At 70.9% G+C, this 56,688-nt stretch carries 51 protein-coding genes (1 of these 51 only partly in view); 24 read left to right on the forward strand and 27 right to left on the reverse strand.

From position 1 onward, the window contains the following. The 4 genes from LWF15_RS25685 to LWF15_RS25695 form a co-directional block, all read right to left on the reverse strand. On the reverse strand, positions 1 to 267 hold a 267-nt coding region (locus LWF15_RS25685), incomplete at its 3' end, for a translation initiation factor IF-2 N-terminal domain-containing protein (protein WP_232813499.1). Positions 268 to 355: 88 nt separating this feature from the next. After that, complete coding sequence (locus LWF15_RS38240; RefSeq protein WP_408624005.1) at positions 356 to 745, reverse strand: YlxR family protein; 390 nt, start codon at positions 743 to 745, stop codon at positions 356 to 358. A gap of 54 nt (positions 746 to 799) precedes the next feature. Further along, the gene (gene nusA, locus LWF15_RS25690; protein WP_232813500.1) at positions 800 to 1,804 is read right to left on the reverse strand and encodes a transcription termination factor NusA; all 1,005 of its coding nucleotides are present in this window, start codon (positions 1,802 to 1,804) and stop codon (positions 800 to 802) included. 11 nt (positions 1,805 to 1,815) lie between these two features. Continuing rightward, a complete protein-coding gene (locus LWF15_RS25695) occupies positions 1,816 to 2,352 on the reverse strand; it encodes a ribosome maturation factor RimP (RefSeq protein WP_232813501.1) in 537 nt (178 codons plus the stop codon). A gap of 163 nt (positions 2,353 to 2,515) precedes the next feature. Between LWF15_RS25695 and LWF15_RS25700 the strand changes: the two genes are divergently transcribed. Continuing rightward, positions 2,516 to 3,556: a DUF4439 domain-containing protein gene (locus LWF15_RS25700; RefSeq protein ID WP_232813502.1), complete on the forward strand. Its 1,041-nt coding sequence runs from the start codon at positions 2,516 to 2,518 to the stop codon at positions 3,554 to 3,556. A gap of 6 nt (positions 3,557 to 3,562) precedes the next feature. Here the strand turns inward: LWF15_RS25700 and LWF15_RS25705 are convergent, their stop codons facing one another. From LWF15_RS25705 to LWF15_RS25720, 4 genes are all read right to left on the reverse strand, one after another. Continuing rightward, complete coding sequence (locus LWF15_RS25705; protein WP_232813503.1) at positions 3,563 to 4,291, reverse strand: HAD family hydrolase; 729 nt, start codon at positions 4,289 to 4,291, stop codon at positions 3,563 to 3,565. A 1-nt stretch (position 4,292) separates the two neighbouring features. After that, on the reverse strand, positions 4,293 to 4,709 hold the full coding sequence (locus LWF15_RS25710; RefSeq protein WP_232813504.1) for a pilus assembly protein CpaE: 417 nt from the start codon (positions 4,707 to 4,709) through the stop codon (positions 4,293 to 4,295). 19 nt (positions 4,710 to 4,728) lie between these two features. Then, a complete protein-coding gene (locus LWF15_RS25715) occupies positions 4,729 to 6,510 on the reverse strand; it encodes a proline--tRNA ligase (protein ID WP_232813505.1) in 1,782 nt (593 codons plus the stop codon). A 132-nt stretch (positions 6,511 to 6,642) separates the two neighbouring features. Then, positions 6,643 to 7,908: a M50 family metallopeptidase gene (locus LWF15_RS25720; protein ID WP_232813506.1), complete on the reverse strand. Its 1,266-nt coding sequence runs from the start codon at positions 7,906 to 7,908 to the stop codon at positions 6,643 to 6,645. 311 nt (positions 7,909 to 8,219) lie between these two features. Here LWF15_RS25720 and ispG point away from each other — a divergent pair, with 311 nt between their 5' ends. Together ispG and LWF15_RS25730 are read left to right on the forward strand one after the other, a co-directional pair. Beyond that, positions 8,220 to 9,371 carry a flavodoxin-dependent (E)-4-hydroxy-3-methylbut-2-enyl-diphosphate synthase gene (ispG, locus tag LWF15_RS25725; RefSeq protein WP_232813507.1) on the forward strand — a complete coding sequence of 384 codons (1,152 nt, stop codon included), beginning with the start codon at positions 8,220 to 8,222 and terminating at the stop codon, positions 9,369 to 9,371. Between the two features lie 35 nt (positions 9,372 to 9,406). Beyond that, on the forward strand, positions 9,407 to 10,258 hold the full coding sequence (locus tag LWF15_RS25730; protein WP_232813508.1) for a GNAT family N-acetyltransferase: 852 nt from the start codon (positions 9,407 to 9,409) through the stop codon (positions 10,256 to 10,258). Positions 10,259 to 10,328: 70 nt separating this feature from the next. Here the strand turns inward: LWF15_RS25730 and dxr are convergent, their stop codons facing one another. Together dxr and LWF15_RS25740 are read right to left on the reverse strand one after the other, a co-directional pair. Beyond that, positions 10,329 to 11,501 (reverse strand): 1-deoxy-D-xylulose-5-phosphate reductoisomerase, encoded by a 1,173-nt coding sequence (gene dxr / locus LWF15_RS25735; RefSeq protein WP_232813509.1) that lies wholly within the window; start codon positions 11,499 to 11,501, stop codon positions 10,329 to 10,331. A 23-nt stretch (positions 11,502 to 11,524) separates the two neighbouring features. Further along, positions 11,525 to 13,003: an NAD-dependent succinate-semialdehyde dehydrogenase gene (locus LWF15_RS25740; protein WP_232813510.1), complete on the reverse strand. Its 1,479-nt coding sequence runs from the start codon at positions 13,001 to 13,003 to the stop codon at positions 11,525 to 11,527. Positions 13,004 to 13,066: 63 nt separating this feature from the next. Here LWF15_RS25740 and gabT point away from each other — a divergent pair, with 63 nt between their 5' ends. The 3 genes from gabT to LWF15_RS25755 all read left to right on the forward strand — a co-directional run bounded on the left by gabT (position 13,067) and on the right by LWF15_RS25755 (position 17,631). After that, positions 13,067 to 14,428, forward strand: coding sequence for a 4-aminobutyrate--2-oxoglutarate transaminase (gene gabT / locus LWF15_RS25745; RefSeq protein WP_232813511.1), 1,362 nt, complete (start codon positions 13,067 to 13,069; stop codon positions 14,426 to 14,428). Then, positions 14,425 to 15,777, forward strand: a complete 1,353-nt coding sequence (locus LWF15_RS25750; RefSeq protein ID WP_232813512.1) for a transaminase — start codon at positions 14,425 to 14,427, stop codon at positions 15,775 to 15,777. The genes gabT and LWF15_RS25750 overlap by 4 nt, the downstream gene beginning before the upstream one ends. Positions 15,778 to 15,981: 204 nt before the next feature. Beyond that, positions 15,982 to 17,631, forward strand: a complete 1,650-nt coding sequence (locus tag LWF15_RS25755; protein ID WP_232813513.1) for an EAL domain-containing protein — start codon at positions 15,982 to 15,984, stop codon at positions 17,629 to 17,631. A gap of 10 nt (positions 17,632 to 17,641) precedes the next feature. Here the strand turns inward: LWF15_RS25755 and LWF15_RS25760 are convergent, their stop codons facing one another. From LWF15_RS25760 to LWF15_RS25775, 4 genes are read right to left on the reverse strand one after another with little or no spacing between them, the layout of a single operon-like run. Beyond that, positions 17,642 to 19,045 (reverse strand): NAD(P)/FAD-dependent oxidoreductase, encoded by a 1,404-nt coding sequence (locus tag LWF15_RS25760; protein ID WP_232813514.1) that lies wholly within the window; start codon positions 19,043 to 19,045, stop codon positions 17,642 to 17,644. Beyond that, positions 19,042 to 19,689 (reverse strand): pyridoxamine 5'-phosphate oxidase family protein, encoded by a 648-nt coding sequence (locus tag LWF15_RS25765; RefSeq protein ID WP_232813515.1) that lies wholly within the window; start codon positions 19,687 to 19,689, stop codon positions 19,042 to 19,044. Before LWF15_RS25765 ends, LWF15_RS25760 begins: the two co-directional genes overlap by 4 nt. Next, positions 19,686 to 21,104 (reverse strand): aspartate aminotransferase family protein, encoded by a 1,419-nt coding sequence (locus tag LWF15_RS25770; protein ID WP_232813516.1) that lies wholly within the window; start codon positions 21,102 to 21,104, stop codon positions 19,686 to 19,688. Before LWF15_RS25770 ends, LWF15_RS25765 begins: the two co-directional genes overlap by 4 nt. After that, the gene (locus tag LWF15_RS25775) at positions 21,101 to 21,592 is read right to left on the reverse strand and encodes an Lrp/AsnC family transcriptional regulator (protein WP_232813517.1); all 492 of its coding nucleotides are present in this window, start codon (positions 21,590 to 21,592) and stop codon (positions 21,101 to 21,103) included. The genes LWF15_RS25770 and LWF15_RS25775 overlap by 4 nt, the downstream gene beginning before the upstream one ends. Before the next feature lie 498 nt (positions 21,593 to 22,090). Between LWF15_RS25775 and LWF15_RS25780 the strand changes: the two genes are divergently transcribed. Genes LWF15_RS25780 through LWF15_RS25795 form a run of 4 tightly spaced genes read left to right on the forward strand, consistent with a single transcriptional unit; the run spans position 22,091 to position 26,203 of the window. Further along, entirely contained in the window at positions 22,091 to 23,344 is a 1,254-nt protein-coding gene (locus LWF15_RS25780) for an ABC transporter substrate-binding protein (protein WP_232813518.1), read from the forward strand. 16 nt (positions 23,345 to 23,360) lie between these two features. Beyond that, positions 23,361 to 24,506, forward strand: coding sequence for an ABC transporter ATP-binding protein (locus tag LWF15_RS25785; protein WP_232813519.1), 1,146 nt, complete (start codon positions 23,361 to 23,363; stop codon positions 24,504 to 24,506). Positions 24,507 to 24,509: 3 nt separating this feature from the next. Continuing rightward, on the forward strand, positions 24,510 to 25,412 hold the full coding sequence (locus LWF15_RS25790) for an ABC transporter permease (RefSeq protein WP_232813520.1): 903 nt from the start codon (positions 24,510 to 24,512) through the stop codon (positions 25,410 to 25,412). Further along, positions 25,409 to 26,203, forward strand: coding sequence for an ABC transporter permease (locus LWF15_RS25795; protein ID WP_232813521.1), 795 nt, complete (start codon positions 25,409 to 25,411; stop codon positions 26,201 to 26,203). Before LWF15_RS25790 ends, LWF15_RS25795 begins: the two co-directional genes overlap by 4 nt. Here the strand turns inward: LWF15_RS25795 and LWF15_RS25800 are convergent. Further along, a complete protein-coding gene (locus tag LWF15_RS25800; protein WP_232813522.1) occupies positions 26,200 to 26,826 on the reverse strand; it encodes a PadR family transcriptional regulator in 627 nt (208 codons plus the stop codon). The genes LWF15_RS25795 and LWF15_RS25800 overlap by 4 nt on opposite strands. Before the next feature lie 150 nt (positions 26,827 to 26,976). Between LWF15_RS25800 and LWF15_RS25805 the strand changes: the two genes are divergently transcribed. The 5 genes from LWF15_RS25805 (at position 26,977) to LWF15_RS38245 (ending at position 33,186) form a co-directional block, all read left to right on the forward strand. After that, positions 26,977 to 28,143 carry a DegT/DnrJ/EryC1/StrS family aminotransferase gene (locus tag LWF15_RS25805; RefSeq protein ID WP_232813523.1) on the forward strand — a complete coding sequence of 389 codons (1,167 nt, stop codon included), beginning with the start codon at positions 26,977 to 26,979 and terminating at the stop codon, positions 28,141 to 28,143. Further along, on the forward strand, positions 28,140 to 29,012 hold the full coding sequence (locus LWF15_RS25810) for a glycosyltransferase (protein ID WP_232813524.1): 873 nt from the start codon (positions 28,140 to 28,142) through the stop codon (positions 29,010 to 29,012). The genes LWF15_RS25805 and LWF15_RS25810 overlap by 4 nt, the downstream gene beginning before the upstream one ends. A gap of 185 nt (positions 29,013 to 29,197) precedes the next feature. After that, entirely contained in the window at positions 29,198 to 30,157 is a 960-nt protein-coding gene (locus tag LWF15_RS25815) for an ATP-binding cassette domain-containing protein (RefSeq protein WP_232813525.1), read from the forward strand. 110 nt (positions 30,158 to 30,267) lie between these two features. After that, the gene (locus tag LWF15_RS25820) at positions 30,268 to 31,035 is read left to right on the forward strand and encodes an ABC transporter permease (RefSeq protein ID WP_232813526.1); all 768 of its coding nucleotides are present in this window, start codon (positions 30,268 to 30,270) and stop codon (positions 31,033 to 31,035) included. 1,782 nt (positions 31,036 to 32,817) lie between these two features. Beyond that, positions 32,818 to 33,186 (forward strand): hypothetical protein, encoded by a 369-nt coding sequence (locus LWF15_RS38245; protein WP_352396566.1) that lies wholly within the window; start codon positions 32,818 to 32,820, stop codon positions 33,184 to 33,186. Between the two features lie 135 nt (positions 33,187 to 33,321). On the opposite strand, the gene LWF15_RS25830 is transcribed toward LWF15_RS38245, so the two are convergent. After that, on the reverse strand, positions 33,322 to 35,214 hold the full coding sequence (locus tag LWF15_RS25830) for a propionyl-CoA synthetase (RefSeq protein WP_232813528.1): 1,893 nt from the start codon (positions 35,212 to 35,214) through the stop codon (positions 33,322 to 33,324). Positions 35,215 to 35,282: 68 nt separating this feature from the next. Here LWF15_RS25830 and LWF15_RS25835 point away from each other — a divergent pair, with 68 nt between their 5' ends. After that, complete coding sequence (locus tag LWF15_RS25835) at positions 35,283 to 35,684, forward strand: PPOX class F420-dependent oxidoreductase (RefSeq protein WP_232813529.1); 402 nt, start codon at positions 35,283 to 35,285, stop codon at positions 35,682 to 35,684. A gap of 44 nt (positions 35,685 to 35,728) precedes the next feature. Here LWF15_RS25835 and LWF15_RS25840 read toward each other — a convergent pair whose 3' ends face one another. Both LWF15_RS25840 and LWF15_RS25845 read right to left on the reverse strand, forming a co-directional pair. After that, positions 35,729 to 37,948: an RCC1 domain-containing protein gene (locus LWF15_RS25840; RefSeq protein ID WP_232813530.1), complete on the reverse strand. Its 2,220-nt coding sequence runs from the start codon at positions 37,946 to 37,948 to the stop codon at positions 35,729 to 35,731. Positions 37,949 to 37,992: 44 nt separating this feature from the next. Beyond that, positions 37,993 to 39,219, reverse strand: coding sequence for an ROK family transcriptional regulator (locus LWF15_RS25845; RefSeq protein ID WP_232813531.1), 1,227 nt, complete (start codon positions 39,217 to 39,219; stop codon positions 37,993 to 37,995). A 199-nt stretch (positions 39,220 to 39,418) separates the two neighbouring features. Here LWF15_RS25845 and LWF15_RS25850 point away from each other — a divergent pair, with 199 nt between their 5' ends. From LWF15_RS25850 to LWF15_RS25870, 5 genes are all read left to right on the forward strand, one after another. After that, positions 39,419 to 40,465: a substrate-binding domain-containing protein gene (locus LWF15_RS25850; RefSeq protein WP_232813532.1), complete on the forward strand. Its 1,047-nt coding sequence runs from the start codon at positions 39,419 to 39,421 to the stop codon at positions 40,463 to 40,465. A gap of 157 nt (positions 40,466 to 40,622) precedes the next feature. Further along, positions 40,623 to 41,606 carry an ABC transporter permease gene (locus tag LWF15_RS25855; RefSeq protein WP_232813533.1) on the forward strand — a complete coding sequence of 328 codons (984 nt, stop codon included), beginning with the start codon at positions 40,623 to 40,625 and terminating at the stop codon, positions 41,604 to 41,606. Then, entirely contained in the window at positions 41,603 to 42,352 is a 750-nt protein-coding gene (locus tag LWF15_RS25860; protein WP_232813534.1) for an ATP-binding cassette domain-containing protein, read from the forward strand. The genes LWF15_RS25855 and LWF15_RS25860 overlap by 4 nt, the downstream gene beginning before the upstream one ends. 26 nt (positions 42,353 to 42,378) lie before the next feature. Beyond that, complete coding sequence (locus LWF15_RS25865) at positions 42,379 to 43,242, forward strand: sugar phosphate isomerase/epimerase family protein (protein ID WP_232813535.1); 864 nt, start codon at positions 42,379 to 42,381, stop codon at positions 43,240 to 43,242. Positions 43,243 to 43,292: 50 nt separating this feature from the next. Beyond that, the gene (locus LWF15_RS25870; RefSeq protein WP_232813536.1) at positions 43,293 to 43,928 is read left to right on the forward strand and encodes a nucleoside/nucleotide kinase family protein; all 636 of its coding nucleotides are present in this window, start codon (positions 43,293 to 43,295) and stop codon (positions 43,926 to 43,928) included. A gap of 59 nt (positions 43,929 to 43,987) precedes the next feature. Here LWF15_RS25870 and LWF15_RS25875 read toward each other — a convergent pair whose 3' ends face one another. The 8 genes from LWF15_RS25875 to LWF15_RS25910 all read right to left on the reverse strand — a co-directional run bounded on the left by LWF15_RS25875 (position 43,988) and on the right by LWF15_RS25910 (position 52,294). Further along, positions 43,988 to 44,545: a DivIVA domain-containing protein gene (locus LWF15_RS25875; RefSeq protein WP_232813537.1), complete on the reverse strand. Its 558-nt coding sequence runs from the start codon at positions 44,543 to 44,545 to the stop codon at positions 43,988 to 43,990. Between the two features lie 144 nt (positions 44,546 to 44,689). Then, entirely contained in the window at positions 44,690 to 45,883 is a 1,194-nt protein-coding gene (gene rlmN / locus LWF15_RS25880) for a 23S rRNA (adenine(2503)-C(2))-methyltransferase RlmN (RefSeq protein WP_232813538.1), read from the reverse strand. Between the two features lie 16 nt (positions 45,884 to 45,899). Then, positions 45,900 to 46,856, reverse strand: a complete 957-nt coding sequence (locus tag LWF15_RS25885) for a phosphatidate cytidylyltransferase (protein ID WP_232813539.1) — start codon at positions 46,854 to 46,856, stop codon at positions 45,900 to 45,902. Between the two features lie 1,259 nt (positions 46,857 to 48,115). Continuing rightward, a complete protein-coding gene (gene frr / locus LWF15_RS25890) occupies positions 48,116 to 48,673 on the reverse strand; it encodes a ribosome recycling factor (protein WP_232813540.1) in 558 nt (185 codons plus the stop codon). 103 nt (positions 48,674 to 48,776) lie between these two features. Further along, positions 48,777 to 49,508: a UMP kinase gene (gene pyrH / locus LWF15_RS25895; RefSeq protein WP_232813541.1), complete on the reverse strand. Its 732-nt coding sequence runs from the start codon at positions 49,506 to 49,508 to the stop codon at positions 48,777 to 48,779. Between the two features lie 179 nt (positions 49,509 to 49,687). Further along, positions 49,688 to 50,515: a translation elongation factor Ts gene (gene tsf / locus LWF15_RS25900; protein ID WP_232813542.1), complete on the reverse strand. Its 828-nt coding sequence runs from the start codon at positions 50,513 to 50,515 to the stop codon at positions 49,688 to 49,690. 92 nt (positions 50,516 to 50,607) lie between these two features. Next, complete coding sequence (rpsB, locus tag LWF15_RS25905) at positions 50,608 to 51,564, reverse strand: 30S ribosomal protein S2 (protein ID WP_232813543.1); 957 nt, start codon at positions 51,562 to 51,564, stop codon at positions 50,608 to 50,610. A gap of 301 nt (positions 51,565 to 51,865) precedes the next feature. Further along, the gene (locus LWF15_RS25910) at positions 51,866 to 52,294 is read right to left on the reverse strand and encodes a DUF6314 family protein (RefSeq protein WP_232813544.1); all 429 of its coding nucleotides are present in this window, start codon (positions 52,292 to 52,294) and stop codon (positions 51,866 to 51,868) included. A gap of 41 nt (positions 52,295 to 52,335) precedes the next feature. On the opposite strand from LWF15_RS25910, the gene LWF15_RS25915 reads away from it, so the two are divergent. Further along, complete coding sequence (locus LWF15_RS25915) at positions 52,336 to 53,526, forward strand: pyridoxal phosphate-dependent aminotransferase (RefSeq protein WP_232813545.1); 1,191 nt, start codon at positions 52,336 to 52,338, stop codon at positions 53,524 to 53,526. Positions 53,527 to 53,540: 14 nt separating this feature from the next. Here LWF15_RS25915 and LWF15_RS25920 read toward each other — a convergent pair whose 3' ends face one another. Next, entirely contained in the window at positions 53,541 to 54,590 is a 1,050-nt protein-coding gene (locus LWF15_RS25920; RefSeq protein WP_232813546.1) for a zinc-binding alcohol dehydrogenase family protein, read from the reverse strand. A gap of 59 nt (positions 54,591 to 54,649) precedes the next feature. Here LWF15_RS25920 and LWF15_RS25925 point away from each other — a divergent pair, with 59 nt between their 5' ends. Both LWF15_RS25925 and LWF15_RS25930 read left to right on the forward strand, forming a co-directional pair. Then, positions 54,650 to 55,249 (forward strand): TetR/AcrR family transcriptional regulator, encoded by a 600-nt coding sequence (locus tag LWF15_RS25925; RefSeq protein ID WP_232813547.1) that lies wholly within the window; start codon positions 54,650 to 54,652, stop codon positions 55,247 to 55,249. Positions 55,250 to 55,456: 207 nt separating this feature from the next. Continuing rightward, positions 55,457 to 56,688 carry the 5' portion of an acyltransferase family protein gene (locus LWF15_RS25930; RefSeq protein WP_232813548.1) on the forward strand. It continues 187 nt past the right edge of the window, so only the first 1,232 of its 1,419 coding nucleotides appear in the window; its start codon is at positions 55,457 to 55,459; its stop codon lies off the right edge, out of view.

The raw sequence follows: 56,688 nt of genomic DNA on the forward strand, positions 1-56,688 counted from the left end.
CGGCGCCGGGGCGGGCCGGGCCGGGGCGGCCGGTGCGGATGCAGCGGCGGCCGGCGACGGCGTGGGCCGGGGCGCGGGTTTGGCGGACTTACGACCACCGGCACCCTCGGCGGCGGGCATCTGCTCACGCAGACGGCGCACCACGGGGGGCTCGACGGTGGACGAGGCGGAACGGACGAACTCGCCCATGTCTTGCAGCTTGCTCAGTACGGTCTTGCTGTCGACTCCAAGCTCTTTCGCGAGCTCGTAGACCCGGACCTTTGCCACATCTCTCCTGTCTCGGCCCGAGCCAGGAGGAGGCTACGGACCGTCGTTACGTTAAAGGGGTGCTCATCGGAGCGCGCTCATCGGGTGCTCACAGCGCCGAACCCGCCTTGCAGATGCTGCTCATAGCGTTGGACCCGCTTCCAGTGGAGGACACTTCTGACACCTGTGCTGTGAGGAACTCACGGACCTGAGCCACGTCGAGCGGCCCCCCGCGGCGTAGTGCCCGGGGAAACGCCCTGCGGCGCTCGGCGAGTTCAAGACAGCTCAGCCCGGGGTGCAGCGAGGCACCCCTGCCGGACAGCTTATGGCCCGGATCGGGGACGGCGCACCACTTGCCGCCGACTTCCACCGCGACCACTCGCAACAGGTCGGACCGGTGGCCACGTTCACGACACCCGATGCAGGTCCGGATCGGGCCCTGACGGGCCGATGCCGAAGCCTCGGGATTCGTGGCCGCGTGACCGGCCACCGAAATCATAGCCCCGGATGCGGCGACTTTGTTCCCAGGGTCAGCCTCGAGGTCAGCCAAGAGCTACTCGGAGCCCCCCGGGCCGGCCGTTCCGGCACCGGCCGGATCGGTGTCCGGGCGGATGTCGATCCGCCACCCGGTGAGCTTGGCCGCCAGCCGCGCGTTCTGCCCTTCCTTGCCGATCGCCAGCGAGAGCTGGTAGTCCGGCACGATCACCCGGGCCGAGCGGGCGTCCAGGTCCAGGACCTGCACCGACGACACCCGGGCGGGTGAGAGCGCGCTGGCCACGAAGGCCTGCGGGTCGTCGTCGAAGTCGACGATGTCGATCTTCTCGCCGCGCAGCTCGGTCATCACCGCACGCACCCGCGCGCCCATCGGGCCGATGCAGGCGCCCTTGGCGTTGACCCCGGCCACGGTGGCCCGTACGGCCACCTTGGAACGGTGACCGGCCTCACGGGCCAGGGCGGCGATCTCGACCGTGCCGTCGGCCACCTCGGGCACCTCGAGCGCGAACAGCTTGCGCACCAGGTTGGGGTGGGTCCGGGACAGGGTGATCGAGGGGCCCTTCATGCCCTTGCGCACCCCGACCACGTAGCAGCGCAACCGGGTCCCGTGCGGGTAGCTCTCGCCCGGAACCTGCTCGGCCGGCGGCAGGACCGCCTCGACCGTGCCCAGGTCGACGTGCACCATCCGCGGGTCGGAGCTCTGCTGCACGATGCCGGAGATGATGTCGCCCTCGCGGCCCCGGAACTCGCCCAGGACCTGCTCGTCCTCGGCGTCGCGCAGGCGCTGCAGGATGGTCTGCCGGGCGGTGGTCGCCGCGATCCGGCCGAACCCCACGGGCGTGTCGTCCCACTCGCGCCGGATCGCGCCGGTCTCGTCCAGCTCGCGGGCCCAGACCACCACGTGGCCGTTCTTGCGGTCGAGCTCCACCCGGGCGTGCGGCTGCGCGCCCTCGGTGCGGTTGTAGGCCTGCAGCAGAGCCGTCTCGATGGTCTGCACCAGGGTGTTGAGGGGGATCTCCTTCTCGCGCTCGATCGCGCGCAGGGCCGCCAGGTCGATGTCCATACCGTCAGCCCCTAGTTCTCTTCTTCGTCTTCGTCTTCGTCGTCTTCGTCCGCCTCGAGGTCGGCGAAGTCGTCCGGGTGCCCGAACTCCAGCTCGATCCGGCCCCCGGTGATCTCGGCCCAGGGAACCTCGTGCTCCTCGTCCAGCACGATGCCGGCCTCGGTGACCTCGGTCAGCCGGCCGGTGCGGGGCGTGGCGCCGGGCGCAGCGATCGTGCGCACCAGGCGCCGGCGGGCCCGCAGCCAGTGCCGGCGCTCGGTCAGGGGCCGGTCGGCACCGGGCGAGCTGACTTCAAGCACGTAGGGCGTGCCGCCCATCACGTTGCTGCTGTCGAGTTCCTGCGAGATCGCCTGCGAGACCTGGGCCACCGACTCCATCGGCACTCCGCCCAGCTCGGTCTCGGGCAGATCCACGGTGATCCGCAGCACTCGGCGCTTGCCGGCCGGGGTCACGGTGACGTTCTCGACCACCAGGCCGGCCTCGGCGGCCAGCGGTTCGGCCAGGGACCGCACACCGTCGGCCGCCGGGTGTCCGGAGGACGCGCTCATGCCGACCTCCTCGATATTGGGTTGGGACAATGCACACGACTGGAAGGCGCACCCCCGTGGGAGCGCGCCGCCGGACAACCATACCCGCTACGGAGAGCACCGCCGGACTTGTCAAGAGTTAGGGCGACAGCCCCGGAGGGTGTCTCGTGAAATGATTCTCCCCGTGCTGAGCCGCGTCACCGCAACCTCTCCCGCCCCTGTGAGCCGGCGGGTCCTCCTCGCACTCGGCACCGTCACCACCGCGGGCGGGGTGGCCGCCCTGAGCGGGTGCAGCACCGCCGGTGGGACCGCCCAGGCCGCGAGCACCACTCCCCCCGCCAGCACCTCCACCGAGGCCGAGGAACAGGCCGTGGCGGCCGTCGTGGCGCAGGTGCAGGCGCTGCACACCGGAGCGTCGAACCTGGCCGCGGGCACCCTGCCGAACGGCGCCACGCTGCGCGTCCCGGGTGCCACGGCGAGGCTGCTGACCCGGATCACGGCGGTGCACGAGGCCCAGCTCACGGCGCTCGGCTCCTCCGCCCCGACGAGCACCCCCACCCCCACCCCCACCGTCACCGCAGAGGCCGAAGCGGGCATCAACTCCCCCGGCGCCCAGGCCACGGCCGAGTGGAAGACCGCCCGGCTGGCCCTGACCAGCGCGGCCGGTCTGAGCACGGCCTTCGCCCTGCTCCTGTACAAGATCGCCGCCTCCTGCGCGGCCAACGCCGACCTGCTGCGCTCGGCGACCAAGGGCCGCGCGTTCAGCACCCTCACCGTGCTCGAGGAGGCCGGCCCGCAGGAGGAGGAGCCCGGGCTCACCGACGCCGAGGGCGAGGCGCTCAACCGTCTGCTGGCCGGTGAGCACGCCGCCTTCTACGCCTATCCCCTGGTGATCGCCCACATCGACAAGGCCCGCCAGAAGGTGGCCGGCTCGGTCTGGGCGGCCCACCGGCAGCAGCGCGACGAACTGGAGCGCCTGCTCATGACCGCGGGGCAGGATCCGGTCGAGTCGGGTGCGGCCTACGAGGTGGCCGCGCCGGCCGGTGCGGCGAAGGCGGCCGCCCTGGCGGCCACGATCGAACGCCGCCTGGCCGGCCTGGCCACCGACGTGATCGCGGCGGCCGAGACCCCGCAGACCGGCGCCACCGCGGCCGGGTTCCTGGTGGTCAGCACCCGGCGACAGGCCGCCTGGAGCAACCGGCCCGTGGCCGCGCCCGGAGCCTGAGAACCGTCAGAGCCACTCGTCCACGATCTTCAGCACGTCCAGCAGCCGCTGGGCGGTGCCGTCCGGCCTGACCTCCACCGGGACCTGCTGGTCGAGCGGGATGTCGCTGTGCGGCACGTGGATCGCCCGCAGCCCGGCCCGCTGGGCGCCGTGCACGTCCTCGTAGATCCGGTCGCCCACGTACACGCAGTTCGTCGCGGACGACCCGCCGACCGCCGCCACGGCGGCCGCGAACGCCTCCGGATGCGGCTTCACGTAAGGGATCTCGGAGGAGTAGACGTCCCCGTCGATCAGGTCGAGGATGCCGTCACGCCCGAACAGGCCGCGGTGGTAGTCGCGGGTCCAGATCGTGTTGGACAGCACCCCCACCCGCAGACCACGCTCGCGCAGGCCGGCGAACAGCTCCGGCACGTCCGGGTCGAGATAGGTGTGCGGCTCCCAGAACTCCTCGTAGGCCACCCGGGCGGCGTCGTGCCCCGGGTGGTCGGAGCGCACGCCGACCGCCTCGAACACGTCGGCCAGCCGGGCGCTCGCCCCGGACTCGCGCAGCCGGCCCCAGGCCTCGCGCTCGGCCGCCAGCATCCGGTCGGCCAGCTGGGCCCCGCCGTCGGGGTAGCCACCGATGTCCTCGGTGGCGTAGACCCGGGCGAAGACCCGCCACTGCTCGGCCAGGTCGATGGTGTGCCAGGGCGTGAGCGTGCCGCCCCAGTCGAAGATCACCGCTTCCAGGGACATCTCACTCCTGCCCGGGCGACAGCGAGGCCAGCACCCTCAACACGGCCCGGCCGTAGGCCGACTCCGCGTCCGGGTCGACCTCGCGGACCTCCTCGTCGCCCGTCCGGACGGTCACCGCCCAGCCACCGGTCACGCTCTCCAGCCCGACGAACCGCTCGCCCAGCAGCTCCCGCAGCTGTGTCTCGCGCGGCATCCAGACCACCTGACGCTGCTCCAGCGAGTCCAGCGCCCACTCGGTGGTGCCGTTGAAGCCGATCACCTGGCCGCCGGGCGTGTCGTGGATCTCCACCACCATGTGGCTGACCACGAAGACCTCGTCGTCCATGTTCCGGTCGGGCAGGACGAACCGGTCTCCGGGCAGGGGGTTCCAGGCCAGTCCGGCCTTGCGCAACTGCTGTGCCAGATCCAGGTCAAGCATGGAACCCCACCTACCCGCCTCAGCTACGAACTTCCGCCACCACGTGCTTCACCGCGTCACCGACCGGGACGTCGACGCTGTCGCCGGTCTTCCGGTCGCGGAACTCCACCACACCCTGGGCCAGGTTCTTGCCCACCACCAGGATCGAGGGCACCCCGATCAGGTCGGCGTCCTTGAACTTGATCCCGGGCGAGACCTTGCCCCGGTCGTCGTACAGCACCCGGACCCCGGCGGCCTCGAGCTCCAGCGACAGCTTCTCGGCCGCCTCGAAGACCGCGTCGTCCTTGCCCTGCTTGCCCTGGGCGAGAACGTGCACGTCGGCCGGGGCCACCTCACGGGGCCAGCACAGCCCCTTCTCGTCCCACGACGCCTCGGCGATCGCGGCCAGGGCCCGGCTGACGCCGATCCCGTACGAGCCCATCGTCACGGTGACCAGCTTGCCGTTCTGGTCCAGCACCTGCAGCCCGAGAGCCTCCGCGTACTTGCGGCCGAGCTGGAAGATGTGGCCGATCTCCAGGCCCCGGGCCAGCGTCAGGCTGCCGTCGGTGCCCTCGGTGGCGCAGACCGGGCAGGGGTCGCCCTCGCGCACGTTGGCGGCCTCGATCGTGCCGTCGGCGGTGAAGTCGCGACCGGCGACCAGGTCGAACACGTGCTTACCGGGCTGGTTGGCACCGGTGATCCAGGCGGTGCCCTCGACCACGCGGGGGTCGAGCAGATAGCGGATGCCGGTCTCCGACTCCGCCCCCAGCGCCTGCGGGCCGATGTAGCCCTTGACCAGGCCGGGGTGCTTGGCGAAGTCGGCCGCCTCGAAGGGCTCGACCTCGGCCGGGGCCAGCGCCGCCTCGAGCCGCTTGACGTCCACGTCGCGGTCACCGGGCACGCCGACGATCAGCGGTTCCCGCTCGCCGGTGGGGTGCACCAGCATGACCACGACGTTCTTCAGCGTGTCGGCGGCGGTGAAGTCGCGGCCGGGGAACATCTCGTTGGCCGCGGCGACCAGCGTCTCGATGGTGGGGGTGTCGGGGGTGTCCTCGACGTGCGCGGCGGGCAGGCCCTCGAGCGCGACGGCGGCCGGCGCGGGGGTGGTCACCGCCTCGGCGTTGGCCGAGTAGTGGCCCAGGGTGCAGCGCACGAACGTGTCCTCACCGATCTCGGTGGGGTGCAGGAACTCCTCGCTGCGGCTGCCGCCCATCGCCCCGGAGGTGGCGGTGACGATCTCGAAGGGCAGGCCCAGGCGGCCGAACGTCTTGATGTAGGCGTTGCGGTGGCGCAGGTAGGAGGCGTCCAGGCCGGCGTCGTCGACGTCGAACGAGTAGCTGTCCTTCATCACGAACTCGCGCCCGCGCAGCAGGCCGGCCCGGGGACGGGCCTCGTCGCGGTACTTGGTCTGGATCTGGTAGAGCGCGACCGGCAGGTCCTTGTACGAGGAGTACAGGTCCTTCACCAGGAGGGTGAACATCTCCTCGTGGGTGGGGCCGAGCAGGAAGTCGTTGCCCCGCCGGTCCTTCAGGCGGAACAGGTTCTCGCCGTACTCGGTCCAGCGGTTGGTCGCCTCGTAGGGCTCCCGGGGCAGCAGCGCCGGGAAGTGCACCTCCTGGAAGCCGGCGGCGTCCATCTCCTCCCGGACGATCCGCTCGACGTTCTGGTACACGCGGTACCCCAGGGGCAGCCAGGAGTAGATACCGGGGGCGGCGCGGCGCACGTACCCGGCGCGCACCAGCAACCGGTGACCCGGCACCTCGGCGTCCGCCGGGTCCTCGCGAAGTGTTCGCAGGAACAGCGACGACATCCGAAGCAGCACGTTGACTCATCCTCCTGATTGATTTCCGGCCAGAGCCGGGAGCCTAGTCCTTCAGGAGGGAGGATCCCGCCACGGTCACCGGGGCGACCAGTGGTTTTCGAGCTTGAGGACGCTGGTGGGCACCGATGCGGGTCAGTTCAGCCGGATCGGGTTCACCACGTCGACCGAGACGGTCAGCAGCGTGAAGGCCCCGAAGATGGCGATGATCACCAACGTCACCGGGATCAGCTTCTCCCGGTCGACCGGGCCCGGGTCGGGCCGCTGCCGGCGCAGGGCCAGCTTGCGGCGGGCCGCCTCGTACCAGCCCACGGCGATGTGCCCACCGTCGAGCGGGGGCAGCGGCAGCAGGTTGAACAGGCCCAGGAACACGTTCAGCCCGGCCAGGATCGACAGGAACGTGGCCGCCCCGTCGATGCCGCTGGTCTCGACGATCTCGCCGCCCAGCCGGCTGGCCCCGACCACGCTGATCGGGTCGTCCTGCGAGCGCTCGGCGCCGAGCAGGGCGTTCCACAGCGAACTGATCTTGCCGGGCAGCTTGGCGATCGCCTCGTAGCCGCGCACGATCGTCTCGCCGGTGGTGGTGAACGCCTGGCCGACGCTGTCGAAGAAGCCCGAGCGCACGTTGTACGTCTCGGTCAGGTTGGTGATGCCGATCGTCGGCGTGGCCACCAGGGTGCTCGCGTCCGCGGCGCCCAGCGGCGGGCGCTGGGTGCTGACCAGGCTGATCTCGGTGGTCTTCTCGGCCCCGTCGCGCAGGTAGGTCAGCGGCACCGCCTCGCCCACCGGCTGCTCGCGCACGGCCTTCTGGAAGGCCGCGTACGAGGTGATCGCGGTTCCGCCGATGCTGGTGATCTCGTCGCCGCGCTGCAGGCCGGCCTGGGCGGCGGGCGAGCGCGGATCGGCGTCGGTGCAGGCCCGCAGGGCGCCCTGCTCGGTGACGTCGTAGGTCGGGATCACGCAGTCGGAGACCCGGCCGACCACGGCGGGGGTCTGGTCGAGCTCCTTCAGGGTCGGGACGCCGAACAGCCAGAACGCCGGGACCAGCAGGAGGATCGCGATCAGCAGGTGCACGATCGAGCCGGCCGCGAGCACCAGGGTGCGCTGCCACAGCGGCTTCTGCCAGAACGCCCGGCCCTGCTGCTCGGTCTCCTCGCTCTCCGGCTCCTCCACCCCCGGCGCCATGCCGATGATGTTGACGAAACCGCCCAGCGGCACGGCCTTGAGGCCGTACTCCGTCTCACCCCGGCGGAACGACCAGACCGTGGGCCCGAACCCGGCGAAGTAGCGGGTCACCCGCATGCCGAAGAGCTTGGCCGTCAGCATGTGCCCGGCCTCGTGCAGACAGACGCTGAGGAGAAGGCCGAGGGCGAACAGGACCACCCCGATCGTGTAGCTCATCCTGGCCGTTACTCCCTGCTGCCCACTGAAGCACCATGCGTTCCACCGGATCGGGGAACGCCCACTTTTATACCTGTCCAGACTGTCGAACCGGTGCACAGGACATTCCGGGTGCCTCTCCATCGACCGGTGTGAACTTCCGGTGGAGGGTCCGTGAGGGTGAGGTGCCCGTGAGGGCTGGTGAGAAGAAGCACCCGCGGGGGACGGCATAATTGGCGCGCCGGGCCGTTCTCTAGGTCTGGACGGCCGGGTCCGATCGGCCGAACGGGCTAGCACACGGGGAAATTTCCTCAAGGAGGCACGGTTCAGGTATGAGCGTCAGTCTGGGTATGCCGAAGGCACCGCCCCCGGTGCTGAACCCGCGCCGCAAGTCCCGCCAGATCCAGGTCGGCAAGGTCGCGGTGGGCGGTGACGCACCCGTCTCGGTGCAGTCGATGACCACCACGCTGACCTCCGACATCAACGCCACGCTGCAGCAGATCGCCGAGCTCACCGCGGCCGGCTGCGACATCGTCCGGGTGGCCTGCCCCAGCCAGGACGACGCCGACGCGCTGCCCGCGATCGCCAAGAAGTCGCAGATCCCGGTAATCGCCGACATCCACTTCCAGCCGAAGTACGTGTTCGCCGCGATCGACGCCGGCTGCGCCGCGGTCCGGGTCAACCCGGGCAACATCCGGCAGTTCGACGACAAGGTCAAGGAGATCGCCAAGGCGGCCGGTGACGCCGGCACCTCGATCCGGATCGGCGTCAACGCCGGCTCGCTGGACAAGCGCCTGCTGGAGAAGTACGGCAAGGCCACCCCCGAGGCCCTGGTCGAGTCGGCGGTCTGGGAGGCCTCGCTGTTCGAGGAGCACGGCTTCCGCGACTTCAAGATCTCGGTCAAGCACAACGACCCGGTGGTCATGGTGCGGGCCTACGAGCTGCTCGCCGAGCGCGGCGACTGGCCGCTGCACCTGGGCGTCACCGAGGCCGGGCCGGCCTTCCAGGGCACGATCAAGTCGGCCGTGGCCTTCGGCCACCTGCTCGGCCAGGGCATCGGCGACACGATCCGGGTGTCGCTGTCCGCCCCGCCGGTCGAGGAGGTCAAGGTCGGCATCCAGATCCTGCAGTCGCTGAACCTGCGCCCGCGCAAGCTGGAGATCGTCTCCTGCCCCTCCTGCGGTCGCGCCCAGGTGGATGTGTACACGCTGGCCGAGCAGGTCACCGCGGGTCTGGAGGGCATGGAGGTGCCGCTGCGGGTGGCCGTGATGGGCTGCGTGGTGAACGGTCCCGGCGAGGCGCGGGAGGCCGATCTGGGAGTAGCCTCCGGCAACGGCAAGGGCCAGATCTTCGTGCGGGGCGAGGTGGTCAAGACGGTGCCCGAGTCGAAGATCGTGGAGACACTGATCGAGGAAGCCATGCGGATCGCCGAGGAGATGGGCGATGATGCGCCCGAGGGCACCCCGCAGGTGAGTGTCAGCTAAGACCTCCAGGTCACTACGTCGGTTGGGGATTGCACGTGCTGCGCTCGGCGCTGAAGGTTCTGGCCAGGGACGACGTCGAAGAGGCCTTGGCGCTGTGCGACCAGGACCCGGTGGCCAACCTGTTCGTGGCGGCGCGGCTGCGCGCGCTGCGCGGTGACCCGCGCCGGCACGGCGGCGAGATCTGGGGCTGGTACGAGGGCGGTTCGATGCGCGCGGCCTGCTGGTCGGGCGCCAACCTGGTGCCGGTCAACGCCGGTGAGCAGGCGGTCGAGGCGTTCGCCTACCGGGCCCGGCGCAGCGGCCGGCAGTGCTCCTCGATCGTCGGGCCGGCGCACATGGTGCTCGGGCTGTGGCAGCACCTGCAGGCCTCGTGGGGCCCGGCCCGCGACATCCGGGCCAACCAGCCGCTGATGGCGATGTCGTCGGCCCCCTCGGTGGAGCCCGACCCGCTGGTGCGCCGCAGTCAGATGTCGGAGCTGGAGCTGCTGGTCCCGGCCTGCGTGGCGATGTTCACCGAGGAGGTCGGCTACTCGCCGGTGGCGGCCGACGGCGGCGCGGTCTACCGGGCCCAGGTCAGCGGGCTGGTCGCGTCCGGCCGCTCGTTCGTGCGGATGGACGACACCGAGGCCGGCCCGGTGGTGGTGTTCAAGGCCGAACTGGGCTCGGTGGTCCCGGAAGCCGTACAGGTGCAGGGGGTCTGGGTGAACCCGCGCTACCGCGGTCAGGGGGTGGCCGCCCCGGCGATGGCCGCGCTGGTCGAGACGGTGCGGCGGGAGGTGGCGCCGGTGGTGTCGCTGTACGTCAACGGCTACAACACCCGCGCGATCCGGGCCTACGAGCGGGTCGGCTTCCAGACCGTGGGCACCTACGCCACGATCCTGTTCTAGAAAAACTGTTTGAAGACGTCGGTGGGCCTCCTCCGTGGGAGGCCCACCATCGTCCTCAATTCGGTTTGCTTTACAGATCAATGCGCTTACGCGCCTGCTGCCGCGCCCAGGCGTCGGCGGCGAGCACCGCCTCGATGCTCAGCTCCCCCGCCTCGGTGTGGTCGGCCAGCACCGCCTCGACCACCTCGAGGATCTGGTTGAACCCGATCCGCCCGTCGTGGAAGGCCCAGACGCACTCCTCGTTGGCCGCGTTGTAGACCGCGGGGAACGTGCCCGCGCGCCCGCCCGCCTCGCGGGCCAGCCGCACGCCCGGGAAGGCCTCGTCGTCGAGCGGGAAGAACTCCCAGGTGGAGGCCTTGGTCCAGTCCAGGCCGGGGGCGGCCTCGGGCACCCGGTGCGGCCAGCCCAGACCCAGCGCGATGGGCAGGCGCATGTCCGGCGGGGAGCACTGGGCCAGGGTGGAGCCGTCGGTGAACTCGACCATCGAGTGCACGATCGACTGCGGGTGCACCACCACGTCGATCCGCTCGAACGGGATCCCGAAGAGCAGGTGCGCCTCGATCACCTCCAGGCCCTTGTTCACCAGCGTGGCCGAGTTGGTGGTGACCATCAGGCCCATGTCCCAGGTGGGGTGCTTCAGCGCCTCGGCGGGCGTGACCGTGGCCAGGTCGTCGCGGGTGCGGCCGCGGAAGGGCCCGCCGCTGGCGGTGAGCACCAGCCGCCGGACCTCCTCGGCCGTACCTCCGCGCAGGGCCTGGGCCAGCGCCGAGTGCTCCGAGTCGACCGGCACGATCTGGCCCGGGGCAGCGGCCGCGGTGACCAGCTCCCCACCGATGATCAGCGACTCCTTGTTGGCCAGGGCCAGGGTGTGCCCCGCCCCCAGCGCGGCCAGCGTGGGCGCCAGCCCGATCGCGCCGGTGATGCCGTTCAGCACCACGTCGCACGGGCGGGCCGCGAGCTGGGCGGCGGCGTCCGGCCCGGACAGGATCTCGATGCCGTGGCCGGACCCGGCCTGCTCGGTCAGCGCGGCCTCGAGCTCGGCCTGCTTCGAGGCGTCGCCGAGCGCGACCACCGGCACCCGGAGCCGGGCCGCCTGCTCGGCCAGCAGCCGGACCTGACCGCCCCCGGCGGCCAGGCCGACGATCCGGAACAGCTCCGGGTTGCGCTGGACCACGTCGATCGCCTGGGTCCCGATCGACCCGGTGGAACCCAGAAGCACGACGTCACGACGCTCGAAAGACATGCCGCGCATCCTGCCAGAGGCGGTTACAGGGCTATCCCCACGTACTTCGTCTCCAGGTACTCCTCGATCCCCTCGACCCCGCCCTCGCGGCCGAAGCCGGAGTGCTTGACCCCGCCGAACGGCGCCGCCGGGTTGGACACGATGCCCTGGTTCAGCGCCACCATCCCGGTCTCCAGCCCCTCGGCCACCCGCAGGGCGCGGGAGACGTCGCGGGTGAACACGTAGGCCACGAGGCCGAACTCGGTGTCGTTGGCCATCGCCAGCGCCTCGTCCTCGGAGCCGAACGTGGTGATCGGGGCGACCGGGCCGAAGATCTCCTCGGAGAGCATGCGGGCCCCCGGCTCCACCCCGGTGAGCACGGTGGGCGCGTAGAAGTAGCCCCGCTCCCCCACCGGCGACCCGCCGACCAGCACCTTGGCGCCGCCCTCGACCGCGTCGGCCACCAGCTCGCCCACCTTGTCCCGGGCGCGGGCGTCGACCAGCGGCCCGACGTCCACCCCGGCCTCGGTGCCGCGGCCGAGCTTGAGCGCTCCCATCCGCCCGGCCAGGCGGGCGCCGAACTCCTCGGCCACCGAGCGGTGCACCAGGAAACGGTTGGCGGCGGTGCAGGCCTCGCCGATGTTGCGCATCTTGGCCAGCATCGCGCCCTCGACCGCGGCGTCCAGGTCGGCGTCGTCGAACACCAGGAAGGGCGCGTTGCCGCCGAGTTCCATCGACACCCGCAGCAACTGGGTGGCCGACTGCTCGACCAGCCTGCGCCCGACCGGGGTGGAGCCGGTGAACGAAAGCTTGCGCAGCCGGTGGTCACGCAGCAGCGGTTCGATCACCTCGGGGGTGCGCGAGGTGGAGATGACGTTGAGCACGCCGTCGGGCAGGCCGGCCTCGGCCAGCAACCCGGCCAGCGCGTACATCGACAGCGGGGTCTGCGGGGCCGGCTTGACCACCATCGTGCAGCCCGCCGCCACCGCCGGGCCGATCTTGCGGGTGCCCATGGCCAGCGGGAAGTTCCAGGGGGTGATGAAAAGGCACGGCCCGACCGGCTGTTTCATGGTGAGCAGCCGGGTGGCGCCGTTCGGGGCGACCGACCAGCGCCCGGCGATGCGCACCGCCTCCTCGGAGAACCAGCGGAAGAACTCGGCCGCGTAGGCGATCTCGGCCCGCGACTCGGCCAGCGACTTGCCCATCTCCAGGGTCATCAGCAGGGCCAGGTCGTCGGCCCGGTCGATCATCAGCTCGTAGGCCCGGCGCAGGATCTCCCCGCGCTCGCGGGGTGCGGTGGCGGCCCACTCCTTCTGCTTCTCGGCCGCCGCGGTCAGGGCGTCGCGCCCGTCCTCGACCCCGGCGTCGGCGACCTGGGCGATCACCTGGCCGGTGGCCGGGTCCTCCACGTCCATCCGGGCCGCGTTGCCGGCCGGCCGCCACCGGCCGTCGATGAACAGCCCGCCCGGGACGCCGTCGAGGACGGCCGCCTCCTGGGCCGACAGACCCGTCGTCGCGCTCATGTCCCGCTCCTTCGCACCGGTTCGGCCATGGGGAAAGATCCGTCGGAACCCTATGCTGGGCGCATGCCCGACTCCACCCTCCCCCAGTCCGGCGCGGCGCGCGAGGTCACCCAGAAACGGTCGTTGGTCACCGAACTGCCGGGGCCCCGCTCCCGCGAGCTGGCGGCCCGGCGCGATGCGGCGGTGGCCTCGGGGGTGAGCAGCCTGATGCCGGTGTTCGCGGCCCGGGCGGCCGGCGGCATCGTGGTCGACGTCGACGGCAACCACCTGATCGACCTGGGCTCGGGCATCGCCGTCACCACGGTCGGCCACAGCGTGCCGGCGGTCGTGGCGGGGGTGCAGCAGCAGATCGCCGAGTTCAGCCACACCTGCTTCACGATCACCCCCTACGAGGGCTACGTGGCCGTCTGCGAGGCGCTGAACCGGCTCACCCCGGGCGATTTCGAGAAGCGCTCGGCGCTGTTCAACTCCGGCGCCGAGGCGGTGGAGAACGCGGTGAAGATCGCCCGGCGGGCCACCGGCCGCGACACCGTGGTGGTGTTCGACCACGCCTACCACGGCCGCACCAACCTGACCATGGCGATGACCGCCAAGAACATGCCCTACAAGGACGGTTTCGGCCCGTTCGCCGGCGAGGTCTTCCGCGCGCCGATGTCCTACCCGCTGCGGGACCCGCTGGGTTCCGACGGCGCCGCGGCCGCGGCCCGGGCGATCGGCGAGATCGAGAGCCAGGTCGGCGCGAGGCGGGTGGCCTGCCTGGTGATCGAGCCGATCCAGGGCGAGGGCGGGTTCGTCGAGCCGGCCCCGGGTTTCCTGCCCGCCCTGGCCTCCTGGTGCACGGCCAACGGCGTGGTGTTCGTGGCCGACGAGGTGCAGTCGGGGTTCGCCCGCACCGGGCGGATGTTCGCCTCCGAGCACGAGGACCTGGTGCCCGACCTGGTGGTCACGGCCAAGGGCATCGCGGCCGGGATGCCGCTGTCGGCGGTCACCGGGCGCGCCTCGATCATGGACGCGGCGCACGCCGGCGGCATCGGCGGCACCTACACGGGTAACCCGGTCTCCTGCGCGGCCGCGCTGGCCGCGATCGCCACCATCGAGGACGAGGGGCTGGTGGAGACCGGCCGGCGCCTGGGCGAGCGGCTGCGTGCCTTCCTGCTCGAACTGCAGCAGAAGTTCCCCGAAATCGGAGACGTCCGTGGGCGCGGAGCGATGCAGGCGATCGAACTCGTGGTTCCCGGCTCCCTGGAACCCGACGCGGCGCTGGCCGGCCGGCTGGCCCGGTACTGCCACGAGCGCGGGGTGATCACGCTGACCTGCGGAACCTACGGCAACGTGATCCGGTTCCTGCCGCCGGTGACGATCGGCGACGAACTGCTCGACGACGCACTGGCCGTGCTGGCCGAGGCTTTCGAGGTGGTCCGGTGAAACTCGACCGTGAGCGGCTACGTCAGTTGCAGGCCCAGGAAGAGGAACGGTTCGCCCGCGAGCGGCCGCGCTCGCAGGGGCTGGCCGAGCAGGCGCGTGAGCACCTGACCGGGGGCGTGCCGATGTCCTGGATGGTCAAGTGGCCCGGACCCTTCCCGGTGTTCGTGGAAGAGGCCCAGGGCGCCCACTTCACCTGCGCCGACGGCATCGACCACGTGGACCTGTGCCTGGGCGACACCGGCGCGATGTGCGGGCACTCCCCGGCCGCCACCGTGGCCGCGGTGCGCGAGCAGGTGGTCCGGGGCATCACCTCGATGCTGCCCACGGCCGACGCGGCGATCGCGGCGGGCGAGCTGAGCCGGCGCTTCGGCCTGCCGCAGTGGCAGTTCACGCTGACCGCGACCGACGCCAACCGCCACGTGATCCGCTACGCCCGGCACCTCACCGGCCGCGCCAAGGTGGTGGTGATCGACTACTGCTACCACGGCACGGTCGACGAGACCTTCGCCGTGCTCTCCCCCGAGGGCACCACGGTCTCCCGCCCGGGCAACATCGGTGCCCCGGTGCCGCTGGACCAGACCACGGTGGTGGTCCCGTTCAACGACCTGGCCTCGATGGAGGCCGCCCTGGCCGGTGGTGACATCGCCGCCGTCCTGCTCGAGCCGGCCATGACCAACATCGGCATCGTGCTGCCCGAACCCGGCTACCACGAGGCACTTCGGGCCCTCACCCGGCGCTACGGCACCCTGCTGGTGATCGACGAGACGCACACCCTGTGCGCCGGCCCGGGCGGCTGCACCGGCGCCTGGCAGCTGGAGCCCGACGTGGTCGTGGTGGGCAAGACCGTCGGCGGCGGCATCCCGGCCGCCGCCTTCGGCCTGACCAGCGAGATCTCGGCGCGGGTGCAGGCCTCGGTCGAGCTGCCGGACATCGACGTGGGCGGGGTCGGCGGCACCCTGGCGGGCAACGCCCTGTCGATGGCCGCGGTCCGGGCCACGCTCACCCAGGTCCTCACCGACGACGTGTTCGCGGGCATGGAGGTGCTGGCCGAGCGCTGGGCCGACGGGGTGCAGGGAGTGCTCGACGAGTTCGGCGTGCCCTGGCACGTGACCCGGCTGGGCTGCCGGGCCGAGTACGCGTTCTCGCCGCAGCCTCCGCGCACCGGTGGCGAGGCGGCCGCCTCGGACGACTTCGAGCTGCAGCAGTACCTGCACCTGCAGGCCCTGAACCGGCGCGTGCTGCTCACCCCGTTCCACAACATGGCCCTGATCAGCCCGGCCACCACCGAGGCCGACGTGGACCAGCACACCGTCGCGTTCCGTGAGGCGGTGCAGGCCCTCTCCGGCTGATCTCACCGAGGATGACCACAGCAGCCCCTGGAAGCCCCTGATTCCACCGTCCGCGTCCGCCTCCATCCACTGGTTGTGACGAAAAGGTGGCCGTTCAGTCGATCCACCGGCGCGGGGCACGAGTGGAAAGCTGCCGAGCAGTAACCAGCAGGGGCTACAACCCACGGCCGCTGCGTCACCCTCTCCCCCAGGGGTTCTTCGAAGATGCCAAGTTCGTCCGTCCCGTCGGCCCGGCGCGGTGCGATGGTCACCGACGACGGACCGTGCCTCCGGCCGATCCAGCCGCAGCAGTTCCCCGGTGGGCTGCACGCGGCCTCGGCCGAGGCCGCTCGGCGTCTGCAGCAGGCCGCGGTGCGCCGCATCGTCACCACCGGCGGGCCGGAGATCGTCTTCCAGCCCCAGCTGTCGCTCTCCCGGATGACGGTGGAGGGTTACGAGGCGCTCGCCCGCTTCCCCGAGACGCCGTTCCAGGGCCCGGAGAACTGGTTCAACCGGGCCCACGAGCTGGGTCTGGGTGTGGAGCTGGAGGTTTCGGCGGTGCAGCGGGCCCTGGGCCGGCTGCGCGAACGTCCGGCCGACACCACCGTGGCGGTCAATGTCTCCCCCGCCGTGCTGATCAGCCCCGCCCTGTCCGCGGTGCTGCCGAGCGATCTGCACGGCGTCGAGATCGAGCTGACCGAGCACGAGTGGCGCACCGGCGCCGCTGCCCTGCGCCGCCGGCTCGACCACCTGCGCGAGCGCGGCGCCCGCGTGGCGATCGACGACGTGGGGGCGGCCCACTCGGGGCTGCGACGGGTGATGGATCTGGCCCCGGACAAGCTGAAGCTCGACCGGGCACTGGTGCAGGGAGTGGCGAACAGCTCGGCGAAGGCGGCCCTGGTGCGGGCCGTGGTCGACCTGGCCGAGCAGATCGGGGCCACGGTCTGCGCCGAGGGGGTGGAGAACCTCGACGACCTGGAGGCCGTGGCCGACCTGGACGTGGCCTGCGCCCAGGGCTGGGCGGTCGGCATGCCGGCCGGGCACTTCGCCGAGGCCGAGCCCTCGGCGGTGCGCTCGGCGCAGGACCGGCTCGCGGTGATGCTCCGCGGCGGCCCGCCCCGATCCCTCCGCTGCGCGGCCACCCCCGCCACGGGCGACATTGCGGCACCTCTATCTGGCACTTCGGGGGCCCACGCTCCGGTGCCCGGCGCACCCGAGGTCGGGCCTCCGGCGACCGGCGCGGCAACTTCGCCGACGTCGGCAGCTGCAGCCCGGGCCGATCTGGTGCTGGATGCCGAGCCCACCAAGCCCACCAAGCCCATCGAGCCCACCGAGCCCGTGGCCCAGCCGGTGAAGCAGCCGGCCCCGTTACTGCCCCCCGACCGGCTGGTCCACGACGTGGACGACCTGCTCACCCACCTCACCACCGTGACCGGCCTGCCCGAGCTGCACACCCTGGTCAGTGGGTGCGCCGCTGTGCTGGGTGCGGAAACCCTGGTGCTGAGCGTGCTCTCGGCCGACGGCACCACCCTCTCGTCGGCGCCCACCCGCAGCCGCCCCTCCGCGTACGGCGAGTCGTTCCCGCTCGCCGGATTTCCGCTGACCCGCGACTGTCTCGAGGGCCGCTCGGTGGTGCCGGTCTACCGCGAGCCGAGCGCCGTCACCGACCCGGGTGAGCAGGCCGAGCGGGGGCTGCTGCAGCTGCTGGGTTTCCAGACCGTGCTGATGGTGCCGGTGATCAGCCGCGACCGGGTGATCGGGCTGCTGGAGTGCTTCCGGCCCGACCCGGCGCCCTGGTCGCGCCGGCAGATCCGCTCGGCCCGCACCGTCGCCGCCATGCTCGGCCCGGTGCTCGACGGGCTCCTCCCTTCCTGAGCAGGCTTTTTCAGTGTCCCAGCAGCGGCGCCATCAGCCGGGCCGCCACCGAGGGCCGTGAGGTGAGGCGTTCTTCGGCGTCGGCCGCCGTCATCGCCCGCAGCCCGGCGTTGGTGCCCAGCCAGCGCAGCGGCTCGGGCTCCCAGTTGCGCGAGCGGTGCCCCACCCAGGGCAGGTGCACCAGGTCGGTGTCGCGCTCCAGCACCAGGTCGGCCAGGGTGCGCCCGGCCAGGTTGGTGGTGGACAGCCCGTCGCCCACGTAGCCCCCGGCCCAGCCGACGCCCGAGGCGCGGTCCAGGCCGACCGAGGCCTTCCAGTCGCGGGCGATCCCGAGCGGCCCGCCCCAGCCGTGGGTGAAGTTGAACCCCCGCAGCTGTGGGAACAACCCGTTCAGGGTACGGCGCAGCGCTGCGAAGACCCGTGGATCACGGTCGAAGTCCGGGTCGATCCGGGAACCGAAATGGTAAGGCGCACCGCGCCCACCGAAGGCGATCCGATCGTCCATCGTTCTCTGCCCGTAGATGACCAGGTGCCGGGCGTCGGTGAAGGTCTCACCGCGTTCCAGGCCGACCTGGGCCCAGAACTCGGCGGGCAGCGGTTCGGTGGCGACCATCAGCGAGTAGATCGGGGCGATCGCCCGGTGGCTTCCCGGCAGCTGTGACGTCCAGGCCTCGGTGGCCCGGATGACGTGCTCGGCACGCACCCGGCCCTGGGCCGTGCGCACCACCGGACCGCCCGAACCACCCGGATCACCAGGCTCGATGGCTAGGGCCGGGGTCTGTTCCAGCACCCGGCCGCCGAGCCGCTCGACCACCTCGGCCAGTCCGCGCACCAGCAGAGCCGGCTGCAGGCGGGCGCAGTGCGGCGTGTAGCCGGCCCCGAGCACCCCGCCGGCCCGCAGGCGCTCGGCGGTCTGCGCCTCGCTCCATTCCTCGTAACCGTCGATCCCGTCGAGCTTCTGGTCGGCCTCGACGGCTTCGCGTACCCGCTGGAGCTGCACCTGCGAGCGGGCCAGCTCGATCGTGCCGCCCTGCCGGTAGTGACAGTCGATGCCCTCGGCCTCGGCCACCCGGCCCACCTCGGTCACCGTCTGGTTCATCGCCCGGCGCATGGCCAGGGCCTGGTCCAGACCGTGCTCGCGGGCCATCGCCGAGACCCCCGAGGGGAACAGGGCCGAGCACCAGCCCCCGTTGCGCCCACTGGCCCCGAACCCGGCGATCTGCGCCTCGAGCACCACGACCCGCAGCGAGGGGTCGGCCCTGAGCAGGTAGTAGGCCGTCCAGAGACCGGTCAGGCCGCCGCCCACGATGCAGACGTCGACGTCCAGGTCACCTTCCAGCGCGTCCCGGGGGGTCAGCGGATCCCCGGCCGCCGCGGCCTGGTCGAACCACAGCGACACGTCCTGGTAGTTCACGAGCGGCCCTCCGGCCAGGTGGCCAGCGCTTCCGGCACAGCCGGATCGCCCGGCAGACCGGGCGCGGTGATCGGGGTGCCCCAGGAGTGGTGCAGGGGTACGACACCTCCCCAGACCTCCCGGTCGAAGTCTTCCGACGCGTCTTCCGGTTCGTTCTTCGCCGATACCTTGAGCGACCACTCGGTGAGCGGAAGGGCCAGGACCGACGTGGCCGCCAGTTCCTTGGCCGACGGGGTGCGGGCCTGGGTCATGCCCGGCATCAGGGCCTCGGCCAGAACCGCGAGCCCCCGCTCCTTCTCCTCGCCCTCCAGCGCCCGGTAGGCCCCGAAGAGCATGGCGCTGCGGTAGTTCATCGACGACTCGAACTGGCTGCGGGCCACCACCACCCCGTCCAGCAGGGTGATGGTGGTGCAGGTCTCGACGCCGGTGGCCAGGAACCGGAAGGCCTGGGAGGCGTTGGAACCGTGGATCAGCAGGCGGTCGCCGTCACGCGCCGTCCCGACCGGCACCACCGCCAGCCGGCCCGGGGCGGGCACCGCGACGTGCGCGACCAGGGCCGCGTCGAGCACCTGGTCGAGCACCTCGCGGTCGGTGACCTGCTTGCCCGGGATCCGCCGGACGGTGGTTCGGAGTCGTTCTCTCACAGCTGGTTCCAGGCCTCCGTGAGCACCCCGCGCAGGATGCCCTCGATCTCGTCGAAGTCGGCCGGGCCCAGGGTGAGCGGCGGCGAGAGCTGGATCACCGGGTCGCCCCGGTCGTCGGCCCGGCAGTACAGACCGGCCTCGAACAGGGCCTTGGACAGGAAACCGCGCAGCAGGCGCTCGGACTCGTCCTCGTCGAAGGTGGTCCGGGTGTTCTTGTCCTTCACCAGCTCGATGCCGTAGAAGAAGCCCTCACCGCGCACGTCGCCGACGATCGGCAGGTCGAGCAGCCGCTCCAGGGTGGCCCGGAACACCGGGCCGTTGGTGCGGACGTTCTCGAGCAGCCCCTCGTTCTCGAACAGGTCGAGGTTGGCCAGGGCCACCGCCGAGGAGACCGGGTGCCCGCCGAAGGTGTAGCCGTGCGGGAAGTAGTTCGCGCCGTCCTTGAACGGCTCGAACAGCCGGTCGCTGGCGATCATCGCCCCGATCGGCGAGTAGCCGCTGGTCATGCCCTTGGCACAGGTGATGATGTCGGGCACGTAGCCCATCTCGGAGCAGGCGAACATGCCGCCGACCCGGCCGAACGCGCAGATCGTCTCGTCCGAGACCAGCAGCACGTCGTACTGGTCGCAGATCTCGCGCACCCGCTCGAAGTAGCCCGGGGGCGGCGGGAAGCAGCCACCGGCGTTCTGCACCGGCTCCAGGAACACCGCCGCCACGGTGTCGGGGCCCTCGAACTCGATCGCCTCGGCGATCCGGTCGGCGGCCCAGCGGCCGAACTGCTTGGGATCGCCGCGCAGGTCGTCGGCGGCCCGGTAGATGTTGGTGTTGGGCACCCGGAAGGCGCCGGGCACCAGCGGCTCGAACATCTGCTTCAGACCGGGGATCCCGGTGATCGACAGGGCGCCCTGGGTGGTGCCGTGGTACGCGATCGACCGCGAGATCACCTTGGTCTTGAGCGGCTTGCCGCTGAGCTTCCAGTACTGCTTGGCCAGCTTCCAGGCGCTCTCCACCGCCTCACCGCCGCCGGTGGTGAAGAAGACCCGGTTCAGGTCGCCCGGCGCGTAGTGGGCCAGCCGCTCGGCCAGCTCGATCGCCGGCGGGGTGGCGTAGGACCAGAGCGGGAAGTAGGCCAGCTCCCGGGCCTGGCGGGCGGCGGCCTCGGCGAGCTCCTCGCGGCCGTGCCCGGCCTGCACCACGAACAGCCCGGCCAGACCGTCGATGTAGCTGCGCCCGTTCGAGTCGAAGATGCGGTGCCCCTCGCCGCGCACGATCACCGGAACCGGGTCGGGCTCGGGCCCGAAATAGCCCGAGTGGCGGGTGAAGTGCAGCCAGAGATTGTCGCGGGCCTTCTCCTGGAGGGCCTGCGTCAGCGCGTCCTGCGGCGGGATCGTCGGGTTCTCGGGCGTCGTGGTCATCGGGTACCCCAGTTGTAGAGCTGCTTGCGGAGCTTGAGATAGACGAACGTCTCGGTGGTCCGGACCCCGGACAGCGCCCGGATCCGCCGGCTCACCAGTTCCAGCAGGTGGTCGTCGTCCTCACAGACCACCTCGACCAGCAGGTCGAACGAGCCCGCGGTGACCACCACGTAGTCCACCTCGGTCATCGCCGACAGTTCGTCGGCGACCGACTCGATCTCCCCGTCGACGGTGACGCCGATCATCGCCTGCCGGGTGAAACCGACCTGCAGAGGATCGGTGACGGCCACGATCTGCATGACCCCGTGGTCGAGCAGACGCTGCACGCGCTGCCGGACCGCCGCCTCGGAAAGGCCCACGGCCTTGCCGATCGCGGCGTAGGGACGGCGGCCGTCCTCCTGCAGCTGCTCGATGATCTGCTTCGAGGTCTCGTCCAGCGGCTGGGAGGCGTTCGGCCGGCCGGCCGGCCGCACGAGTTTGCGCGTCACCCCGTGATCCTTACCCCTCACCTGCGGCATTGACAATAGATTTCGTTGTTTCCGGTGCGAAAACAATCCGAATCGGTACCGGCGGAGCATCTGCCCTACGGAAACTGACAGATTGAGTGCGACGCCCTCCTTTCCTTCCGGTGGGTGATCGACGACCCGCGGCCGAAAGTGCTCCTGCGAGCCGGTTTCACCGGTCGCAACCGCCCATCGGGTAACGAATCCGTTGCGTTTACCCGGCGAACGCCACGGAAAACCATGTTGACGCCTTGCCGTGCAAGTTAACGGCGTGTCAGTATCCGGAATCGATCTGCCCCCGGGTACTTCCTGACGGTGACGCATCGTGAGAGCGCCGCCGGTCCCCGCGAAAGTTAACGACGTGTTGCGAACAGTGCGTGATAGGCGCCGGAGCCGAATTCCGCACTTAGCCTGACGCCTGCCCATGCGTCCGGTCGCCCTCCCGAAGCGCCACCCGAAGTGTCAGGAAAGGACTTACGTCCCATGACCCAGCGCCGCCGCCGTCCGCTTTCCCCCGAAGCCGCGGCTGTCATCCGCGCGCAACGTTCGGCCGGCCGGTTCAGCCGCCGGACGTTGTTCGCCGGAGCCGGCACCGCCGGGCTCGGCGCCGCCCTCGCCGCCTGTGGCACCTCGGCCCCCGGCACCAGCGGCGGTGAAGGCGACGGCAGGCCCACGGCCGCCAAGGACCTCTCGGCCACCGAGAAGAAGGTCAACTGGGCCAACTGGACGCTGTACCTGGACTACGACGACAACACCAAGAACTACCCGACGCTCCAGGCCTTCGAGAAGGAGTCCGGGATCACCGCCACGTACGACGAGGCGATCGAGGACAACGACTCGTACTACGGCAAGATCCAGGGCCAGCTGCGCAACGGCCAGGACATCGGCAAGGACGTCATCGTCTTCACCGACTACATGGCCGCCCGGGTGATCAAGCAGGGCTACGTGCAGGAGCTGAACCAGGCCAACCTGCCCAACGCCGCGAACATCCTGGACAACCTGAAGACGGTCGACTTCGACAACGGCCGTAAGTACTCGCTCACCTGGCAGTCCGGTTACGCCGGCATCGCCTGGAACAAGGAGCGCCTGCCCAAGGGCCTCAAGAGCGTCGACGACCTGTGGAAGCCCGAGCTCAAGGGCAAGGTCGAGGTGCTCTCGGAGATGCGTGACACGCTCGGCCTGATCATGCTCAACCAGGGCGTCGACATCTCCGGCGCGTTCACCGCCGACCAGTTCGGCAACGCCCTCGACGTGCTCGAGGAGCAGCTCACCAACGGCCAGATCCGCCAGGTGAAGGGCAACTCCTACAAGGAGGACCTGATCTCCGGCGACGCGCTCGCGGTGATCGGCTGGTCCGGCGACATCACCCAGCTGAACGCCGAGAACGGCGACAAGTGGGGGTTCGCGATCCCGGAGGCCGGCGGCACCCTCTGGAGCGACAACATGCTGGTGCCGATCGGCTCCCCGCACCGCACCAACGCCGAGGCGCTGATGAACTACTACTACGACCCCGAGGTCGCCGCCGAGGTCGCCGCCTACGTGAACTACATCTGCCCGGTGAAGGGTGCCCAGGAGGTCATGGCCTCCAGCAAGGACAAGGAACTGCGGGCCCTGGCCAAGAACCCGAAGATCTTCCCCGACCAGGCGGACCTGGCCAAGGTCAAGGTCTTCCGGACGCTCGAGGGCACCGAGGAGACCGAGTTCACCTCCGAGTTCCAGCGCGTCCTCGGCAACTGAAACAAGGGGTTTCACCATGGCGACTGCGGAAGCGGGCTCGGACCTGCGGCTCAGCGGCGTGACCAAGCGGTTCTCCGCGTTCACGGCCGTCGACGGCCTGGACCTGACGATCGAGCAGGGCGAGTTCTTCGCCCTGCTCGGCCCGTCGGGCTGCGGCAAGACCACCACCCTGCGGATGGTGGCCGGGCTCGAGGAACCCACCGAGGGCACGATCCACCTGGGCGGTCTGGACGTGACCCACCGCAAGCCGTACCAGCGGCCGGTCAACACGGTCTTCCAGAACTACGCGCTCTTCCCGCACCTGTCGGTGTTCGAGAACGTCGCGTTCGGCCTGCGCCGGCGTGGGGTGAAGAACGTGCGGCAGCAGGCCCTGGACGCCCTCGACCTGGTCGAGCTGGGCCACCTGGCCAAGCGCCGGCCGGCCCAGCTGTCCGGTGGTCAGCAGCAGCGCATCGCCCTGGCCCGGGCCGTGGTGAACCGGCCCCAGGTGCTGCTGCTGGACGAGCCGCTGGGCGCCCTGGACCTGAAACTGCGCCGCCAGATGCAGATCGAGCTCAAGCGCATCCAGACCGAGGTCGGCATCACCTTCGTGCACGTCACGCACGACCAGGAGGAGGCCATGACGATGGCCGACCGGGTGGCGGTGATGAACCACGGCCGGATCGAGCAGCTGGGGGCGCCGACCGACCTGTACGAGGCGCCGCGGACCACGTTCGTGGCGAACTTCCTGGGCCAGTCCAACCTGGTGCCGGTGCGCCGGGCCGGCACCGACGGCGACTACCTGGTGGTCGAGGTGCAGGGCCAGCGGGTGGGCATCCTGCGTGGTCGCTGCGAGAACGACGGTGACCTGCTGCTCGGCGTCCGGCCGGAGAAGATCCAGATCATGGACGCCGGTGCGCGGGTACCGCACGCACTCAACCGGTTCACGGGTGGAGTGGTCGTGGACGCGAGCTACCTGGGCGTGTCCACCCAGTACCTGGTGCGCATGCCCTGGGGGCAGAACCTCACCGTGTTCTCCCAGAACCTGGGCCTGGGCGTCGGTTTCCGTGACGGCGAGCAGGTGCAGCTGGCCTGGGAACCGGACCACAGCTTCGGCCTGGCCGGCGACGCGGACGCCGGGGTCGACGAGGACGCGGCCGAGCTCACCGCGCTGAAGGGCTGAGCGATGCCCGCCCTGACCCCCACCGCGGCCGACACCGAGGCCCTGCCCCGGGCCTCCGGCCGGCAACTGCGCACCGTGCTGCTCCTGCTGCTGCCGGGGCTGCTCTGGCTCGGGATCTTCTTCATCGTGCCGATCTTCACCCTGGCCGGCACCTCCACCCAGACCCCTTCCGGCAGCGGCCTTCCCGGTGAGTTCGTCCAGACCTTCCGGCTGGGCAACTACTGGGACGCGATCACCGCCTACCGCGGGCACTTCGCCCGCTCGTTCCTGTACTCCAGCCTGGCCACCCTGCTGTGCCTGGCGATCGGCTACCCGCTGGCCTACCTGATCGCCTTCCGGGCCGGGCGGGCCCGGAACCTGCTGCTGGTGCTGGTGGTGGCGCCGTTCTTCACCAGTTTCGTGCTGCGCACCCTGGCCTGGCGGCAGATCCTCTCGGACGACGGCTGGGTGGTCTCGTCGCTGAAGTGGCTGCACCTGATCCCGCAGGACCTGGCCGTCACCGCCAGCCCGATCGCGGTGGTCGCCGGCATCACCTACAACTTCCTGCCGTTCATGGTGCTGCCGCTGTACTCCAGCCTGGAGCGGATCGACCCGCGGCTGATCGAGGCCGGCGGCGACCTGTACGGCAACGGCCCGACCGTGCTGCGCAAGGTCACCTTCCCGCTGTCGATGCCGGGGGTGGTGGCCGGGACGCTGCTCACCTTCATCCCCGCCTCGGGCGACTACGTCAACGCCAACCTGCTGGGCAACACCCGCACCACGATGATCGGGAACGTGGTGGAGAGCCGCTTCTTCCGGGTGGTCGACTACCCGACCGCGGCCGCGCTCAGCTTCGTCCTGATGGCGATCATCCTGGTGCTGGTCGTGCTCTACGTCCGCCGCGCCGGCACGGAGGAACTGGTATGACGCGCTGGCTCTCGAAGTACGCCCTGCACATCTACGGGGTGCTGGCGTTCGCCTACATCTTCACCCCGATCGCCTACGTGATGGTGTTCAGCTTCAACCAGCCGGCCCGGTCCAACCTGACCTGGCGCGGGTTCACGCTGGAGAACTGGACCAACCCGTGCAACGCCCCGGACGTCTGCGCGGCGCTCGGCAACAGCCTGAAGATCGGCCTGGCCTCGACCCTGATCGCCACCGTGCTGGGCACGATGGTGGCCTTCGCCCTGGCCCGCTACCGGTTCCGCGGCCGCACCCCGACCAACCTGCTGATCTTCCTGCCGATGGCCACCCCCGAGGTGGTCCTGGCCGCCTCGCTGCTGACCCTGTTCCTGAACCTGCGGATCGAGCTCGGCCTGGTCACCGTGGTGATCGCGCACGTCATGTTCAGCATCAGCTTCGTGGTGGTGGCGGTGAAGGCCCGGATCGCCGGCCTGGACCCGCGCCTGGAGCAGGCCGCGCAGGACCTGTACGCCAACGAGTTCGAGACGTTCCGCCGGGTCACCCTGCCGCTGGTGGCCCCCGGTATCGCCGGCGCCGCCCTGCTGGCGTTCAGCCTCTCGTTCGACGACTTCATCATCACCAACTTCGTCTCCGGTGACGTCAACACGTTCCCGAAGTTCGTGTACGTGTCGGCGCAGCGCGGTATCCCGGCCGACGCCTACGTGATCGGCTCGGCGATGTTCCTGCTGGCGATGGGCATCGTGCTGGCGGCCGAACTGTTCCGCTGGCGCCGCGAGAAGCAGCTCGCCAGTTAGGTCGCGTCGCTCTCCCCGGCCGGGAGCATCGGGTTCTGGCCGGGGAAAGCCCGTTCCGGCGGCTCACCGGCGAAGCCGTAGCTGCCGGAACGGATGCGCTCCAGCACCTCGCCCACCCACTGCTGCTCGGCGCGCAGCAATGCGACCTGGAAGTGGAACATCTCCACCACGTGCTCCGGCTGGCCGGGGGCCGAGGGGCCGACCTCCCGCGCCGTGTAACCGATGCTGGCCACCCGGGCCTCGAGCAGGCTGATCCGGGCGGTGAGGGCCGCCACGACCTCCTCGCGGGACAGCACCCACCAGAACGAGATGCCCGCGCTGATCCAGTCCTGCTCGAAGGGGTGCAGCTCCCACAGGGCCTTGCGCACCAGCCGCTGGAACTCCGTGTCCCCGTCCACGGTCAGGCGGTAGACCATCTTCTTCTTGCTGCCGCCCTCCGGGTCCGGCTCCTCGACCAGCAGCCCCTCCCTGGTCAGGCCGCGCAGCGCGTTGTAGACCGAACCGGGGTTCAGGTGCGCCCACTCGGCCACCTGCCAGCTGCCCAGCTCCCGACGAACGAAGTAGCCGTGGGTGGGCTGGAAGATGCGCACGGCCCCCAGCACGAGAAGCCTGGTCACGGACATGGCCGAAGCCTATGCCGCCCATCGGGCGAATCCGCGCCGCACCGGCCGGGCGGATGCTTGCCGCGAACCCTAACGGAACGTAAGGTGCGTGTGACCTGGGTCATAACGCGCTTGGTCCGTACGCCGGCACCGCGAGCGATGAGGAGTTCCATGCCCACGCCCACGACAGCCCTGGAACGTATCCCGGTCTACCGGCCCTACCTGGGCCCCGAGGTCACCGCCGCAGCGCAGTCCGCCCTCGAGGCCGGCTGGCTCGGCATGGGCCGGCTCAGCCAGGAGTTCGAGCTCGGGCTCGAGCGTTTCCTGCGCCTGGACGGCCGGCGCGTGGTCTCCACCAACTCCTGCACCGAGGCGCTGCACATCGCCGGGCGCCTGATCGGCCTGGGCCCGGGCGACGAGGTGATCGCCCCGGCCTTCACCTACGTGGCCGGGCACCAGGCGATGAGCCGCACCGGCGCCGAGATCGTGTTCTGCGACATCGAGGACGGCTTCCTGAGCATCGACCCGGCCCGGGTGGAGGAGCTGGTCACCGAGCGCACCCGGGCCGTCCTGGCGGTCGACTACCTGGGCCTGCCCTGCCGGCTCGACGAGCTGACCGAGCTGGCCGGCCGGCACGGCCTGCGGGTGATCGAGGACGCGGCGCACGCCTTCGGCACCCTGAGCAAGGGCCGGCCGGTCGGTTCCTTCGGCGACATCACCTGTTTCAGCTTCGGCCCGGTGAAGACCATCACCACCCTGGAGGGCGGCGCCGTGGTCACCTCCGACCCGGCCGACGTGCAGGCCCTGCACGAGCTGCGGCACCTGGGCATCGACTCGGACACCGACGCCCGCTACAAGAACCAGCGCAACTGGGAGTTCGACGTGGTCCGCCAGGGCTACCGCTGCCACCTCGGCTCGGTGCCCGCCGCGATCGGCCTGGCCCAGCTCGGGCTGGCCGACGAGTTCATCCGCAACCGCCAGGAGTACTGCCGGATCTACGACCGGGCCTTCGGCGGCCTCGAGAAGGCCGGGCACGTAAGGCTCTTCGACACCGCCTGGAAAGACGTGGCGCCGTACATCTACGTGCTGCGGCTGCGCGACGGCAGCCGCCGCCAGGCCCTGATCCAGCACCTGAACGAGCACGGCGTGGCCAGTGGCATCCACTTCCTGGGGGCCCACGAGTTCAGCTTCTACGCCGCCAGCCGGCGCGGCCCGCTGACGGTGACCGAGGCCGCCACCGAAGAGGTCCTGACCCTGCCGCTGCACCCGTACATGGACGATGCCACCCTCGAGCGTGTGATCACAGCCGTCAACACCTTCTTCGGCGCCGCCGGATGACGAGCGCACCTCCCACGCTGAGCGTGGTGATCTGCTGCCGGAACAGCGCCTCGACCCTGGCCGACACCCTGGAGTCGGTCGCGGCCCAGAAGTACGAGGGGTGGTGGGAGGTCGTGGTGGTGGACAACGGCTCGACCGACACCACCGTCGAGGTCGCCCAGCGGTTCGCCGACCGCCTGCCCAACTTCCGGGTCCTGCGGGTGCCCGAACCGGGGTACCAGGCGACCGCCCTCAACCACGGCATCGCCCGGACCACCGGCGAGGTCTTCGTGTTCGTGGACAGCGACGACCTGCTGGCCGAGGGCTACCTCGACCGGATGGCCCGGGCCCTGGCCACCGCCCCCTACGTGGGCGGGGAGCTCGACGTCGAACTGCTCAACCCACCCGCCGTCCGGGCCCGTCGGGACCTGTTGCAGAGCAAGCAGATCGACGAGTACTGCAACTACGGCCCGGCCGTGGTGGGCGCCTCGATGGGGGCCCGGCGCGAGGCGATCGAGCGGGTGAACGGTTTCGACGAGTCCCTGCCCACCCAGCACGACCTGGACATCTCATGGCGGCTGGACCGGGCCGGGGTGAAGGCCAGCTTCGTGCCGGGGGCGGTGCTGCACTACCGCTACCGCGTCGGGCCGCGCGAGATCTACCAGCAGGAGCGCGGTTACGGCGTGGGTGAGGTGGTCCTCTACCGCAAGTTCCGCAACGCGGGCATGCGCCGGCGCGGCCCGCGGCAGATGCTGGGCAGCTGGGTGCGGGTGCTGATGGCCCTGCCCGGCGCGTTCCGTCCCGAGGGCCGGGCCCGCCTCGCCACCGTGGCCGGCATCGCGGTCGGCCGCCTCGAGGGCAGCCTTCGGCACCGGGTCCTGTACCTGTAGGAGTCCGGAAGGGGCCGTGCGTGACCACGCACGGCCCCTTGTCTTTGCCCCACGCGAAGTAGTCAAACTTGACTACTTCACCCGGACGGGTCCACCATGGTGATGTCGCGGATCTGTCGCACACCGCGTGATCAGTTGGCGCACAACGCTTTTGTGCAGGCCAAGACTCTGGGGGACGAGTTGCCATGATCCATGCCCGCGCACTGACCAGGACGTTCACCACCCGCACCGGCCCGGTCGAGGCCGTCCGCGGGGTCGACCTCGACGTGGAGACCGGCGAGATCGTCGGCTTCCTCGGCCCGAACGGGGCGGGCAAGACCACCACCCTGCGCATGCTGACCACCCTGCTGCGCCCCACCTCGGGCCAGGCCACCGTGGCCGGGCACGACCTGCTGCGTGATCCGGTGGGGGTGCGCCGCAACATCGGTTACGTGGCCCAGGGCGGGGTCACCCTGCCCGAGGCCCGGGCCGGCGAGGAGTGTGTCGACCAGGCCCGGCTGTACGGCGTGAGCCGGCGCGACGCCGCCGCCCGGGGCCAGGAACTGTTCGGCCAGCTCGACCTGGACGGTCTGTGGGAGCGCAAGTGCTCCTCTCTGTCCGGGGGCCAGCGCCGCCGGCTCGACATCGTGATCGGCCTGATGCACTCCCCCGGCCTGGTGTTCCTCGACGAGCCCACCACCGGGCTCGACCCGCAGTCGCGGGCCAACCTGTGGGACCACATCCGCCGGCTGCGCGACGACCTGGGCGGCACGGTCTTCCTGACCACGCACTACCTGGACGAGGCCGACCAGTTGTGCGACCGGCTGCTGGTGATCGACCACGGCCGGATCGTGGCGGCCGGCACGAAGGAAGAGCTGAAGGCCGGCGTGGGCGGCGACGCGGTGGTGGTCCGGCTGGCCGAGCCGGGCCGACGGGCCGACGCGGTGGGCGTGATGGCCGCCCTCCCCGGGGCCGACGAGCCCGCCGTCGAACGCGACCAGATCACCGTGCACGTGCCCGAGGCCGGCGCCCTGCTGCCCCGGCTGCTGCGCGAACTCGACGCCAAACAGGTCGAGCTGGCGGGCATCGAGGTGCGCCGCCCGACGCTCGACGACGTGTTCCTCAACCTGACCGGGCGCTCCCTGCGCGACGAGCCCGCCGCCTGAACGGCCTGAACAGCCGCGCACCCCCTCACCCGACCCGATCCCCACGGGTCCGGCCGCTGTCCGCCGACGGCGACCCGACCCGCCCTCTGTTCTCGACCGAGGAGCCGACGATGAACTCCGTGTGGCGTGACACCTGGCTGACCTTCGAGCGCCAGATGCGCCTGAGCCTGCGCAATCCGGTCTGGGTCGTGCTCGGCCTGACCCAGCCCCTGCTCTACCTGGCCCTTTTCGGCCCTCTGCTGAAACCGGTGGTGGCCAGCACCCCGGGTCTGCCCCCGGGCGACGAGTGGCAGATCTTCGTACCCGGCCTGCTGGTGCAGCTGGGCATGTTCGGCGCCGCGTTCGTCGGCTTCGGCCTGGTGGCCGAGTACCGGGCCGGCGTGATCGAACGGCAACGGGTGAGCCCCTGCAGCCGGGTGGCCCTGCTGGCCGGGCGGGTGCTGCGCGACGTGGTGGTGATCGTGGTGCAGACCGTGCTGCTGCTGACCGCCGCCGTCCCGTTCGGCCTGCGGGCCCCGATCGCCGGGGTGCTGCTCTCCCTGCTGATCGTGGCCGGGCTGGGCGCGGCCTTCGCGTCGCTCTCCTACGGCTGCGCGCTGCTGCTGCGCAGCGAGGATGCGCTGGCCCCGCTGTTCAACGGCCTGGCCATGCCGTTGCTCCTGCTCTCGGGGATCCTGCTGCCGATGTCGCTCGCGCCGGCCTGGTTGCGCCACCTCTCCGACGTCAACCCGCTCAAGCACACCGTCGACGCCACCCGCTCGTTCTTCTCCGGGGATCTGGCCAGCGCCTCGGCCCTGTGGGGGTCGCTGGCCACCGCCGCCCTGGTGGCGGCGTCGCTGTGGTTCGGCGCCCGCACCTTCCGCCGCGAGTCCGCCTGATCAACTTGACTCATGCGGCCGGCCGGGTCTCACTCAAGGCCCGGTCGGCCGGCAAGAATCCCCATTAAAATGCCCGAAACGGACATACTCAAATTGCTGCTCGCAATTCCGCGGGCGAATTCCGGGGGTTTTCCCTTATGTTGCCTACTCCGATCGGGTGAGACTATCCCGTGAGGTTTACAACTCTCTCCGAGCGGGCCGCTCGGCGTCACCGAACCGTGACCATGACAAATACGCAACGCCCGGAAGGCGTCCGGAGAGTCGGCAGATGAACGCTCCGCAGTAATGCCGATCGTGATGACGCCATTACGCAGAGGCTCATTCCCACGACTCTGACATAGATTTGTGTCACTGTGTTGCCGCTGGTCTACCCAGCGTCAGAATGCAGCGTTTACCGAGGCCCCTGCTGACACGGAATGCCTCGGACAGCATCACGGCGAGTGCCCGACCGCCCGCACAATCCATCACAGTTTCGTCACCCTGAGTTCCGGAAAGAGATCCGCCCAGGTGTTTCCGGCCGAGGCCGAGCCCGAATGACGACAGCTTTCCGGAATGCGGCTTCCCTGGCCTGACAACGTGTGTTTCCATTGTCCGGACAGTGGGGAAGGCACACATCTGCGTATGAGCCGCCAGCCCTGGACGACTGGAGACTCGATGAGTAATTCACCCCGGGGCTTCGCCGGAATCCGTCAGCGGATGACCCGCAGCGACGCCAAGCACGCCAACCCGAGCCCGGCCGAGGGCGGCCGTCCGGCCGTCCCCGCCCCCACGCCGACCGACTCCGGTGAGATGCCGGTCCCGCTGCGGCCCGCCGACATGCGCGGTGGCGACCACATCGACCTGCGGGTCAGCTCCGAGTCGCAGGAGCACCGGTTCGCGTTCGAGCCGGGGGCCCCGTTGCCGGCCCGCAGCCGTCGCTCCTCCCAGCCGCCGACCCCGCAGCACAGCGTGCCCGAGGCCGCCGAAGTGGTGCCTCCGGTCACCGGTGCCGAGGCGATCATCGCCTCCGCCACCGTGATCTCTCCGGTCTCGGGCACCTACCTGGTGTCGGCCGAGCCGGTCGAGGAGGCGCGGCGCCAGGCGGCCGCGGCCCACGCCGCAGCGGCCGCCACCGCCACCCATGCCCCCCACACCCCGCGCGCGCAGGCCGGCCCGGTGGCTCCGCCCCCCACCTCGGCCGCGGGTGCCTACCGTCACGAAGAGCGCCGGCGGGTTCCCCGGCCCCAGCAGGCCTCCGCCCCCCGCCCGGCCGAACAGCCGTACGGGCAGCAGCAGCCGGCCCACCCCGGTCAGGGGCGCCCGGCGCCGAGCGCGCCCTACGCCAACCCGGGCTACCAGGGTTACGACGGCACCGGTTACGGCACGCCTCCGGTGGGTTCCCCCGCCGTCACCCCGGCGGCCTATCAGCCCCCGACCGTGCCTCCGCCCGCCTACCAGGCCCCGCCCGTCACTCCGCCGGCCTACCAAGCCCCGCCCGTGACCCCGGCGGCGTACCAGCCCCCGGCCACACCCCCGGCGATCTCGCCGACCACCGAACCCCTGAACCTCCGGCACCTGCAGGGCCACCCGGCCCCCGCAGTGGAACCGGACAGCACGATGCGTCGCCGGACCGACCAATCGGCGGATTGGTTCCCGGCCCGGCCTGCCGAGAGACAACCAGAGAGTCATCTCGGCAGCCGGTCCGCGGGGCCGGTTGGTAGTCCTGCCCGCAGACCTCTGGGCCCCGGTCCGGGCGATCGGCCCGGATCCGCTCTGCAACTCCGCTCGCCAAAGGATGCTTACATGACCAACATCGACACCGTTCTCAAGGAAGCCATGCAGATCGACGGCGCCGTCGGCGTCGCGCTCGTGGACTACACGAGCGGCATGACTCTCGGCCAGGCCGGTGGCGGCAGCCTCAACCTCGAGGTCGCCGCGGCGGGCAACACCGAGGTGGTGCGGGCCAAGCTGCGCACGATGGAGGCGCTCGGCCTGCGCGAGGGCATCGAGGACATCCTGATCACGCTGGACTCGCAGTACCACCTGATCCGGCTGATCACCGACCAGACCGGCATCGGGCTGTTCCTGTACCTCGCCCTGGACAAGCACCGCTCGAACCTGGCCCTGGCCCGCCGGAAGCTGGCGAACCTGGAGCGCACCATCGAGATCTGAGGGCGTACCCCCGCCCCGAGGGCGATCGAGGCCCGGCCTGCGGAGGTCCAGACCATTCGCAGCGTCCGGTTCGACGGTTCCCTGAAGATCGACCTGTAGGGCGCATCCGGCCGCGGATGCGCCCTACCGGCTTCTTCAGCTGCGCAGCACGGGGCCGAGCGCCTCCAGCACCGAGGCGTCCTCGATCGTGCTCGGCACCGTGACCTCGGCGCCGTCGGCGATCTGGCGCATGGTCTTGCGCAGGATCTTGCCCGAGCGGGTCTTGGGCAGGGCCGCCACCACGTCGACCCGGCGCAGCGAGGCCACCGCGCCGATCTCCGAGCGCACCAGCTCGACCAGTTCGGTCTGCACCTGCGCGGCGGGCGTGTCCACGCCCGACTTCAGCACCACCAGACCGCGCGGCAGCTGCCCCTTCAGCTCGTCGTGCACCCCGATCACCGCGCACTCGGCCACCGCCGGGTGGGCTGCCAGCACGGCCTCCATCGAACCGGTGGAGAGCCGGTGGCCGGCCACGTTGATCACGTCGTCGGTCCGGCCCATCACGAAGACGTACCCGTCCTCGTCCTTGAAACCGCCGTCGCCGGACAGGTACCAGCCCGGGAAGGCGGACAGATAGCTGGAGACGTACCGGTCGTCGTCCTGCCAGAGCGTGGCCAGGGTGCCCGGGGGCATCGGCAGGCGCAGGCAGATCGCCCCCTCGGTGCCGGGCGGCAGCACCTCCCCGGTGGGGCCGAGCACCTGCACGTCGTAGCCGGGGATCGGCACCGACGGGGAGCCCGGCTTGATCGGCAGATCGTCCAGACCGCGGGGGTTGGCGCAGATCGGCCAGCCGGTCTCGGTCTGCCACCAGTTGTCCACCACGGGTACGCCCAGTTTCTCCGAGGCCCAGCGGTAGGTGTCCGGGTCCAGCCGCTCGCCCGCCAGGAACAGCGTCTTCAGGCTCGAGATGTCGCGACCGGCAAGCAGTTCCGCGTCGGGGTCGGCCCGCCGGATCGCCCGGAAGGCGGTGGGCGCGGTAAAGATCGCGTTCACGGAGTGCTCTTCGACCACGCGCCAGAACGCCCCGGCGTCGGGGGTCCCGATCGGCTTGCCCTCGTAGAGCACCGTGGTGGCGCCGGCCAGCAGCGGCCCGTAGACGATGTACGAGTGGCCCACCACCCAGCCGACGTCGCTGGCGGTGAACATGACGTCCCCCGGCCCGACCCCGTAGATCGCCTTCATCGACCAGGTCAGGGCCACCGCGTAACCGCCGCTGTCCCGAACGATTCCTTTAGGACGTCCGGTGGTTCCGGAGGTGTACAGGATGTACAGGGGGTCGGTGGCCTCCACTGCGACGCAACCGGCCGGGGGCACAGCATTCGGCGTCATCAGGGTGCGCCACTCGACGTCCTTCGGGCCCATCTCGGCCCGGGCCTGCTCACGCTGCACCACCACGGTGGTCTCGGGCTCGTGCTCGGCCCGGCGCAGCGCCTCGTCGAGCAGCGGCTTGTACTCCACCACCCGGGTCGGCTCGATCCCGCAGGACGCGGTGACCACCACCTTGGGCCGGGCGTCGTCGATCCGGACGGCCAGCTCGGCCGGGGCGAACCCGCCGAACACCACCGAGTGCACGGCCCCGATCCGGGCGCAGGCCAGCATGGCGATCACCGCCTCGGGGATCATCGGCAGGTAGATCAGCACGGTGTCGCCCTTGGTCACCCCGCAGGCCTCCAGCCCGCCGGCGAAACGGGCGGTGAGGTCGAGCAGTTCGGCGTAGGTGTAGCGACGCTGCGTGCCGGTGACCGGTGAGTCGTAGATCAGCGCGTCCTGTTCGGCGCGGCCCTCGATGATGTGCCGGTCGAGGGCGTTGTAGCAGACGTTCAGCCGGGCGCCGGGGTACCAGCGGTAGACCGGTGGACTGCCCTCGTCCAGGATCTGTTTCGGCTTCCTGATCCAGGCCACCTCGCGGGCCGCGTCGGCCCAGAACCCGGCCGGGTCCTCCAGGCTCCTGCGGTACGCCTCGGCGTAGCCACCCTGTCCGCTGCTCATGAGTCCTCCCGATCGTGGTTCCTGACCCTGGCGGATCCGGTGCTCATCATCCGTGACACCCTGACCGGGTGTCCTTCGACCCCGCCCAGCTGCCCGAAGCCGCCCTGCCGTTGCTGACCGAGCGGCACCTGGCCACCCTCACCACGCTGCGCGCCGACGGCAGCCCGCACGTCACCCCGGTGGGATTCACCTGGGACGCACCGGCCCGGCGGGTGCGGGTGATCTGCTCGGGCACCAGCGTCAAGGCGCGCAACGCGGCCCGGGGCGGCCGGGCGGCGGTGAGCGTGATGGAAGGACGCTACTGGCTCACCCTGGAGGGCCCGGCCCAAGTGCTGGACGACGCGGAGGCGGTGGAAGACGCCGTGCGCCGCTACGCCCAGCGCTATCGCCAGCCCCGGGAGAACCCGCAGCGGGTGGTCGTGGCGATCGAGGTCGACCGGGTGCTCGGCCACGTGCCCACCGCTGACTGACATGCCCGCATGATGCGGGGCCCGAGGTTGCGCCGGGGTTGCCGCTACGGCTCGATCTGGGTGGCGTAGGTGCCGAACCAGCTGGTCGCCATCCGCGACGTCCTGATCCCCGGCACCTGGACCGGAGCGTTCCGGTCGACGGTGTCGCCCTGGCCGAGCTGGCCGGCGCCGTTGAACCCCCAGCACCACAGGGTGGTGTCACGTCGCACCGCGCAGGTGTGGGCGTAACCGGCGCTCACCGCGTACCAGTCCGTCGCGGTGCCCACCTGGACCGGCTCGGTGCGCTGGGTGTTGTCACCGAGACCGAGCTGGCCGTTGCTGCCACTGCCCCAGCACCAGAGGGATCCCCCGCCGCGGATCCCGCAGCTGTGCACCCGTCCGGTGCTCACCTCGACCCAGTCCTGCGCCGTGCCGACCTGGACCGGAGTCCGATGGGCAGCGGTGTCACCGGCCCCCACCTGCCCGCGGCTGTTGGCTCCCCAGCACCAGAGGCTGCCGTCGACCTGGATCCCGCAGGTCACCCCGTAGACCGAGCTGACCTGACGCCAGACCGTGGCCGACCCGACCTGGACCGGCGTGCTGCGGTTGGTGATGTCGCCCTGCCCCAGCTGACCGGAGGAGTTCAGGCCCCAGCACCACAGAGAGGCGTCGACCCGGGTGGCGCAGGTGTACTGCAGACCGGCCGAGACGGTGGCCCAGTCGGCGGCCGTCCCGACCTGGTTCGGGGTGCCGTAGGTGGTGGTGTTGCCCGAACCGTTCTCGCCCTGGGTGTTCTCGCCCCAGCACCAGAGCGTTCCTTCGCGGCGGATCCCGCAGACGTGGTACTGCCCGATGCCGACCGAACGCCAGAACGCGTTCCAGGCGGTGCCCGCCACCACCTGGGTGAGCGCCGGACGGGAGGTGTAGTCGCCCTGGCCGAGCTGGGCCGAGCCGTTGTAGTCGGAGCACCACAGCGTGCCGTTCTCGCGCACCGCACAGAGGTTGAGCCGCCCGGGCCCGAGCCGCTGCCAGTCGTCGACCGACCCGATCCGGGCCGGCGCGGTGAGGATGTGCCCGGCCTGCCCGTTGATGCTGTAGCCCCAGCACCAGACCGTTCCGCCGGCCCGCACCCCACAGGTGTGCTGACCACCGGAACTCACCCCGGCCCAGTCGGTGTCGGCCCCGATCTGGGTGGGCTGCGACCGGTTCGCGGTGGTGCCGGTGCCGAGGATGCCGCGCGTCCCGCTGCCCCAGCACCACAGGGTGCCGTCGGCCCGGAGCCCGCAGGTGTGTGCCGTCCCGAGCTCGACCGACGTCCAGTTGCCGGCCGTGCCGGCCTGGACCGGGACGGCGCGGTCGGCGGTGTCGCCGGCGCCCAGCTGCCCACTTGAGTTGAGCCCCCAGCACCACGCCGAGCCGGTCGCCCGAAGCCCGCAGGTGTGCTGCCCGCCGGTTCGCACCCAGGTCCAGTCCGTAGCGGTGCCGACCTGGACCGGGCTGGTGCGGCTGACCGCGTCGCCCACCCCCAGCTGCCCCTTGTCGTTGTTGCCCCAGCACCACAGCGCGCCGCCGGTGGTCCTGGCGCAGGTGTGAAGGGCGGTCACGCTCACCTCGCCCCAGGAGCGGTCCGGGGCCACCTGCACAGGTACGGTCCGCCGGGCCGTGTCGGCGAGACCGAGCTGCCCGTAGGCGTTGTCGCCCCAGCACCAGAGCGTGCCGCCGGCCCGGACGCCGCAGGTCGAGGCCTGCCCGCTCGAGACCCGCAACCAGTCGGTGGCGCCGGCGACCTGGACCGGGGACGACCGGTTGGTGGTGTCGCCGAGGCCGAGCTGCCCGGCGCTGTTGTTCCCCCAGCACCAGAGCGTGCCATCGGTCCGGATCGCGCACGTCGTACCGGTCCCCGCCGAGACCTGCCGATAGGTGGCCGTGCTCAGCCGGGTCGGACCGTAGACGTATTCGGAGGTGCTGCCCAGGCCCAGCTCGCCCGTCCCGCTCGTTCCCCAGCACCACAGACCGGCGTCCCGGCCCAGGGCGCAGCTCTGCTGGCTCCCGGCCGAGACCTGCGCCCAGGTCGAGGCGGTTCCCACCTGGTCCGGCGCCAGCCGCGGAGTGGTGTCCATCCCCCAGCGGAAGACCGGCCCGACCCCGAAGTCGGTCCGGCTCGTGATCACGGAGCGCACTTCGGTACTGCCGGTGAAACCGGCCCCTACGGAAGGCTGGAGCACCGCGGCCAGCACGAGCAGGGCCGCCACGGCAGCCCCGAGCAGCGCGCGCCGGATCCTCATGTGCTTCCTAGGTCGGCCGCCGGCCGGCGGTCTTGAGGAGCGGATCAGGTGGCGTCGGTGATCAGGCGCTCCACCGCCTCGGGGGCGAAGACCGCGTCGGCCACCGACAGTGCCAGGCCGATCGGGCCGGCGCTGTTGTCCAGCGAACTGCGCACGATCTGCAGGCGCGTGGTGGCCAGCGGCAGCGAGCGGCGGTAGACCATCTCCCGGATGCCGGCGAACAACTGCCCCTCGACCCGGGCCAGCTGACCGCCGATCACGACCACCCGCGGGTTGAAAAGGCTTACCGCACCGGCGATCGCCGCTCCCAGCACGCGGCCCGCACGGCGGGTGATCTGCACCGCCACCGGGTCTCCGGAGAGGGCCAGCTCGATCGCCGCGTCGACGCTGGAGACGTCCCGCCCGGCGGCCTGCAGGTCGCGCATCAAGGCCCAGCCGCCCACGTAGGCCTCTACGCAGCCGATGTTCCCGCATCGGCACAGCGGCTGGTTCTCGTCGTCGGGCTGGCTCAGCTGGGAGTGCCCGATGTCCCCCGCGGCGCCGTCGGCGCCCCGGTAGATCTGGCCGCCGACCACCACCCCGGCCCCGATCCCGGTGCCGAGCTTGAGCATCAGCAGGTGCCCGGCGTCGGGGTAGTTGCGCCGGTACTCGCCGATCGCCATCGCATTGACGTCCTTGTCCACCTGGACCGGGCAGTCGTAGGTGCGGGCGAAGCGGCCGCGGATGTCGTAGCCGTCCCAGCCGGTCATGATCGGCGGGTTGACCACCGCCCCGCGGGCGAAGTCGACCGGGCCGGGCACCGACAGGCCGATGCCGTGGACCTGCGCCGGGGTGGTGCCGGTCTCGGCCAGCAGCGCCGCGAACTCCTGCTCGACCAGCGTCAGGATCGCGTCCGGACCGCCGGTGATGTCGATCCGGCGCTGCCGCTCGGAGGCGATCTCGCCGTTCAGGTCGCAGACCGCCGCCCGCATCCCGGTGGCGCCCAGGTCGGCCACCAGCAGCACCCCGCGCCGGGCGTGGAAGGCGAAGCGGGTGGCCGGCCGGCCCCGGGTGGGACTGCCCTCACCCGCCGCCGCGATCAGCCGGGCCTGCAGCAACTGGTCGAGCCGCTGGTTCACCGTGGTGCGGGACAGACCGGTCAGGGTCATCACCTCGGCCCGGGTGAGGGCCCGGCCACCGCGGAACAGGGCGAGAACCTCGCCCACACCGCTGTTCACGCTGGTCGGCGCAGTGACGCCGGAGGTCTGCGACTGCAGGGGGGCGGCGCTCATCGCATCTCCGCCGGGACTGGGCAGCGCTCCAGCAAGTCGACGCTGAACTCGCGGGTAAACAACACGGGACCATCCTAGTTCTGCGTAGCAACTTTGCAAAAGGGTTGGTCTTAACGATTGACAGCCGACGCAAGAGGGCATGTAATCGATCAGACCGTTGGCGGTACGAAGCCGTACCCGTACGCAAAGGAGCTCCAACGTGGGAGCCAGCACCTCGATCCGTCGCATCGCCGCTCTCGGCGTGCCCCTGTCGTTCGCCGCCGTCGCGCTCGCGGCCTGCGGCGACTCCTCCTCCTCGGGCGAGGCCGGTGGCTCCGGCGGCGACGCCTCCCCGGCCAAGGTCGCCGCGATCATCAAGGGCCTCGACAACCCCTTCTTCCAGACCATGGAAGACGGCATCGAGGCCGGCGCCGCGGCCCAGGGCCTGGAGACCACCGTCCAGGCGGCCAACTCGATCACCGACACCACCGGCCAGGCCGACAAGCTCACCGCCCTGGCCGGGCAGGACTTCAGCTGCTACATCGTCAACCCGATCACCGGCACCAACCTGGTGCAGGGCCTGGCCCAGCTGGCCGCGCGGGACAAGACGATCGTGAACATCGACTCCCCGGTCGAGGAGGAGGCCGCCGAGGCGGCCGGCGCCACCCCGGCCACCTACATCGGCACCGACAACGTCGAGGCCGGCAAGCTCGCCGGCGCGGAGATGACCAAGCTGGTCAGCTCCGGCGACGTGGCCGTCATCGGCGGCACCTCGGGCGACGTCACCAGCAACGCCCGGGTCGAGGGCTTCACCCAGGGCCTGGGCTCCTCGGTCAAGGTGGTGCAGACGGTCGCGGCCGACTGGAACCGCGAGAAGGCGCTCACCCAGGCCACCACCGTGCTGCGGGCCAACCCCGGCCTGAAGGGCTTCTACGTGGCCAACGACGACATGGCCCTGGGCGTGGTGCGGGCCGTCGAGAACGCCGGGAAGACCGGTGACGTCAAGGTGATCGGCACCGACGGCGTCGAGGAGGCGCTGACCTCGGTGAAGGACGGCGGGCTGACCGCCACCGTGGCCCAGTACCCCTACACCATCGGCGAGATGGGCCTCGAGGCCTGCGCCGCCGCGGCCGCCGGCAAGAGCCTCCCGACCAGTGTCGACGCCCCCGTCGAACTGGTCACGGCCGACGTCGCCGACAAGGCGCTGGCCGCCACCCCCAAGCCGTTCGGCGAGTACGAAGACCCGATCGCCGAACTGCTCAAGTAGTTCCGGACCGCGGGGACGGCTCACAGACCTGACCACGCCGTCCCCGTCCGCGTAAGCCCCCACCACCCCCCTTGGTGAGGTGGCCTCCGCCGGTGATCCCCGGCGTCCTCGATCTGCCCGAAAACCACTGCCGCACAGCGGCACGAAAGGTTCAGCGATGTCCGCAACCACTCTCGAAGCGCCACCGGCACCCCCGGGCCCGGCGCGCAGCCGGCGTCTGCGAGACCCCGCCTTCTGGGCCGACTGGGCCGCCCTGGTCGGGCTGATCGGCCTGACCGTCGTGTTCCAGTCGCTGAACTCCTCGTTCCTCAGCTCCGGCAACGTGCAGTCGATCCTGGTGGCCTCGGCGATCCTGGTGATCCTCTCGGTCGGCCAGACCTTCACCATCGCCACCGGCGGCATCGACCTGTCGGTGGCCTCGGTGATGACCTTCTCGGCAGTGGTTCTCGGCTGGACCTTCGCCGAGGGCTGGAGCCTTCCGCTCTGCCTGGGGGCGGCGGTGCTGGCCGGCCTGGTCTTCGGCGCCGTCAACGGCGCCCTGATCGCCAAGGGCCGGATCCCCGACTTCGTGGTCACCCTGGGCTCGCTCAGCGCCGCCTCCGGCCTCGCGCTGATCCTGGCCGACGGCAAGCCCACCACCGTGATCAGCCCGTTCCTGCTGCGGCTGTCCACCCAGGGCGTGGGCATCGTCGGCTACACCTTCCTGCTCGCCGTCGTCCTGGCCCTGCTCGCGCACGTCCTGCTCTTCCACACCCGGTTCGGCACCCACGTGCTGGCGGCCGGCGGATCGCCCGAGGCGGCCACCGCCACCGGGATCAGCACGGCCCGGATCAAGGTGGCCGTGTACACCCTCTCCGGCACGCTGGCCGGGCTGGCCGGCATCCTCCTGGTCGCCCGGATCGGCGCCTCCTCCCCCGCCGCCGACACCACGATGACCCTGAACACCGTGGCCGCGGTGGTGCTCGGCGGGGTCAGCCTGCTCGGCGGCCGGGCCACGATCATCGGCCCGGTGCTCGGCGCCCTGGTCCTGACCGTCCTGGTCAACGGCCTGACCCTGGTCGGCGTCTCGCAGTTCTACCAGCCGCTGTCGGTGGGCATCGTCGTGGTGCTGGCCGCCCTGTTGATGAGGTTCCAGAAGTGACCGCGACGACCACCCAGGCCCTCGTCTCCGTCGACGACGTCAGCCTCTCCTTCGGCAGTGTCCGCGCTCTGCGCGAGGTCTCGCTGACCCTGCGCCCCGGCGAGATCACCGCTCTGGTCGGTGACAACGGCGCCGGCAAGTCCACCCTGGTGCGTTGCCTGTCGGGCATCCACCGCCCGGACTCCGGCCGGATCGTGTTCGACGGCGAGGAGACGAGGTTCTCCAACCCCGAGGACGCCCGGAAGGCCGGGATCGAGACCGTGCACCAGAACCTCGCGCTGGTCGAGGACCTCACGGTCTGGCAGAACCTGTTCCTCAACCGCGAGATCACCAACGGTCTGGGTCTGCTGAACCGCAAGGCGATGAAGGCCGAGGCGCAGCGCATGGTCTCGGCGCTTGCGGTGAACGTGCCCAGCGTGACCTCGACCGTGCGGCGGCTGTCGGGCGGCCAGCGCCAGGCCGTGTCGATCTGCCGCGCCGCCGGTTTCAGCTCGAAGCTGGTGATCATGGACGAGCCGACCGCGGCCCTGGGGGTCCAGGAGACCGAGCGGGTCGAGCAGCTGATCCTCAAGCTCCGCGAGGACGGCCACGCCGTGCTCCTGATCAGCCACAACTTCGCCCAGGTGATGCGGCTGTCCGACCAGGTCTGGGTGATGCGCTCAGGCCGGTGCGTGGCCGGCCGCCGCACCGCCGAGACCACCGGAGAAGAGATCGTCGCCCTGATCACCGGCGCCCAGCAGTCCTGAACCTCGTTGCTACGTAAGGAAAACCGATGAACCCCCTAGGTGTGCACGCCCTGGTCTGGGCCGGTAGCACTTCCCCCGAAGAGGTCGAACTGGCCGTCCGCAGCACCCGGGAGGCCGGTTACGACCTGCTCGAGTTCTCCCTGCACGACGGCCTGACCATGGACGTGGCGCACGCCCGGGCCGAACTGGAGAAGGCCGGGCTGCAGGTGGCCTGCTCCCGCGGGCTGGCCCCGGACGCGGACGTCTCCAGCGAGGACCCGGCCGTGGTGGCCCGCGGTGCGGAACTGCTGAGCAGGTCGCTGGAGATCACCGCCGGACTGGGCGGCAAGATGTTCGCCGGCGCCCTGTACAGCGCCTTCGGCAAGGCCTCGCAGCCGCTGTCCGCGGCCGGCCGGGCGAACGTCGTCGGCGTCCTGCGCGACCTGGCCGCCCAGGCGGCGAAGGACGACGTCACGCTGATGCTCGAGATCTGCAACCGCTACGAGACCAACGTGATCAACACGGCCCACGACGCGCTGCTGCTGGCCGACGACATCGGCGCCGACAACGTGAGGATCCACCTCGACACCTACCACATGAACATCGAGGAGACCGACATGGTCCGCCCGGTGCTCGAGGTCGGCGACCGGCTGGGTTACGTGCACATCGGCGAGAACCACCGCGGCTACCTGGGCAGCGGGCACATCGACTTCACCGGGTTCTTCCACGCCCTGGCCGACATCGACTACACCGGCCCGATCACCTTCGAGTCGTTCTCCTCGGCCGTGGTCGCCCCCGGGCTGTCCAACGACCTGGCGATCTGGCGCAACCTCTGGTCGGACGGGATGGACCTGGCCAAGCACGCGCAGTCCTACCTGGTGAACGGTCTCGCAGCAGCGCGGCACCCGTGACCGGCGCGCCCGTACCCCTGCAGAACACTGCGGCAGGGCATGATGCCCTGGTGCGACCGACTCTCGACGAACTGGCCGCCCGGGTGCTCAAGCTGACGGCCGGGAGAATGGGCGACCGCGTCATCGTCGGGATCGCCGGGGTACCTGGCGCCGGCAAGAGCACGCTGGCCGAGAAGCTGACCACGGTGCTCGCCGAGCGGATCGGCCCCGAACAGGTGGCCCACGTCCCGATGGACGGTTTCCACCTGGCCGACGTGAGTCTCGACCGGCTGGGGCTGCGGCAGCGGAAGGGGGCGCCGGAGACGTTCGACGCCCTCGGCTACGCGGCGCTGCTCAAGCGGCTGCGTGAGTCCGGCGACCTGGTCTACGCGCCGGGATTCGAACGGACCATCGAGCAGCCGATCGCCGGGGCGATCCCGGTGTCTCCCGGAGCGCGCGTGGTGGTCACGGAGGGGAACTACCTGCTGCTCGGCGGCGACTGGGACAGGGCGAAGGAACAGCTCGACGAGGTCTGGTTCTGCCGTACCCCCGAGGATCTGCGGTTGGAGCGGCTGCTCGCCCGCCACGTGCGGTTCGGCAAGACGCCGGAGTTCGCCGCGCAGTGGATCGAGCAGACCGACCAGCCGAACGCCCTGCTGATCGAGGCGTCCAGTCACCGGGCCGATCTGGTGGTCGAGATGGACTGAACCACAAACTGAGGACGCCTGTCAGCACTCGTGCTGACAGGCGTCCTCAGTTTGTGGTTCTAGACGGTCTGGACGACCAGGAGCTCAACCACGCGGTCGAGGAACGCGTCGACCGAGGCCTCGCGGTACCCCCGGGAGCCGCGCCGGCTCTTGAACACCGCCAGGCGCACCGCGTCGGGCGGCAGCGGCTGGCCCATCGCGAACGACTCCTCGATGCGGATGCACAGGTCGTCGACCGCGTCGATGTCGTAGGTGAGCTCCATGCCGCTACCCCGCGGGAACCGCTCCCCGTCGGGCCGGGCCAGCTGGGCCCGCAGCGACTGCTCCTGGGTGCGCAGCTGGGTCTGCCAGGCCTGGCTGCCGCTGCGCTCCTCGCCGCGCTGCTTCTCGCGACGGGCGAAGGCATCCTCGATCCGGTCGAGTGCCGCGTCGACCGCGTCCACGTCGTACCCGCCGCGCACCAGGTCGAAGCCGACCGTACGGACGTGCCACGACGTCATCGCGGGCCCACGCCCGTTCTCCTCGTACGCAGCCCGGGCCCGGCCGAGGAACGACTCGACCTGGTCGACGTCGTAACCCTTGGACATGCGGCCTGCCCGCGGAAAGGTCTCGCTCACATCCGCCATTCTGCACTCTTGGGGTCGGTCCGTGTGGCCCGGTCGCGGATGAGGACACGTGAAATTTGCGGCCGGGAACCAGTTGTGATGATGCCGTTACTCACCGGGACGCCTGTGCACTCGTCCGGCGCAGTCACCCGGAGGTCAGACCGTGGCCGCGAGCTGACCGCAGGCCCCGTCGATCTCCTGCCCGCGGGTGTCGCGGACCGTGGTGGGCACCCCGCGCTCGCGCAGAGCGTTCACGAACGCGTTCTGCGCGCGGTGGGTGCTGGCCGTCCACTTCGACCCGGGGGTGGGGTTCAGCGGGATCGGGTTGACGTGCACCCAGCCCCGGCCCCGCCGGTTCAGTTCCTTGCCCAGCAGGTCGGCCCGCCACTCGTGGTCGTTGATGTCCTTGATCAGGGCGTACTCGATGCTGACCCGGCGGCCGGTGGCGTCGAAGTAGCGGCGGGCGGCGTCGAGCGTCTCGCCGACCTTCCAGCGCGTGTTGATCGGCACCAGCTCGTCGCGCAGCTCGTCGTCCGGCGCGTGCAGGCTGAGGGCCAGCGTGACCGGGATGCCCTCCTGGGCCAGCTTGTCGATGGCCGGGACCAGGCCGACGGTGGACATCGTGATGCCCCGCGCGGACATGCCCAGGCCCTCGGGAGCCGGGTCGGTGAGCCGGCGGATCGCGCCGACGGCGGCCTTGTAGTTGGCCAGCGCCTCACCCATGCCCATGAAGACGACGTTGGTGACCCGGCCGGCGCCGGTGCTCTCCGCCTCTTCGCCCAGCGGGGCCCCCTGGGTGGCCTTCTTCAGCGGGGCCGCGGTGCGCATGTGGCGAGCGGCCGTACGCACCTGCTCGACGATCTCGGCGGTGGACAGGTTGCGGGTGAGCCCGGCCTGCCCGGTGGCGCAGAACGGGCAGTTCATCCCGCAGCCGGCCTGGCTGGAGATGCAGACCGTGGCGCGGTCGGGGTAGCGCATCAGCACGCTCTCGACCAGGGCGCCGTCGAACAGCCGCCAGACCGTCTTGATCGTGGCGCCGTCGTCGCAGACCAGTTCGCGCACCGAGGAGATGAGCGGCGGTGCCAGTGCGTCGAGCAGGCGCTGCCGAGAGGCCGAGGGCAGGTCGGTGAGCTCTTCGGGGGTGAGGTCGGCCAGACGCTCGAAGTAGTGCACCGAGAGCTGCCGGCCCCGGAACGGCTTCTCACCCAGTTCCTTGACCGCCTCCATGCGCTCGGCGAGCGTCATGTCGGCCAGGTGGCGGGGCGGCTTGCCCCGGCGGGGCGCGACCATGAGCAGCTTGCCCGGCGCGGGGGCGGTCGGCTTCGGTTCGGGGAGGGGTTCGGGGCTCATTGTTGGCTTTCGTCGTCTAGAGCAGGAAGTGCAGGAGGAGGTAGACCACCGGGGCCGTGGGGAGCAACGAGTCCATCCGGTCCATGATTCCGCCGTGGCCGGGCAGCAGGTTGCCCATGTCCTTGATCCCGAGGTCGCGCTTGAGCAGCGACTCGGACAGGTCGCCCATGGTGGCGGTGAGCACGGCGCAGGCGCCGATCGCCAGGCCCACCCAGGCCGGGCCCTCGAGCAGGAACAGCACGCACGCGGTGCCCGCGGCCAGGCAGGCGGCCAGCGACCCGGCGAACCCTTCCCAGGACTTCTTGGGGCTGACCTTGGGGGCCATCGGGTGCTTGCCGAAGAGCACACCGGCGATGTAGCCGCCGATGTCGCTGGCGCAGGTGACCACGATGAAGGTGACCACCCGCTCCGGGCCCTGGTCGGCGGCCAGCATGAGGATCGCGAAACCGGCCAGCAGGGGCACGTAGGCGGCCACGAACAGGCCCGAGGTGACGTCGCGGAGGGCCCCTTCGAGACCCTCCACGATCCGCCACAGCAGGATGCCGAAGCCGGTGAGCATGTAGCTGACCAGCAGCCCCTCCGGACCGGCGACGTAGGCCGAGACCAGCATGCCGAGCGAGCCGACGGCCACCGGGATGACCGGCACGACGATCTGCTTGGCGGCCAGGGCGCCGGACAGCTCCCAGACCGCCAGGACGACCACGAACGAGGCCAGCGCGACGAAGGCCTCGGGCCGGGTGAACAGCGAGAGCAGGGCCAGCACGGCCAGGCCCAGACCGACGCCGATCGCGGCCGGGAGGTTGCGCCCGGCCCGGCCGTGATCCTTCGCCGCCACGGCCACGATGGTCGCATCGGGCTCGGGCGGGTGCTCCATGTTGCGCAGGGCCGCGACGGCCCGCCGCTGGCGCACCGGACGGGTGCGCTCCTCGTGGTCGTCGAAGTCCTCGTCGCGGCTGGGGTAGGCCTCGTTCATCGGTGAAGCGCCGACCCCTCCGCGCGGGGTCTCGCCCCGGCGTCCGGATCGGGAGCGGCGCCCCTGGCCCTCGGGCGGAGTACCGGCTGCACGCTGGGGCTCACCTGGGTACTGCTCGTCCCATGGCGCAGCATCGGCCCGCGAGCGCTCGCCCTGAGGCGGCGTCCCGGTACGTTCGAAGCCTCTGGCGGGGGTACCAGGGCGCGGGTCTGCCTCGTCCCACGGCGCAGCGCCGGCCCGGGAACGCTCACTCTGAGGCGGCATTCCGGTGTGTCCGAAGCCCCGGGCCGGGGTGCCCGAGCGAGGGTTCGGCTCGTCCCACGGCGCAGCATCTGCCCGGGAACGCTCACTCTGAGGCGGCATTCCCGTACGTCCGTATCCACGCGCCGGGGTACCCGAGCGCGGGCCCGGCTCGTCCCAGGGCGCAGCCTCGGCCCGAGACCGCTCTTCCCGAGGTGGGGTTCCCGTACGCCCGAAACCCCTTGCCGGGGTACCAGGGCGTGGGTCTGCCTCGTCCCACGGCGCAGCGCCAGCCCGGGAACGCTCACCCTGAGGCTGCGTTCCTGTGCGTCCGAATCCACGCCCACGCGGGTCTTCGTCCCGCGGCGCCGCACCAGGACGCCCGTCTGCGCGCGGCCCGTCAGCCTGGGTCTGCGGACGGGCGTACCCCCGCGCGGGGGTGCCATCTGCTCGCGAGTTGCCCAGTGCATTGCCGGAAGGGTTGCTGGGCGCGCTGCGGTAGGGGTTCACCACCGGGATACCGCCCGACTGCGTGTGCCGCTGCGGCAGCCCCGGATGCGACGTACCCCGCTGGGGTGCGCCTCCCGGACCGTCCTCGTCACCCTGCTCTCCGCCCGACCGGTTCAGTACCTGGTCGAACGACGAGGTGGACGGCCCGTTCGTCCGGATGCCGTTACCCCGGTTCCGGCCGAAACCGCGGCCGGCGCGACCAGCGTCTTCAATCGGTTCTTCGGCCGGACGCCCGCGACCCATCGGGCCGGTACCCCGGGCGTCCCGGGCGTCCCGTGCGTCTCGTGCGTCTCGGCCGAACCGGCCGCCGCCGAGGCCCGGCCGCTGACGACGGGCCGCACCGAATGCTCCACCGGAGCTCTGTTCCTCACCTGTCGGCGGGCCGTCGGCCCCCCAGGTGTTCTCCTCTTCCGTGCCGTCCGGCCAGGAATCGCCGGGCGCGGAATCACGCGCGGCCCGGCGCCCCCGGCGGGACGGGGAGTCGGACGGACCAGAACCTCCGGCCATGCTCATACCTCGAGCAGCTCGGTCTCCTTGTGCCGGAGCAGCTCGTCGATCGAGTCCACGTGGGACTTGGTCGACTGCTCCAGCTCCTTCTCCGCGCGGGCGCCCTCGTCCTCGCCGATCTCGCCGTCCTTGACCGCGCGGTCCAGTGTCTCCTTGGCCTTGCGGCGCAGGTTGCGCACGGTGATCCGGGCGTCCTCGGCCTTGGCCCGGGCCAGCTTGATGTACTCCTTGCGGCGCTCCTCGGTCAGCACTGGGAGCACCACCCGGATGACCTTGCCGTCGTTGCTCGGGTTGACCCCGAGGTTCGAGGCCCGCAGCGCCTTCTCGATGTCGGCGAGCCCGCTGGCGTCGTACGGCTGGATCAGGATCTGCCGGGCCTCGGGAACGGTGAAGGAGGCGAGCTGCTGCAGCGGGGTCGGCGCGCCGTAGTACTCGACCGTGATCTTGCTGAACATGCCGGGGTTGGCCCGGCCGGTCCGGATCTGGCCGAAGTCCTCCTTGGCGACCTCGACCGCCTTGTCCATCTTCTCCTCGGCCTCGAGGAGGGTCTCGTCGATCACTGTCGCTCCTTCATCGCTACCTGCTTACAGGCTGAACCAACCGTCGTGCGCGGCGTGTGCGCCGTCAAGCTCGCCGGGGAGAACCGGAACTGCCCGTCCCGGATCAGGAGGTGACGAGCGTCCCGATTCTCTCACCCCGGACCGCGGCGGCGACGTTGCCTTCGCCCTCCATGCCGAAGACCACCATGGGCAGCTTGTTGTCCATGCACAGGCTGAAGGCCGTCGCGTCGACCACCTTCAGCTGCTGGGTCAGCGCGTCCGCGTAGCTGACCTCGTCGAGCTTGCGCGCACTCGGGTCCTTGCGGGGGTCGGCGGTGTACACGCCGTCCACCCCGTTCTTGCTCATCAGCACCGCGTGGGCCTTGATCTCCAGGGCCCGCTGGGCGGCCGCGGTGTCGGTGGAGAAGTACGGTGCGCCGAGCCCGGCGCCGAAGATGACCACACGGCCCTTCTCCAGGTGCCGGATCGCCTTGCGCGGGATGTACGGCTCGGCCACCTGCCCCATGGTGATCGCCGTCTGGACCCGGGTGTCGATCCCCTGCTTCTCCAGGAAGTCCTGCAGCGCAAGGCAGTTCAGCACGGTTCCGAGCATGCCCATGTAGTCGGCCCGGCCCCGGTCCATGCCGCCCAGCGACAGCTCGGCGCCGCGCAGGAAGTTGCCGCCACCGATGACGATGGCGATCTCGATGCCCTCTTTGGACACGCCGGCGATCTGCGCCGCCAGCTGGCTGACCACGATCGGGTCGACACCGAGCTGACCGGCGCCGAACACCTCACCGGAGAGCTTCAGCAGCACCCGCCGCTTGGACGAGCCGGTGATCGGGGACTCTGACATTCAGCCGTACCTCCAGGTTCCATGTATTGGGGCAGTCTGCCGCATCTGGCCTCTGGCCAGAAAAAAGCCGGTGAGAGGCTGGTCCGCCTCTCACCGGCTGGTCACCGGAGGCCCACTCGCGCGTGCGAGGAGATCCCGGGTGGTACTACCGGCTGTAGTCGATCAGCAGCCGGTGTGGATCAGACGCCCACCCGGAACCGCACGAAACCGACGGCGGTGACGCCGGCCTCGTCCAGGACCTTCTGGACGGTCTTGCTCTGGTCCTTGGCGAACTTCTGCTCGACGAGCGCGTTCTCCTTGAAGTAGCCGCTGACGCGACCCTCCACGATCTTCGGCAGGGCGCCCTCGGGCTTGCCCTCCTCACGCGCGGTGGCCTCGGCGATGCGGCGCTCGTTCTCCACCACGTCGGCCGGGACCTCGTCGCGGTTGAGGTACAGCGGCGGCAGCGCGGCGATGTGCATCGCCACGTCGCGCACCACGTCGCCCTCGGCGCTGGCGCCGAACAGCACGCCCACCTGCGGCGGCAGGTCGGGGCTGGTGCGGTGCAGGTAGGAGGCGACGGCCGGGGCCTCGAGACGGGCGACGCCGCGCAGCTCGATCTTCTCGCCGATCGAGGCGTTGCCGTCGTCGATCAGGGCCTGCACGGTGCGACCGTCGGGCAGCTCGCTCTTGAGCAGGCTGTCCACGTCGGCGGCCTTGACCGCGACGGCCTGGTCCAGCACCTGCTGCAGCAGGGCCTTGAACTTGTCGCCCTTGGAGACGAAGTCCGTCTCGCAGTCGAGCTCGACGATCACGCCGACCCCGGGCTCGGTGTAGGCCGCCACGGCGCCCTGGGACGCGGTGCGGGACTCCCGCTTGGCCACGCCCTTCTGGCCCTTGACGCGGAGGTACTCGACGGCCTTCTCGTACGAGCCGTCGCTCTCCACCAGAGCGTTCTTGCAGTCCAGCATTCCGGCGCCGGTCTGCTCACGCAGCTTCTTGACGTCGGCGGCGGTGTAGTTCGCCATTGCGATGACTCCTGTTGTCGATGAGGAGGTCGTCAGATGTCTTCGGAGAGCGGGCGCCGGCCGGGATCACCGGCCGGCGCCCACCGCCCGGATCAGTTGGAGGCAGCCTCGGTGGCCGCCGGCTTCGCCTCGGCCTCGGTGGCCTCGGCAGCCGGGGTGGCCTCAGCAGCCGGAGCGGCCTCGGTGGCCTCGGCGGCGGAGGTCTCGGCAGCGGTGCCCTCGGCAGCGGCGCCCTCGACGACCGGCGCGCTCTCGGCCTGGCCGGCCAGCAGCTCGCGCTCCCACTCCGGCAGCGGCTCGGCGGCCGCGGCGGTGGTGGTGGCCTCGGTGCTCGCGGCGGCGGTGTTCTGGCCACCACCGTGACGGCTCATCAGGCCGTCGGCCACGGCGTCGGCCACCACGCGGGTCAGCAGCGTGACCGAGCGGATCGCGTCGTCGTTGCCCGGGATCTTGTAGTCGACCTCGTCCGGGTCACAGTTCGTGTCCAGGATGGCGACGATCGGGATCCCGAGCTTGCGGGCCTCGTCGACGGCCAGGTGCTCCTTCTTGGTGTCCACGATCCAGACCGCGCTCGGCACGCGGGCCATGTCACGGATACCGCCGAGGGTGCGCTCCAGCTTGTCCTTCTCGCGACGCAGGACCAGCAGTTCCTTCTTGGTCATGCCGCTCTTCGACACGTCGTCGAAGTCGATGACCTCGAGCTCCTTGAGGCGCTGGAGCCGCTTGTGCACGGTCTGGAAGTTGGTGAGCATGCCGCCCAGCCAGCGCTGGTTGACGTAGGGCATGCCGACGCGCGTGGCCTGCTCGGCGATCGGCTCCTGGGCCTGCTTCTTGGTGCCGACGAAAAGGATGCTGCCGCCGTGGGCGACGGTCTCCTTGACGAAGTCGTAGGCGTTGTCGATGAACGACAGCGACTGCTGCAGGTCGATGATGTAGATGCCGTTGCGCTCGGTGAGGATGAAGCGCTTCATCTTCGGGTTCCAGCGACGGGTCTGGTGCCCGAAGTGCACACCGCTGCCGAGCAGCTGGCGCATCGTGACGACGGCCATGGTCAGTCTCCTTGGGCGCACCACCAGTGGGTGGGCGCGGTTCTCTCGGTTGTCCCACGACATCGGGCGATGTCGTGCCTGGTGCCCGCGACGCCCCGAGACCCCACCGCCGGTCCGGGTGATTCAGGACCGTCGGGATCAGGACCGAGTGAGGCGCCGCACCGCCGGTGAGGCGGACCGCATGCGGACACGCGAAGTCGACCGGCGCGCGCCGGTCGCAGGGGAAGTCTACCTGCACTCAGAGGTGCGGGAGGACGTCGGCCAGGGTAACCGCGGCGGGGGCCCGGGCATTCCCGGCCAATCAGGCCCGGCGGTACCGGGTGACGATGCGGTAGTCCTTGGCCGGGCCGTCGACCTTCATGTCCACGGTCAGCTCACCGTCCGGCGCCATCCGGTACGAGCCGCGGTACTGGTCGGCCCGGCAGTCGTGCACGTCGTCGGCGCTCCACTGCCCGGCCTGCTCACCGAAGGCCAGCAGGTGCATGGTGGTGCCGTCGGCCAGCAGCACCCGGATCCGGCCGTCCTCGAGCACGTAGCCGTACTCCCGGTAGGCCTCGCCCACGTGCCCGTTGGCCAGACGCAGTTCGACGTCCTCGCGGTAGTCCATCCGCCCGGGGCCGGCCGGGGTGAAGGTGGCGGTGCCGGTGGCGGTGCCCAGCCCGGGCTCGATCGCCCGGCTCAGCCGCCAGCTCCCGGCGAGCATCCCGAAGACCCGCTCAGCGACGTCCACCGTTTCCTCCCGACCTATTTGCCCTGGCCTATTGTTCCGCCATGGTTGACGGCACGTGGCGCAGGGTCGCCCAGGCGGCGGGACTGCTCGACCCCAGCGGGGTCCCCGCCCCCACGATCTTCGCCCGGATGAGCGAACTGGCCACCCGCACCGACTCGATCAACCTGGGTCAGGGCTTCCCGGACACCGACGGCCCGGCCGCGGTGCTCGAGGCCGCCGTGGCCGCGATCCGCGGTGGCGCCAACCAGTACCCGCCCGGCCGGGGCATCGCTCCCCTGCGCCGCGCGATCGCCGAGCACCAGCAGCGCCGGTACGGCCTGGACGTGGACCCGGACACCGAGGTGCTGGTCACCGCGGGCGCGACCGAGGCGCTGACCGCGAGCATCATCGCGCTGACCTCGCCGGGCGACGAGGTGGTGGTGCTCGAGCCGATCTACGACTCCTACTCGGCCGCGATCGAGATGGCCGGAGCGGTCCGCCGGACGGTGCGCCTGGAGTGGCCCGAGTACCGCCTGCAGGCCGACCGGCTGACCGCCGCAGTCACCGACCGGACCCGGCTGATCCTGCTGAACACCCCGCACAACCCCACCGGCCGGGTGCTGGACCGGGCGGAACTGGAGCTGATCGCCCGGATCGCCCAGGAACGCGACCTGATCGTGATCGCCGACGAGGTCTACGAGCACCTGACCTTCGGTGGGCACCCGCACGTGCCGATCGCCACCCTGCCGGGCATGGCCGCGCGCACGGTGACGATCTCGTCGGCGGGCAAGACGTTCTCGGTGACCGGCTGGAAGATCGGCTGGCTGCACGCCCGGCCGGAGATCGTCGATGCGGTGACGGCGGTGAAGCAGTTCCTGACCTACGTGAACGGCAGCCCGTTCCAGCCCGCCGTGGCCACCGGCCTGGCCCTGCCCGACGAGCAGATCCGGGCCATCGGCACCGATCTGGCCCAGCGCAGCGCGCTGCTCACCGATGGGCTCAAAGCCGCCGGATTCGGGGTACGCCCCAGCGACGGAACGTATTTCGTGATCGCCGACGCCGCCCCGCTGGGCTATGCGGACGGTGCTGCCCTGTGCAACGACCTGCCTCGGCTGGCCGGAGTGGTGGGCGTGCCGGTGCAGGCCTTCGCCGAGGACCCGTCGCAGCCCAGCTCGCTGGTGCGCTTCGCCTGCTGCAAGCGGCCCGAGGTGATCGCCGAGGCCGCCTCCCGGCTGGCGGCCATGCGCCCCTGACCAGGTGGCCGGCTTCAGATGGTGACCACCAGCTTCTCCCCCGAGACTCCTTCGCGGAGAAGCTCAAGGGCATTGGGGACGTCGGTGAGGCCGTGTCCGACCACGGTGGCTCTGGGTTCGGCTCGGTAGGCGTTCGAGGCCAGGGCCTGGGGCAGGAACGAGGTGTAGATCGCCGGGCCCACCTCGTTGTCCTTCAGGGAGGCGCCCCAGATCGCGCTCACCTGCACGTTCTTCCGGCGGGCGCGCCATGCTCGCAGCCTGGTGACCGGGTCGGGGTGGGCCGACGCCACTTTCCGGGTGCCCTTGGCCCGCCGGGCCACCTTGACGGCGGGTGGCAGCGAGCCTGACCCGATCGCGACGGTGCCCGCGAGCGGTTGACCGCCGATGGCCTGGAGGAGCTCGGCCACGACGGTCTTACTGCGGTAGTCGACCACCTCGGCCGCGCCCACCGAACGCACCCAGTCGTGATTGCGTGGCGACGCGGTGGCGACGACGCGGTAGCCGGCGCTGCGAGCCAGTTGCACGGCGTTGATACCGACGCTGGTGGAGGCGCCCCAGACCAGGACGGTGGAGTTCTTCTCGGTGGGAACGGACGTGGGCAGGGGCAGGCCCAGGTGGTCCGACTGGAACAGCCCGGTCGCCGCGGTCGAGAGCGCGAGCGGGAGGACGGCGGCCTGCTCGAACGCCAGGGCGCCCGGGATCGGCGCGACCAGGTGCTGCATCAGCACCACCAGGTGCTGAAATGCTCCTTCGGCCGGGCGGTTGCGGGACTTCTCCACGCCGACCGCATGCCCGAGCACACGCTCGCCCACACTCAGCCGGCTCACGTTCCGCCCTACGGCGACGACCTCGCCCGCAACGTCGGTGCCGATGACCATGGGAAAGCGCACCCAGGGAAGGACGAACCGGTAGGCGTAGCCGGGCAGCGTGTCGAGGAAGTTCACGGCCACGGCACGCACCCGGACCACCACCTCCTCGTCACCGGGCTCGGGCACCGGCGCCGGGCCGACCTCGAACTTCTTGCCCCGCGCGGGGAGCCAGAGCGCTGTGTTCTCACTGTCCACGCTCCTAAACTAGGCACCGCCTAGTAACTAGTCAATGTCTAGATTCGTAGGATCGGCCTATGCCTCGTCGTCCGTTCCACCACGGCAACCTGCGCGCGGTGCTGCTCGAGCACGCCGAGACCGTGCTGCGCGAACGTGGTCTGGACGCCCTCTCACTGCGCGAACTGGCCCGCGAGGCCGGGGTCAGCCACGGCGCCCCCCGTAGCCACTTCGTCGACCGCAACGCCCTCATCGATGCGCTCGCCGTGCGGGGCTTCACCCGTCTTTCGGAAGACCTGGACCGGGCCGCCTCCAGCCGGCCGGACGACTGGTTCGCCGCGCTGCGGGCAGCCGGTGCCGCCTACCTGGCCTTCGCGCAGAACGACGCAGCGCTGCACGAGCTGATGTTTGCGGCGAAGATGGACCGCCCCTCCGAAGCGGTGCTCGAGGCCGCCGAGGGCCTGTTCGCGACCCTGAACGGGATCCTGCGTGCGGGCATCGCCGCCGAGGCCTTTCCGGAGGGCGAGATGCAGCGGTTGGGAATGCTTTTGATGATGGCCCTGCAGGGCACGGGCGCGCTGGTGACGTCGCGCCGGATCACGCCCGAGCACGGCGGGGCGCTGCTGAACGATGCGGTCACGGTGCTGGTGCGGGGAGTCCAGACCGACCACCAGGGTTAGAGCTGCCGCTTCGTCGGTGGGTACCGAGGGTGTAAGACACCCTTGGCCCAGTAGGGCCACCGGCTTTTCCGGGGAGCGGGCGGCGGCCCGGTCGTGCGGCTTTCGCCGGAGTGTCTGGGTCCGAACGCCTGCGCGGGCAGAGCCCCACGCCCTAGCTTGGTCACGTCGGCCGGGGGGCGAAAAATGGTGCTGGGCAATATTCAGGCGTTGCGTGGGATCGCGGCGGTTGCAGTCGTTCTGGCCCATCTGGGCGGTCCGGACGGTTTCGAGTCGCGCTGGCTGGCCGGGGGTTACGACTGGCTCGCGTTCACGCACGGCCCGGGGCAGGCCGGAGTGGACCTGTTCTTCGTGATCAGCGGGCTGATCATGGTGGTGACCACGCAGCACCGGGTACCCGGCCCCGCCTCGGCCCGGGAGTTCCTCAGACGGCGGGTGGTGCGGATCTACCCGATCTACTGGGTGGCCACCCTGCCGGTGCTCGCCCTGTTCCTGGTCAGTCCCGGCGCGGTGAACTCCTCGGCCGAGAACCCGCCGGACGTGCTGGCTTCGCTGCTCCTGCTCCCCCAGTCCGGCCTGCCGTTGCTGATGGTGGGCTGGACCCTGACCTTCGAGATGTACTTCTACCTGGTGTTCGCGCTGGTGCTGCTGCTGCCGCGCGCCGGACGCCTGCCCGCTCTGGCCGCCTGGGGCGTGCTCACCCTGGCCCTGGCGGCGGCCTTCGCCGGATCGGGGAACCCCTGGCTGGGCACCATCGGCGCCCCGATCGTCCTTGAATTCCTCTTCGGCGCCGCGGTGGGAGCGCTGGTGGTGCGGAAGAAGTTCGTCGCGCCGCTGCTGTGCACCACGGCCGGGCTCGTGGGCACGGCAACGGCGTTGGGGCTGGGCGACTTTCCCGGCACCTGGTACCGCGCGCTGCCGGTCGGGCTGTGCCTTGCGGTGACGGTGTACGGCGTGGTCGGACTGGAGGGCCGCTGGCGGCTGACCGCCCCGGCGTGGCTGCAGAAACTTGGGGACGCGTCGTACTCGCTGTATCTGTGGCACGTGCTCGTCCTTTCCGCCGTGGGCCGGACCGTGCTGGTGCGGCTGCCTGCTGATCCCTGGGTTCACGCTGCTGCGCTGGTTTTTTCGATGACCGTGGTGATCGTGAGCGCGCTGATCGCCTACCGCCTGCTGGAAGAACCTCTGATCAGGCTGTTCCGGCGCCCGGTCGTCCTCCTGCCGGACTCGGAGCCCATGCCGGCCTCGGTGCCGAGCCTGCCCAGCGCGGCCGGCCCTCAGCCGGACCGGCTCGCCGTCCCTCCGGTACCAGCCCAGACCCGCCGACAGGCCCGCAACCGTGCCACCGCCCACGCCCCCGCCCACGCCACCGCCCACGCCTCCGACCGAGCCGATGCCCAGACCGCTCGCCGCGCCGCTGGTCAAACCGCCCACCAGACCGC

The sequence above is a fragment of the Kineosporia rhizophila genome (assembly GCF_021277265.1).
Lineage (GTDB): Bacteria > Actinomycetota > Actinomycetes > Actinomycetales > Kineosporiaceae > Kineosporia > Kineosporia rhizophila.

Coding starts and splice junctions, on each gene's coding strand:
- LWF15_RS25925 (WP_232813547.1), top strand. CDS start 54,650: ATGCCTCGTCGTCCGTTCCACCACGGCAACCTGCGCGCGGTGCTGCTC.
- LWF15_RS25915 (WP_232813545.1), top strand. CDS start 52,336: ATGGTTGACGGCACGTGGCGCAGGGTCGCCCAGGCGGCGGGACTGCTC.
- LWF15_RS25785 (WP_232813519.1), top strand. CDS start 23,361: ATGGCGACTGCGGAAGCGGGCTCGGACCTGCGGCTCAGCGGCGTGACC.
- LWF15_RS25815 (WP_232813525.1), top strand. CDS start 29,198: ATGATCCATGCCCGCGCACTGACCAGGACGTTCACCACCCGCACCGGC.
- LWF15_RS25755 (WP_232813513.1), top strand. CDS start 15,982: ATGCCAAGTTCGTCCGTCCCGTCGGCCCGGCGCGGTGCGATGGTCACC.
- LWF15_RS25740 (WP_232813510.1), bottom strand. CDS start 13,003: ATGAGCGCGACGACGGGTCTGTCGGCCCAGGAGGCGGCCGTCCTCGAC.
- LWF15_RS25790 (WP_232813520.1), top strand. CDS start 24,510: ATGCCCGCCCTGACCCCCACCGCGGCCGACACCGAGGCCCTGCCCCGG.
- LWF15_RS25830 (WP_232813528.1), bottom strand. CDS start 35,214: ATGAGCAGCGGACAGGGTGGCTACGCCGAGGCGTACCGCAGGAGCCTG.
- LWF15_RS25840 (WP_232813530.1), bottom strand. CDS start 37,948: ATGAGGATCCGGCGCGCGCTGCTCGGGGCTGCCGTGGCGGCCCTGCTC.
- LWF15_RS38245 (WP_352396566.1), top strand. CDS start 32,818: ATGACCAACATCGACACCGTTCTCAAGGAAGCCATGCAGATCGACGGC.
- dxr (WP_232813509.1), bottom strand. CDS start 11,501: ATGTCTTTCGAGCGTCGTGACGTCGTGCTTCTGGGTTCCACCGGGTCG.
- LWF15_RS25720 (WP_232813506.1), bottom strand. CDS start 7,908: ATGAGCTACACGATCGGGGTGGTCCTGTTCGCCCTCGGCCTTCTCCTC.
- LWF15_RS25820 (WP_232813526.1), top strand. CDS start 30,268: ATGAACTCCGTGTGGCGTGACACCTGGCTGACCTTCGAGCGCCAGATG.
- nusA (WP_232813500.1), bottom strand. CDS start 1,804: ATGGACATCGACCTGGCGGCCCTGCGCGCGATCGAGCGCGAGAAGGAG.
- LWF15_RS25710 (WP_232813504.1), bottom strand. CDS start 4,709: ATGCTTGACCTGGATCTGGCACAGCAGTTGCGCAAGGCCGGACTGGCC.
- LWF15_RS25780 (WP_232813518.1), top strand. CDS start 22,091: ATGACCCAGCGCCGCCGCCGTCCGCTTTCCCCCGAAGCCGCGGCTGTC.
- pyrH (WP_232813541.1), bottom strand. CDS start 49,508: ATGTCAGAGTCCCCGATCACCGGCTCGTCCAAGCGGCGGGTGCTGCTG.
- LWF15_RS38240 (WP_408624005.1), bottom strand. CDS start 745: ATGATTTCGGTGGCCGGTCACGCGGCCACGAATCCCGAGGCTTCGGCA.
- LWF15_RS25705 (WP_232813503.1), bottom strand. CDS start 4,291: ATGTCCCTGGAAGCGGTGATCTTCGACTGGGGCGGCACGCTCACGCCC.
- LWF15_RS25805 (WP_232813523.1), top strand. CDS start 26,977: ATGCCCACGCCCACGACAGCCCTGGAACGTATCCCGGTCTACCGGCCC.
- LWF15_RS25855 (WP_232813533.1), top strand. CDS start 40,623: ATGTCCGCAACCACTCTCGAAGCGCCACCGGCACCCCCGGGCCCGGCG.
- LWF15_RS25770 (WP_232813516.1), bottom strand. CDS start 21,104: ATGACCACGACGCCCGAGAACCCGACGATCCCGCCGCAGGACGCGCTG.
- gabT (WP_232813511.1), top strand. CDS start 13,067: ATGCCCGACTCCACCCTCCCCCAGTCCGGCGCGGCGCGCGAGGTCACC.
- LWF15_RS25795 (WP_232813521.1), top strand. CDS start 25,409: ATGACGCGCTGGCTCTCGAAGTACGCCCTGCACATCTACGGGGTGCTG.
- rlmN (WP_232813538.1), bottom strand. CDS start 45,883: ATGAGCCCCGAACCCCTCCCCGAACCGAAGCCGACCGCCCCCGCGCCG.
- rpsB (WP_232813543.1), bottom strand. CDS start 51,564: ATGGCCGTCGTCACGATGCGCCAGCTGCTCGGCAGCGGTGTGCACTTC.
- LWF15_RS25695 (WP_232813501.1), bottom strand. CDS start 2,352: ATGAGCGCGTCCTCCGGACACCCGGCGGCCGACGGTGTGCGGTCCCTG.
- LWF15_RS25810 (WP_232813524.1), top strand. CDS start 28,140: ATGACGAGCGCACCTCCCACGCTGAGCGTGGTGATCTGCTGCCGGAAC.
- LWF15_RS25800 (WP_232813522.1), bottom strand. CDS start 26,826: ATGTCCGTGACCAGGCTTCTCGTGCTGGGGGCCGTGCGCATCTTCCAG.
- tsf (WP_232813542.1), bottom strand. CDS start 50,515: ATGGCGAACTACACCGCCGCCGACGTCAAGAAGCTGCGTGAGCAGACC.
- LWF15_RS25885 (WP_232813539.1), bottom strand. CDS start 46,856: ATGAACGAGGCCTACCCCAGCCGCGACGAGGACTTCGACGACCACGAG.
- LWF15_RS25845 (WP_232813531.1), bottom strand. CDS start 39,219: ATGAGCGCCGCCCCCCTGCAGTCGCAGACCTCCGGCGTCACTGCGCCG.
- ispG (WP_232813507.1), top strand. CDS start 8,220: ATGAGCGTCAGTCTGGGTATGCCGAAGGCACCGCCCCCGGTGCTGAAC.
- LWF15_RS25865 (WP_232813535.1), top strand. CDS start 42,379: ATGAACCCCCTAGGTGTGCACGCCCTGGTCTGGGCCGGTAGCACTTCC.